This window comes from Streptomyces sp. NPDC005151 (genome assembly GCF_053599875.1).
The window spans coordinates 33587-76381 of the sequence record NZ_JBSFYR010000033.1 but is presented as its reverse complement, the minus strand read 5'-3'; the positions used below and the strand labels follow the sequence as shown (position 1 = coordinate 76381).

At 68.2% G+C, this 42795-nt stretch carries 45 protein-coding genes and 2 pseudogenes; 18 read left to right on the top strand and 29 right to left on the bottom strand.

Annotated features, from left to right (window positions below):
• A partial coding sequence (locus tag ACWD6R_RS19590) for a transglycosylase SLT domain-containing protein (protein ID WP_451819831.1) occupies positions 1-203 on the top strand: 203 nt, incomplete at its 5' end.
• A 128-nt stretch (positions 204-331) separates the two neighbouring features.
• Here the strand turns inward: ACWD6R_RS19590 and ACWD6R_RS19585 are convergent.
• Positions 332-1204: an LLM class F420-dependent oxidoreductase gene (locus tag ACWD6R_RS19585; protein ID WP_451819830.1), complete on the bottom strand. Its 873-nt coding sequence runs from the start codon at positions 1202-1204 to the stop codon at positions 332-334.
• Between the two features lie 362 nt (positions 1205-1566).
• Between ACWD6R_RS19585 and ACWD6R_RS19580 the strand changes: the two genes are divergently transcribed.
• A complete protein-coding gene (locus tag ACWD6R_RS19580) occupies positions 1567-1812 on the top strand; it encodes a Scr1 family TA system antitoxin-like transcriptional regulator (protein WP_451819829.1) in 246 nt (81 codons plus the stop codon).
• Between the two features lie 11 nt (positions 1813-1823).
• Positions 1824-2015, top strand: coding sequence for a hypothetical protein (locus ACWD6R_RS19575; RefSeq protein WP_327244608.1), 192 nt, complete (start codon positions 1824-1826; stop codon positions 2013-2015).
• Positions 2016-2151: 136 nt separating this feature from the next.
• On the opposite strand, the gene ACWD6R_RS19570 is transcribed toward ACWD6R_RS19575, so the two are convergent.
• The 3 genes from ACWD6R_RS19570 to ACWD6R_RS19560 all read right to left on the bottom strand — a co-directional run bounded on the left by ACWD6R_RS19570 (position 2152) and on the right by ACWD6R_RS19560 (position 4241).
• Positions 2152-2793 (bottom strand): haloacid dehalogenase-like hydrolase, encoded by a 642-nt coding sequence (locus ACWD6R_RS19570; protein ID WP_451819828.1) that lies wholly within the window; start codon positions 2791-2793, stop codon positions 2152-2154.
• A 14-nt stretch (positions 2794-2807) separates the two neighbouring features.
• Positions 2808-3194 carry a RidA family protein gene (locus ACWD6R_RS19565; protein WP_451819827.1) on the bottom strand — a complete coding sequence of 129 codons (387 nt, stop codon included), beginning with the start codon at positions 3192-3194 and terminating at the stop codon, positions 2808-2810.
• A gap of 285 nt (positions 3195-3479) precedes the next feature.
• A complete protein-coding gene (locus ACWD6R_RS19560; protein ID WP_451819826.1) occupies positions 3480-4241 on the bottom strand; it encodes a DeoR/GlpR family DNA-binding transcription regulator in 762 nt (253 codons plus the stop codon).
• A 534-nt stretch (positions 4242-4775) separates the two neighbouring features.
• On the opposite strand from ACWD6R_RS19560, the gene ACWD6R_RS19555 reads away from it, so the two are divergent.
• The 4 genes from ACWD6R_RS19555 to ACWD6R_RS19540 are packed head-to-tail and all read left to right on the top strand — an operon-like array spanning position 4776 to position 10349.
• Positions 4776-6236: an APC family permease gene (locus ACWD6R_RS19555; RefSeq protein ID WP_451819825.1), complete on the top strand. Its 1461-nt coding sequence runs from the start codon at positions 4776-4778 to the stop codon at positions 6234-6236.
• The gene (locus ACWD6R_RS19550; RefSeq protein ID WP_451819824.1) at positions 6233-7666 is read left to right on the top strand and encodes an FGGY family carbohydrate kinase; all 1434 of its coding nucleotides are present in this window, start codon (positions 6233-6235) and stop codon (positions 7664-7666) included. Before ACWD6R_RS19555 ends, ACWD6R_RS19550 begins: the two co-directional genes overlap by 4 nt.
• Entirely contained in the window at positions 7663-9099 is a 1437-nt protein-coding gene (locus ACWD6R_RS19545; RefSeq protein WP_451819823.1) for an FAD-dependent oxidoreductase, read from the top strand. The genes ACWD6R_RS19550 and ACWD6R_RS19545 overlap by 4 nt, the downstream gene beginning before the upstream one ends.
• Positions 9096-10349 carry an NAD(P)/FAD-dependent oxidoreductase gene (locus ACWD6R_RS19540; RefSeq protein WP_451819822.1) on the top strand — a complete coding sequence of 418 codons (1254 nt, stop codon included), beginning with the start codon at positions 9096-9098 and terminating at the stop codon, positions 10347-10349. The genes ACWD6R_RS19545 and ACWD6R_RS19540 overlap by 4 nt, the downstream gene beginning before the upstream one ends.
• Positions 10350-10676: 327 nt before the next feature.
• Here the strand turns inward: ACWD6R_RS19540 and ACWD6R_RS19535 are convergent, their stop codons facing one another.
• A complete protein-coding gene (locus ACWD6R_RS19535) occupies positions 10677-11177 on the bottom strand; it encodes an ATP-binding protein (RefSeq protein WP_451819821.1) in 501 nt (166 codons plus the stop codon).
• A gap of 308 nt (positions 11178-11485) precedes the next feature.
• Between ACWD6R_RS19535 and ACWD6R_RS19530 the strand changes: the two genes are divergently transcribed.
• The 4 genes from ACWD6R_RS19530 (at position 11486) to ACWD6R_RS19515 (ending at position 14622) form a co-directional block, all read left to right on the top strand.
• A complete protein-coding gene (locus ACWD6R_RS19530) occupies positions 11486-12337 on the top strand; it encodes a helix-turn-helix domain-containing protein (RefSeq protein WP_451819820.1) in 852 nt (283 codons plus the stop codon).
• An 11-nt stretch (positions 12338-12348) separates the two neighbouring features.
• Positions 12349-12540 (top strand): hypothetical protein, encoded by a 192-nt coding sequence (locus ACWD6R_RS19525; RefSeq protein WP_451819819.1) that lies wholly within the window; start codon positions 12349-12351, stop codon positions 12538-12540.
• 328 nt (positions 12541-12868) lie between these two features.
• Positions 12869-13807 carry an ATP-grasp domain-containing protein gene (locus ACWD6R_RS19520; protein ID WP_451819818.1) on the top strand — a complete coding sequence of 313 codons (939 nt, stop codon included), beginning with the start codon at positions 12869-12871 and terminating at the stop codon, positions 13805-13807.
• Entirely contained in the window at positions 13804-14622 is an 819-nt protein-coding gene (locus ACWD6R_RS19515; protein ID WP_451819817.1) for an ATP-grasp domain-containing protein, read from the top strand. Before ACWD6R_RS19520 ends, ACWD6R_RS19515 begins: the two co-directional genes overlap by 4 nt.
• Positions 14623-15231: 609 nt before the next feature.
• Here ACWD6R_RS19515 and ACWD6R_RS19510 read toward each other — a convergent pair.
• The 17 genes from ACWD6R_RS19510 to ACWD6R_RS19430 form a co-directional block, all read right to left on the bottom strand.
• Complete coding sequence (locus tag ACWD6R_RS19510; protein ID WP_451819816.1) at positions 15232-15882, bottom strand: OmpA family protein; 651 nt, start codon at positions 15880-15882, stop codon at positions 15232-15234.
• A gap of 8 nt (positions 15883-15890) precedes the next feature.
• Complete coding sequence (locus ACWD6R_RS19505) at positions 15891-16508, bottom strand: hypothetical protein (RefSeq protein ID WP_451819815.1); 618 nt, start codon at positions 16506-16508, stop codon at positions 15891-15893.
• Between the two features lie 31 nt (positions 16509-16539).
• A complete protein-coding gene (locus tag ACWD6R_RS19500; RefSeq protein WP_451819814.1) occupies positions 16540-17148 on the bottom strand; it encodes a pilus assembly protein TadG-related protein in 609 nt (202 codons plus the stop codon).
• The gene (locus ACWD6R_RS19495) at positions 17145-17378 is read right to left on the bottom strand and encodes a hypothetical protein (protein ID WP_451819813.1); all 234 of its coding nucleotides are present in this window, start codon (positions 17376-17378) and stop codon (positions 17145-17147) included. The genes ACWD6R_RS19500 and ACWD6R_RS19495 overlap by 4 nt, the downstream gene beginning before the upstream one ends.
• A gap of 254 nt (positions 17379-17632) precedes the next feature.
• Entirely contained in the window at positions 17633-18730 is a 1098-nt protein-coding gene (locus tag ACWD6R_RS19490; RefSeq protein ID WP_451819812.1) for a response regulator, read from the bottom strand.
• A gap of 50 nt (positions 18731-18780) precedes the next feature.
• Positions 18781-20097 carry a sensor histidine kinase gene (locus tag ACWD6R_RS19485; RefSeq protein ID WP_451819811.1) on the bottom strand — a complete coding sequence of 439 codons (1317 nt, stop codon included), beginning with the start codon at positions 20095-20097 and terminating at the stop codon, positions 18781-18783.
• 51 nt (positions 20098-20148) lie between these two features.
• Positions 20149-21036 (bottom strand): DUF5936 domain-containing protein, encoded by an 888-nt coding sequence (locus ACWD6R_RS19480; RefSeq protein ID WP_451819835.1) that lies wholly within the window; start codon positions 21034-21036, stop codon positions 20149-20151.
• A 14-nt stretch (positions 21037-21050) separates the two neighbouring features.
• Positions 21051-21989, bottom strand: coding sequence for a type II secretion system F family protein (locus ACWD6R_RS19475; RefSeq protein ID WP_451819810.1), 939 nt, complete (start codon positions 21987-21989; stop codon positions 21051-21053).
• An 11-nt stretch (positions 21990-22000) separates the two neighbouring features.
• Positions 22001-23338 carry a CpaF family protein gene (locus ACWD6R_RS19470; protein WP_451819809.1) on the bottom strand — a complete coding sequence of 446 codons (1338 nt, stop codon included), beginning with the start codon at positions 23336-23338 and terminating at the stop codon, positions 22001-22003.
• Between the two features lie 67 nt (positions 23339-23405).
• Positions 23406-23825, bottom strand: a complete 420-nt coding sequence (locus tag ACWD6R_RS19465; RefSeq protein WP_451819808.1) for a TadE/TadG family type IV pilus assembly protein — start codon at positions 23823-23825, stop codon at positions 23406-23408.
• A gap of 3 nt (positions 23826-23828) precedes the next feature.
• On the bottom strand, positions 23829-24296 hold the full coding sequence (locus ACWD6R_RS19460) for a TadE family protein (protein ID WP_451819807.1): 468 nt from the start codon (positions 24294-24296) through the stop codon (positions 23829-23831).
• Positions 24297-24299: 3 nt separating this feature from the next.
• Positions 24300-25586 carry an AAA family ATPase gene (locus ACWD6R_RS19455; RefSeq protein ID WP_451819806.1) on the bottom strand — a complete coding sequence of 429 codons (1287 nt, stop codon included), beginning with the start codon at positions 25584-25586 and terminating at the stop codon, positions 24300-24302.
• A 7-nt stretch (positions 25587-25593) separates the two neighbouring features.
• Complete coding sequence (cpaB, locus tag ACWD6R_RS19450; RefSeq protein WP_451819805.1) at positions 25594-26301, bottom strand: Flp pilus assembly protein CpaB; 708 nt, start codon at positions 26299-26301, stop codon at positions 25594-25596.
• A gap of 222 nt (positions 26302-26523) precedes the next feature.
• Positions 26524-27390: a hypothetical protein gene (locus ACWD6R_RS19445; protein ID WP_451819804.1), complete on the bottom strand. Its 867-nt coding sequence runs from the start codon at positions 27388-27390 to the stop codon at positions 26524-26526.
• Positions 27391-28148: 758 nt separating this feature from the next.
• On the bottom strand, positions 28149-28559 hold the full coding sequence (locus ACWD6R_RS19440; protein WP_451819803.1) for a RidA family protein: 411 nt from the start codon (positions 28557-28559) through the stop codon (positions 28149-28151).
• Positions 28560-28565: 6 nt separating this feature from the next.
• Complete coding sequence (locus tag ACWD6R_RS19435) at positions 28566-29324, bottom strand: IclR family transcriptional regulator (protein ID WP_451819802.1); 759 nt, start codon at positions 29322-29324, stop codon at positions 28566-28568.
• Positions 29321-30430: a sugar kinase gene (locus ACWD6R_RS19430; RefSeq protein ID WP_451819801.1), complete on the bottom strand. Its 1110-nt coding sequence runs from the start codon at positions 30428-30430 to the stop codon at positions 29321-29323. Before ACWD6R_RS19430 ends, ACWD6R_RS19435 begins: the two co-directional genes overlap by 4 nt.
• A gap of 137 nt (positions 30431-30567) precedes the next feature.
• Between ACWD6R_RS19430 and ACWD6R_RS19425 the strand changes: the two genes are divergently transcribed.
• The gene (locus tag ACWD6R_RS19425; protein ID WP_451819800.1) at positions 30568-31881 is read left to right on the top strand and encodes an amino acid deaminase; all 1314 of its coding nucleotides are present in this window, start codon (positions 30568-30570) and stop codon (positions 31879-31881) included.
• 305 nt (positions 31882-32186) lie between these two features.
• Here ACWD6R_RS19425 and ACWD6R_RS19420 read toward each other — a convergent pair whose 3' ends face one another.
• Complete coding sequence (locus ACWD6R_RS19420; RefSeq protein WP_451819834.1) at positions 32187-33020, bottom strand: siderophore-interacting protein; 834 nt, start codon at positions 33018-33020, stop codon at positions 32187-32189.
• 86 nt (positions 33021-33106) lie between these two features.
• On the opposite strand from ACWD6R_RS19420, the gene ACWD6R_RS19415 reads away from it, so the two are divergent.
• Complete coding sequence (locus tag ACWD6R_RS19415; protein ID WP_451819799.1) at positions 33107-33940, top strand: TetR/AcrR family transcriptional regulator; 834 nt, start codon at positions 33107-33109, stop codon at positions 33938-33940.
• A 250-nt stretch (positions 33941-34190) separates the two neighbouring features.
• On the opposite strand, the gene ACWD6R_RS19410 is transcribed toward ACWD6R_RS19415, so the two are convergent.
• The gene (locus ACWD6R_RS19410) at positions 34191-35057 is read right to left on the bottom strand and encodes a S1 family peptidase (RefSeq protein ID WP_451819798.1); all 867 of its coding nucleotides are present in this window, start codon (positions 35055-35057) and stop codon (positions 34191-34193) included.
• Positions 35058-35183: 126 nt separating this feature from the next.
• Here ACWD6R_RS19410 and ACWD6R_RS19405 point away from each other — a divergent pair, with 126 nt between their 5' ends.
• A complete protein-coding gene (locus tag ACWD6R_RS19405; RefSeq protein WP_451819797.1) occupies positions 35184-35549 on the top strand; it encodes an iron chaperone in 366 nt (121 codons plus the stop codon).
• Positions 35550-35561: 12 nt separating this feature from the next.
• Here ACWD6R_RS19405 and ACWD6R_RS19400 read toward each other — a convergent pair whose 3' ends face one another.
• Positions 35562-35795, bottom strand: coding sequence for a hypothetical protein (locus ACWD6R_RS19400; RefSeq protein ID WP_451819796.1), 234 nt, complete (start codon positions 35793-35795; stop codon positions 35562-35564).
• Positions 35785-36216 (bottom strand): winged helix-turn-helix transcriptional regulator, encoded by a 432-nt coding sequence (locus ACWD6R_RS19395; RefSeq protein ID WP_451819795.1) that lies wholly within the window; start codon positions 36214-36216, stop codon positions 35785-35787. Before ACWD6R_RS19395 ends, ACWD6R_RS19400 begins: the two co-directional genes overlap by 11 nt.
• Positions 36217-36312: 96 nt before the next feature.
• Here ACWD6R_RS19395 and ACWD6R_RS19390 point away from each other — a divergent pair.
• The 3 genes and pseudogenes from ACWD6R_RS19390 to ACWD6R_RS19380 form a co-directional block, all read left to right on the top strand.
• Positions 36313-36492 (top strand): annotated as a pseudogene (locus ACWD6R_RS19390) (NAD(P)-binding domain-containing protein); the annotation flags it as partial.
• Between the two features lie 331 nt (positions 36493-36823).
• Positions 36824-38035, top strand: a complete 1212-nt coding sequence (locus ACWD6R_RS19385) for a pyridoxal phosphate-dependent aminotransferase (protein ID WP_406421709.1) — start codon at positions 36824-36826, stop codon at positions 38033-38035.
• An 83-nt stretch (positions 38036-38118) separates the two neighbouring features.
• Positions 38119-38505: an SCO4983 family protein gene (locus ACWD6R_RS19380; RefSeq protein ID WP_451819794.1), complete on the top strand. Its 387-nt coding sequence runs from the start codon at positions 38119-38121 to the stop codon at positions 38503-38505.
• Between the two features lie 153 nt (positions 38506-38658).
• On the opposite strand, the gene ACWD6R_RS19375 is transcribed toward ACWD6R_RS19380, so the two are convergent.
• The 3 genes from ACWD6R_RS19375 to ACWD6R_RS19365 all read right to left on the bottom strand — a co-directional run bounded on the left by ACWD6R_RS19375 (position 38659) and on the right by ACWD6R_RS19365 (position 42169).
• Positions 38659-39750: a tetratricopeptide repeat-containing glycosyltransferase gene (locus ACWD6R_RS19375; RefSeq protein ID WP_451819793.1), complete on the bottom strand. Its 1092-nt coding sequence runs from the start codon at positions 39748-39750 to the stop codon at positions 38659-38661.
• A gap of 68 nt (positions 39751-39818) precedes the next feature.
• Complete coding sequence (locus ACWD6R_RS19370) at positions 39819-41222, bottom strand: DUF2079 domain-containing protein (RefSeq protein ID WP_451819792.1); 1404 nt, start codon at positions 41220-41222, stop codon at positions 39819-39821.
• Positions 41223-41419: 197 nt separating this feature from the next.
• Complete coding sequence (locus tag ACWD6R_RS19365) at positions 41420-42169, bottom strand: peptidylprolyl isomerase (RefSeq protein ID WP_451819791.1); 750 nt, start codon at positions 42167-42169, stop codon at positions 41420-41422.
• Positions 42170-42452: 283 nt separating this feature from the next.
• On the opposite strand from ACWD6R_RS19365, the pseudogene ACWD6R_RS19360 reads away from it, so the two are divergent.
• Positions 42453-42795 (top strand): annotated as a pseudogene (locus ACWD6R_RS19360) (hypothetical protein); the annotation flags it as partial.

Genomic DNA, 42795 nt, shown 5'->3' with positions numbered 1-42795 from the left:
GCGCCATCAACAACTGGGACTCCAACGCCACCAAGGGCATCCCGTCCAAGGGCCTGCTCCAGGTCATCGACCCCACGTTCAACACGTACCACGTGAGCGGCACCTCCAAGAACATCTACGACCCGGTCGCCAACATCACCGCCGCTGCCAACTACGCCGCCCACCGCTACGGCTCCATCGACCACGTCAACTCGGCCTACTGACCGGACGTGTCGGTATTGCGGCCGAACCCGGCCAGAACATGCCCCGGGCCCGGCCTTACGGACCCGCCCCCAGGTTGATCGGTCGATCCTGGAACGGGTGATCCCGAGGCCGGCCGCGTCACCGAGCTTTACTCGCCGATCGCGGCGAGCCTGGGCACGATGCGCGCGACGACCTGTTCGGCGAAGCTGACCGGGTGCCGGTCCGGCAGCACCTGGACCGCGCTGATGCCGAGCTCCGCGTAAGCCTCGACGTCGGCGAGAAACGCATCGGTCTCGTCCAGGACCGGCCTGCTGAACATCAGGGTCTTCTCGATGGCGTCGTAGTCGCGCCCCACCGCCGCGCAGTGCTCCCGCAGAACGTCGAGTTTGTGGGCCACCTCGTCGACGTCGGTGGCGAACAGGTTGCACGCGTCCGCGTACCGGGCGACCAGCCGCAGCGTCTTCTTCTCGCCCCCGCCGCCGATCATGATCGGCGGCCGCTCCCCGATCGGCTCCGGCACGCAGAGCGTCTCGGCCAGCTTGTAGTGCCGCCCCTCGTACGGGCCGTCGTCCTCGCTCCACATCTGCAGACAGATCTGGAGCGTCTCCTCGAGCCGCTCGAACCGCTCCGTCACCGGGACGACCGGCACCCCGAGCCCGCGCTGCTCCCGCTCGTACCAGGAGGCGCCGAGCCCGAGCACCGCCCGGCCGCCGGAGAGCACGTCGAGACTGGTGACGATCTTCGCGAGCAGGCCGGGGTGGCGGTACATCACGCCCGTGACCATCAGCCCGAGCGTCATCCGTTGGGTCAGCGCGGCCACGTACCCGAGGGTCGTGTACCCCTCCAGCATCGGTGCGTCGGCCGCGCTCTGCGGGGTCTCCATCTGGAAGTAGTGGTCCATCACCGTGAACGACGCGACCCCGCCCTGGTCGGCGATCCGCGCCGACTCGGCGAGCGTGGGCGCGATGAGCGCGGGGTCGGCCGGCTGCGAGTAGTTCCAGTAGTGCAGACCGAGCTTCACGTCCACTCCTCCACGCCGGACACCTTCGGCAACCTTGTGCAGTCCTCGTCACGTTAGGCGCATCCGGCCGTACAGGCATGGCCTGTACGGCCGGACGGGTGCCGGGGCCAAGGTGATGGCCGACGGCGGCCTTGCCGAACCGGGTGCCGTCAGCCCGCTGCCCGGCCGCGATGACCAGGGGCAGCGGGCGGCAGCGGCCCCTGGTCACACACCCTCCTGCACCACTCGCTCCTGCCTTACCTGGAGGCGACGGACGAGACCTTGACGCGGAGGATGATGAGCGGCAGTTTCCCGGAGGAGCGGCAGAGGCTCGCTCGCTCGTACCAACGCGATGCGAAGTCGGTACTCACGGACATCGCGTCGTGACGCTGCTGGTCATCCCGTTCGAGGCAGGCGCGTTCCCCGGAGCGGGTCAGACGGTCCTGTACGCGGAGGGACCGGCATCTCAGCTCGACACCGTACAGCTCGACAACTCGCACGGGCCCGTCTTCGTCTTCTCGGAAGCGCAGTTGGCGAAGTACCGGGCCCACCTGGACTGGATGGAGGGAATCGCGCTGCCGCCGAGCGAGTCGCGGGACTTCATCCACAACATCGCACGCCAACTCTGAAGGGATCACGGATGCCGGACGTCAACTGGGAAGACGCGTTCTGCGGCGAGGGGAACTCCTGCTACCGGATCGGAACCGATGAGCAGGGCAACAGCTACATCACCATCGCGGGCGCGGAGGAGCACTTCCTCACCGACAGCCGCGAGGCACTCCAGCAGATGATCCGCGACATCAAGGCCGGCGCCGCCGACCACCTGCTGTAACGCCGCAGGGCCCGGTACCGCGAGGTGGTCTCGGTACCGGGCTCGGCAAAGTGACGAGTACGCCGACACCACCCCTGGCATCCGTTGAACTGCTAACTCAACACGAAGCCAACGGCATTGACCTTGCAAGTCAAGCTCAGCGCCAGCGTTCGTTGGTGATGTTTCTGGCGGCGGCAGCTAGTTTCGTGATTGAGCGGTGGGCAGCGTTGACGGTGACGGTCTGGCGGGCGACGCGAGCGAGCGGAATGTCGCTGGCCGAGTCGGTGTAGAAGACTGCCTCCTCGGGAACGAAACCCATCGCGCGGACTGCGGCGAGTTTGGCTTCGCCGACGTTGTGGGTAGCCAGCCTCGGCCCCCGCTGGGCGAATTCGAGCCGGGAGGCGACCAGCGGGATGTTGTGCAGTCCGACGCTGTCCAGGAAGGCTCGCGCGAGGGTTGCTTCCGAAGCTGTCGCCACGACCGTCGAGCCCTGGAGGCGGGCCAGCCTGCACCTGGCGACGGCCTGCCCTACCACCGTTGTCCGGCCTGCCATGGTCTGACCTGTGGTGACGGCAAGTGCCTCGTATTCGTTTTGGGTCATCCCCCGCAAGGCGAGGGTCACGATCGCGCGGTTCATGGCTGGCCTCAGTGCGCCATCGGGGGGAGCTGCCTGGGCGAGCAGGAACGGTGCGCTCGCGGCAACGAGGCGATGGGGGCGGGCTGTCAGGCGGGTGGTGACCAGGGAAGCCATGGTGTCTTCCCTGGTCAGCACTCCGTCGAGGTCGAAGATCGAGGTCACGGCCCCGGTCGAGCTCACTGCAGGACCGCGTCGGCTTCCACCTCGACGAGGAGGTCCTTGGCGGCGAGGGCACCGACCTCCACGACGGCTGTGACGGGGCGGATGTCGCGGAAGATCTCGCCGTGGACGGCGCCCACAGCGTCGAAGTCGGCGATGTCCGTCAGGTAGATGCGTGTACGGACGACGTCGGCGAAGCCGGCGCCTGCCTCGGTGAGGGCTGTTTCGATGCGGGAGAAGATCTCGCGAACCTGGGCTGCTGCGTCGGCGCCGCCGACTGCGCCATCGGCTGACCCGGCAGTGGTGCCTGCGACGAAGACCTGGCTGCCGAGGCGGACGGCTCGGGAGTAGCCGAGGACGGGCTCGCGGGAGGAACCGGACGAGATGTTCTGGCGCCGGGACATGGTTCTCCTTGGTTTCGGTGGCTTGGTGGAGTCAGTCGGCGGGGCCGGCGGTCCTGTGGCCGACGTTCCGGCCGACCCTGCGCAGTAGCCCGGCAGGACGCGGAACATGCGGCCGGGAGCGAGCTGTCACCAAAGGCGCCGACAGGCGGCAGCGTCCTGCTGGCGCAGGCTCAGGGCCCCGGCAGGTTCTGAGGGGTCCGGCATCCGGTCATCCGGAGTGTCGTTCGGGGTGGACGCCTGAGCGCCCCCCTCGGCGAACCGTGACTGGCGGGCCTGCCGAGCCGGTCAGGCGACGATGATGCTGCCGCCAATCCTGCTGAGGGCAGCGCGCAGGTCGTCCGGGCACGGCCGGTCGGTAATGAGGGTGTCGAAGCCGTTCAGTCCGCAGACGCGGTGGGCGGCCGTGCGCCCGAACTTGCTGGAATCGGCCAGCACGTAGCGGTGGGAAGCGTTGGCAAGCATGGCGCGCTTCGTCGCGACTTCGTCGAGGTGGAAGTCGGTCAGGCCGTAGGGGGCGATGCCTCCGGACCCCAGGAAGACGACGTCCGCGCGCAGGTTGCTGAAAAACTCCACGGTCTGGGCGTTGTAGCAGGCCAGGTCGCCTGCGCGCAGCCGGCCGCCGCTGACCAGAATTTCGACGCGTGGGCGTGAACTCAGCTCGGCGGCCACGAGCAGGGAGGGGGTGGCGATGACGCCGACGTGATCGGCCGGCAGGGCGCGGGCCACTTCCAGTGCCGTGGTGCCGACATCGATGACAACCGTCTGGTTGGGCTCGATCAAGGCTGCCGCTGCCCGGCCGATCTCCTTCTTCTCGGCGAGGTATGCGTCTCGGCGCTCGCTGAAGGACGCTTCCTCCCCGACGGGTGCCTGGGAGGCAGTGGCTCCGCCGTGGACGCGGGTGAGATCGCCCCGTCGTTCGAGGAGGGCGAGGTCCCTGCGGACCGTCTCGTGGGAGACGTTCAGCAGTGTCGTGAGGTCCTCGGTGGTGACGAACTTGAGGCGGGCGATTTCAGCGACGATTCTGCGGTGGCGCTCGGCGGCAAGCACGCCCAACCCTCCCTGGGTGACTGTTTTTGTGGACCTGTGACTGCATTCTAGGACTCAGGCCATCCGGCTGAGGCTTCGGGTGTGATGCGGCAGCCGCGCCCGGCTCCTCCGATAGCTGTTCAGAGGGCCCTTGCCGCGCGCGGAAGTGCAGCTCGCGTTGCTGCGAGTGTTGCAGCGGAACGAACCCTTGACGACATTCGGGCAAAGGTCCACACTTTCCATTCGGGCAGAGGTCCACACTTTCAAGTGTCGACGGTCAATATCCCACGTAAACGGTCAGGCGGTTGCCGATGACCGTCGGCGGCAACGAGGTCACACGGACCACCGTGCTCTCGCAGCCACCCACAGACAGGCTCCAGCGCATCCTGAGGGGCGTGCCTACATGCCGACCACATCCGGTTCCTCCACCATCCACTGCCTTCCGCGGCGACGGCGGGGCACTCTGAAGCAGGGAAGCGATTCATGGCGCAAGTAGAGACAGACTCTCCGGGATCAAGATCAGCTGGGGGTCACGGGGCCGAGCCCAAACAGGAGATGGCGCGGGAGCTGGGCTGGTACGCCTCGTTCTCGGTGGCGTTCGGGTTCGTATCGATCGCGACGGGTATCTTCACGACCTACGGCGCGGTGCTGGCCACCTCCGGGCCGCGCGGCATCTGGGCCTGGCCGATCTCGGTGATCGGTCAGCTCTCCATCGCCCTTGTCTTCGGAGCCCTTGCGGCGCGCATCCCGATCAGCGGCTACTCCTATCAGTGGGTGTCGCGGATCGTCGGTCCCGTGTGGGGCTGGATCATGGGATGGATCTCTTTCGCGTTCCTCGGCGTTGTCGTGGTCGCCGTGGACTACACGATCGCCTCCACGATTCTTCCCGAGCTGCTGCACTATGTCGGAACGACGCAGAACGCCTGGGTCATCACGGCCGGCGTGATGCTGCTGCAGGCACTGCTGGTAGCCGCTTCGACGCGCGCCACGCACCGGGTCAACAATGTGGCTGTGACAGCGCAGCTCATCGGCATGATCACGCTGACCCTGCTGCTGTTCGCGGTGGGCTTCTTCACCGGCAAGCTCGACTTTGCGAACCTGTTCGAGACCGGGCCCGTGCCGGAGAGCGGCTACTACGCTCTGGGCGGTGGGACGCAGGCCGGCCCCTTCGCCCTGGCGTTCCTCCTGGGCGCGTTCACCATCGTCGGATTTGAGTCCGCGGCGAACCTGGCCGAGGAGACCAAGGACCCCGCCCGTGTCATCCCCAAGGCGATGGTCCAGGCCGTGCTCTCCCTGGGCGTTCTCGGTTTCCTCTTCCTGGTCGCCATCACCGCTGCGGCCGGCCGGGTCGACGGCGCCGCAGAGTCGGCCACCCCGGTGGCCACCGTGATCACCGCTGTGCTCGGCTCGGTCGTCGGGAAGAGCCTGCTGGTCCTCGTCGTGGTCGCGATCTTCTCCTGCGGACTGGTGATCACCCTCAGCGGCACTCGCCTGGTCTATGCGATGTCGAGGGACGAGCGTTTTCCCGGATGGCGTCTGCTGGGGCGCATCCACCCGCGGACCGCGACCCCGCTGAACGCCACCGTCTTCATGATGCTCATCGCGCAGATCATCCTCGCGGTCTTCTCAGGTTCCACCGACGCCCTCTTCCAGCTGTTCTCCGCGGCCACCCTGCTTCCCGCCGTCATCTACGCCGGTACGGTGGCGATGTACGCGGCCAAGCGACGCTCCCTGCCGCCGTCCCAAGGGTTCTCTCTGGGCCGGTGGGAGGTCCCGGTCCTCGTTCTCGCCGCCGTCTGGCTGGTATACGAACTGCTCATCTTCCGCGACGCCTCCTTCCGCGGACCCTGGATCTACGTTCTGGTGCTGTGCGGGATCGGCGCCGTCTACCTGGCCGTGCTCATCGCCCGGCGCGGCCGTGCCGCACTGACCATGCCGGACATGGCCGACGTCGACCGCGCCCTGGACAGCGCCACCACCCCCACCGGGGCCAGCACGGAAGGGAACTCGCGATGACTACGATCCTCGCCATCGACCAGGGCACTTCGGGCACCAAAGCCATCGTCGTCGACGCCGAAGACGGAACGGTCGCCATCGCCGAGGAAACTGTCCGCCCCACCTACCTGCCCGGCGGAGGTGTCGAACAGAATCCCCATGAGCTGCTCGACTCCGTCCTCACCGCCGGGCGCCGGGCCGTCAGCATGGCCGGCCGCCCGATCGACGGCGTGGCTCTGGCCAATCAAGGAGAAACTGTCCTGGCCTGGGACGAGGCCACAGGAACACCTCTGTCCCCGGCCATCGTCTGGCAGGACAGGCGCGCAGAGAGCATCTGTGCCGAGCTGGCCGAACACAGCGAGGCCATCGCCCAGCGCACTGGCCTCGTCCTTGACTCCTACTTCTCCGCGCCCAAGATGGCGTGGCTGCGCCGCAATCTCACCCGCGACGGGGTGGTGACCACCACCGACACCTGGCTCGTACACCATCTGACGGGCGAATTCGTCACTGACGCCTCCACCGCCAGCCGCTCCCTGATCTTCGACCTGGACAGCGCGTCCTGGGACGGGCAGCTCGCCGACTGGTTCTCACTCGGCGAGGAGCGGATGCCGCGCATCGTCGCCAGCGACGAGGTGGTCGGCACCACGCGTGCCTTCGGCCAGGAGACGCCGGTGGCAGGACTGATCGTCGACCAGCAGGCCGCCCTGGTCGCCGAGGCGTGCCTGGAACAAGGGACCGCCAAGTGTACGTACGGCACAGGCGCGTTTCTGCTGGCGAACACAGGACTGGATCCCGTGCGCTCCAGTGCGGGCCTGACGACGTCGGTGGCCTGGCAGGCCGCCGGGCAGACCCTGTACTGCGTGGACGGCCAGGTCTACACCGTGGCCTCGGCGGTGCGCTGGCTGCAGGACCTTGGTCTCCTCCAGTCCGCCACCGACCTCGACACGCTGGTCGCGGCGGACAGCGAGGGCGTCCTGTGCGTGCCGGCCTTCGCCGGTCTCGCCGCCCCCCGGTGGGCTCCCGAAGCAACCGCCTCCATCACCGGCATGACGCTGGCTACCCGCCGAGAACACCTGATCCTGGCCGTGCTCCAGGGCATTGCCGCGCAGGTAACCGAGCTGGCGGCCCTGGTCGGCCGCGACCTCGGCCGCCCCCTGAGCCGGCTGCGCGCGGACGGCGGCCTGACCAACTCCGCCGCCCTCATGCAGGCCCAGGCCGACATCGCCCAGCTCCCCGTCGACATCTACCCCAACGCACACGCCACCCCCCTCGGCGCCGCCGCACTCGCCCGCTGCGCACTCGACCCTGCAATCAGCCTCAAAGAGGCCGTCGGGGACTGGCAGCCGACGACCGTCTACGAACCCCGCTGGTCCGAGGACCGGGCCCAGGAGTTCCGCACCACATGGGCACAGGCCGCCGCGGCGTGTGCCGCCAAGGGAGACCACTCATGACCGCCACCCCCCACAGCCGCCACCGCGAAGTCTTTGACGTCGCGGTGATCGGAGGAGGCATCGTCGGCTCGGCTATCGCGCGCGAACTGGCCGGCTTCGAGCTTTCCGTGGCTTTGATCGAAGCCCGCGATGACGTGGGCGACGGCACCAGTAAAGCCAACACCGCGATCCTGCACACGGGCTTCGACGCCAAACCCGGCACGCTCGAATCGCGCCTGGTCGCCCGCGGCTACCACTTGCTGAGCGCCTACGCCAAAGCCACCGGCATCCCCGTGGAACACACCGGCGCCGTGCTGGTGGCCTGGAATCAGGAGGAACTCGACGCACTCCCGGGCCTGAAGAAGAAGGCCGAGGCCAATGGCTACGAGCACTGCAGGATCGTCGGCGCGGACGAGGTCTACCAGAGCCTTCCCGATCTCGGCGACGGCGCGCTCGGCGGCCTCACCGTCCCGGACGAGTCGATCATCTGCACCTGGACCACCAACCTCGCCCTGGCCACCGACGCCCAGCAGCGCGGCACGAGACTTCTGCTCCAGCACGCGGTGACCGGCGTCGACGCGGTCGGCGACGTCACCACCCTGCAGACCGCGAAGGGCGAGGTGAGGGCCCGCTGGGTCGTCAACGCCGCCGGGCTCGGGGCCGACCACATCGACCGGCTCTTCGGCCACGACCGCTTCACTGTCACCCCCCGGCGTGGCGAGCTGTTCGTCTTCGACAAGCTGACGCGCCCGATGGTCAACAAGATCGTCCTGCCCGTTCCCTCCTCCCTCGGCAAGGGAGTCCTGATCTCCCCGACCATCTACGGCAATGTCATGCTCGGCCCCACCGCCGAGGACCTCACAGACCGCACCAACACCGCAACGTCCGAGGACGGCTACGATTTCCTCCTCACCAAGGGCGAACGCCTCATGCCGCGTCTGCTGGCCGAGGAAGTCACCGCCAGCTACGCCGGACTGCGCGCCGCGATCGACCACCCCGACTACCTCATCGAGGCCACCCCCGAGCAGCGCTACCTCCTGGTCGGAGGCATCCGCTCCACCGGCCTGACCGCCGGGATCGCCATCGCCGAACACGTCCGCGGTCTCCTGGAAGAAGCCGGGCTGGCCCTCCGCAGCCGCAGAGACCTGCCCGCCCCGCCGCAGATGCCGAACATCGGCGAAGCCGCCACGCGCCCCTACCAGGACGCCGAACTCATCGCCTCGGACCCCGCCTACGGCACCATCGTCTGCTTCTGCGAGCGCGTCACCGAAGGCGAGATCCGCGACGCCTGCCACGCGCCCGTGCCCGCACACAGTCTCGAAGGACTGCGCCGCCGCACCCGGTCCATGAACGGCCGCTGCCAGGGCTTCTTCTGCGGCGCAGCCGTAGCGGCCCTGCACACCCAGCACCACACCGACGACGGCTGCAGCAGCCAGCACAAGGACAACCGATGACCTACCAGCTGCCCCTCATCAAACCCGATGTCCTCATCATCGGAGGCGGACCCGCAGGACTCACCGCAGCCGCCGAACTCGCCGACCGCCGTGCCGGGCACATCCTCGTCGTCGACCGCGAGCACACCGCCGGTGGCATCCCCCGCCACAGCGACCACACCGGCTACGGCCTGCGCGACCTGCACCGCGTGATGTCCGGCCCCGCCTACGCCCGCCACCTCGTGGACCGCGCCACGCAGGCCGGGGCCGAGATCCGGACCAACACCATGGTCACCGGCTGGGCAGACGAGCACACCCTCGACGTCACCAGCCCCGACGGCCGCTACCAGATCCGCCCGCGGGCCATCGTGCTGGCCACCGGCGCACGCGAGCGCCCCCGCACTGCACGCCGCATCCCCGGTGACCGCCCCCACGGCGTCTACACCACCGGACAACTCCAAAACCTCGTCCACCTCCACCACCAGCCCGTCGGTAAGCGAGCCGTCATCGTCGGAGGCGAACTCGTCAGCTGGTCCGCGGCCCTCACCCTCCGCGAGGCAGGCTGCACCCCCGCGCTCATGATCAGCCAGTACCCGAAGGCAGAGTCCTACGGCGCCTTCAACGCGGCCGGCCGCACCGTACTACGCGTCCCCGTCGCGACCCGCAGCCGCGTCACCCAGGTCATCGGCAAGGGCCGCTGCCAGGCCGTCGAGATCGAGCACCTCGACACCGGCAAGCGCCGCACTGTCGAATGCGACACCGTCGTCTTCACCGGCGACTGGATCCCCGACCACGAACTCGTCCGCGCCGCCGGCATCACCCTCGACGACGGCACCCTCGGCCCTCTCACCGACACCGCCCTGCGCACCAGCCGCCTCGGCGTCTTCGCCGCCGGCAACTTGCTCCACCCCGTCGACACCGCCGACGTCGCCGCCCTCGACGGCAAACACGTCGCCCAGCAGGTCATCAACCACCTGCACGGTCGGCGCAGGCCGGCCGAGGGCGTACGGCTGACCGTCGGCGCCCCCTTCCGCTGGGTCGCCCCGCAGATTCTGCGCCCCAACGACCCGGCTCCGGCCCGCGGCCGGCTCCTGTTGTGGTCCGACGAGTACGTCCGGTTCCCCAGGGTCGCCGTTCGCCAGGACGGGCGCGTCGTCACCCGCCGCACCCTCGCCTGGCCCGCAGCCCCCGGCCGCGTCTTCCGCGTCCCCTCCACCATCCTGGACGGGATCTCCCGCATCGGGGGCACCGTGCACATCAGCCTCGCCTGACAACCTCGCAGGCGACTGTGGACCGGCCGCCGCGCTCATACCTCTCCTCCTCGACGGCCGGAAAGACACGAGCGCGGCGGCTGCTGCGTACTTGACCGCTGGGGAGCGTAGATCCAGCGTGGCGACGTCTGCTCTACAGCGACCACCGCTCGGTCCGGCTGAGGACCCGTCCTACATTTCAGCTGAGGGTTCGAGCCGGTCATTCGCAGGATCGGTGAGGCCCGGGGGTTCCAGATATGGCTATGAACCCGTTGCCGTTCGATGGCTTTACGACGGCCTCCCTTCCGTGGCCCCTCGCGGAGCAAGTGCCCGCGCTCCTCGCGCCGGTCAGCGCGGCAACGCCACCCAGGACTTGGTGCCCGCGTGCGGCGGCATCGCGTCGCAGACACCCCACTCCCCACCCCAGTCGTCCACGACCGCAGCCAGCAGCCACAGCGCCCGCCGGCGCCGTGCCTCGCAGAGCGTGACGGCGTCCGGGTCGCAGTGGCGCGGATGCTGGTCCCAGACGACGATCCGGAGCGCGTTGTCGCGGTGCCGCGCGGAGACGTACAACTCCTCGCCCGGGGTCATGGTGGTGGTGACGCCGACCAGTTCGCTCACCACGAGCGCGGCCGGCCAGATGTACGGAGTAAGCCCGTACGCGCGCAGCGAGGCCGTGACCGTGTTGCGTCCGATCGCCGCGCTCCGCGGATCACCGGGAAGAGTGAGGCTGAGCGCGAGCCCACGCTCGGAGCGGCGCCTCGGGTACGCGGTCGCGTACGGATACGGGTCGGGTGCGGGCTCCTCGGTGGCTACCGGGCAGAGCGCGGCGCGCGGAGATTGCGGCATGACTGACTCCCCTTGTACGGGTGGCGAGTTGGCGGTCTCTCTATCGCGTCGATGCGCACAGGTGGCTCGTGCGCTGCTGAATGAGCGGTGGCTTGTCTCCCTGGCGCGGGCCGCCCCTCCCAGGGCAGGAGGCTGCGGGCAGGACCGCGCGATGCACTTCCGACTCATCGCAACGTGAGCAGTGCGTTACTGACTGTAGGGGGCTAAGGGTCATATTGGCCACCCAATCCTGTAAATTTGAATCCCTACGTGGCCCAAGGCGCCCTTTACACGGCAGACTTCGCCGGGAAGGCCACGGAAGGACTGACATGGCAGCGCGAACGTCCCCGACCGAACGTCAGCGGCGTCTGGGGAGCGAACTCCGGAAGATGCGCATCACAGCCGATGTCTCTGCCGAGACCGCGGCCAGACTGCTCGGTGTCGACCGTTCCCGGCTCTCCAACATCGAGCAGGGGCTCCGCGCCATCAGCGACCACCGGCTGCGCACGCTCGCCGACGCCTGCGGCTGCACGGACCAGACGTACGTGGACGCCTTGGCCGACATGGCCCGCCCTGCGCGCCGCGGATGGTGGGAACGCTACCGGCCCACCCTCCCCAGCGGTCTCCTGGACATCGCCGAATTGGAAGCCCACGCCCTGCGCATGCGGACGGCGCACTCCGTCCATATCCCGGGGATCCTCCAGACCAGCGACCACGCCCTCGCCGTATTCCGTGTCGTCGTCCCCGCACTCCCGAAGCACGAGGTCGCCCTACGCCTGGCCCACCGCGTGGAACGCCAGCAGGTCCTCGACGGCATGTCGGCACCGGAGTACGTCGGCGTAATTCACGAGGCTGCCCTCCGCATGCAGTTCGGCGGACGGAAGGTAGCGCGGGCCCAGCTCGAACACCTCCTCGCCACGTCGGAACGCCGCCACATCACCCTGCGCGTAACCCCGTTCGAGGCGGGCGCCTTTCCCGGTGCGGGGCAGACCGTGAACTACTCCGAAGGCCCTGTGCCCCAGCTGGACACGGTGCAGGTGGACAGCACCCACGGGCCCGAATTCCTTTACGGGGAAGCACAACTGGCCAAGTACCGTTCACATCTCGATTGGATGGAACGGATTGCGCTGCCGCCCGAGCAGTCACGGGATTTCATCCAGGACATCGCACGTCACCTCTGAGGGGAGTCTCCGTGCACGGCATCACATGGGAAGAACCGTTCTGTGGTGAGGGAGCCAGCTGCTACCGGATCGGAACCGACGAGCAGGGCAACAGCTACATCACCATCGCGGGCGCGGAGGAGCACTTCCTCACCGACAGCCGCGAGGCACTCCAGCAGATGATCCGCGACATCAAGGCCGGCGCCGCCGACCACCTGCTGTGACGCCGCACGGCCCGGCACCCCGACGTGGTCGCGGTACCGGGCTGTAGGGGCTCGCGGGTGGCGGCACTGCCCCCTTGAAGGCATGTCATGTGGCCACTGATCCGGGTGAAGACAGGTGGCCCCAACTGGCAATACCGGCAACGCCTACGCACTGTCCGCGTCGAAGTGAATCAGAGACTTGATGAAAGAGATGGGGCGGCCTCGTCCGGGTGGAAGCCCTGGTGATCAAGAGCCCGGCCTCCCTGGCCGCAGAACGGTTCATGACATCCTGTGACGTCACAGGATGCCGAACGGTAAGGGCGGGCGTCCGGGGTTGCGGGGAAGATCGATGAAGCTCTGCTTTCTGGTGGAGGAGCAATACCGCCACGACGGCATGCCGGTTGAGGTGATCCGTCAACTGACCTCCTGGGGGCACCAGGTGGACGTGCTGCGGCCGGGCGGTTCCCTGCTGCGCATGACTGAGGCGGTGCAGGCGAGCACCCATGACGCGTGGGTTCTCAAGACGGTCTCCGGCGGCCCAGGGCTCACCTTGCTCGAAGCCGCAGCCTCGGCCGGGATGACGACGGTCAACGACGCCCGGTCGATACGAGGTGTACGGGACAAGGCGCTGGCAGCAGCTATTGGTCGCAGCCGTGGGCTTCCTCTGCCGCCGACCTACGCGGCGGCGCGGCCTGAGCTGCTGGCCGAGATTCCGGCGTCGGAGTACCCACTGGTGGTCAAGCCCGCCGACGGCAGCTCTGGGCGGGCCGTGCACCTGGTGTCGTCGCCGGACCGGCTCGCCACGATGATCCCCGAGCTGGTGGGAGAGGGAATGCTCATCGCCCAGCCGTATGTGACCAACTCGGGCATCGACGTCAAGGTGTACAGCGTCGGCGGCGAACTGTACGCGACAGAACGCCGCTCTCCGCTCCACCCGGACCGCTCGGTGCGGGAACGCCGCGTGCCGCTGTCGGCCGAGGTGGCCGCGATAGCTGCCCAGGTCGGGGTGGTCTACGGCCTCGATCTGTATGGTGTGGACGTAGTGCTGGGGCCGGATGGACCCGTGGTCGTCGATGTGAACGACTTCCCCAGCTTCCGTCAGGTCCCTGACGCGGCGGCGCGGGTGGCACGAGCCGTGCTCGGGCTGGCCCGTACAGGCCAGGCGTCCGGCGCGGCCGAGCCGGTCTCCGCCCGTCCGCTGGAACAGCACGACGCGGCCGGCGGGACGCCGTTGACACTCCGCCCACACCCAGTGCAGGTTCCCGTGGCGGCGGGCAAGAACGTATGAGAATCGTCCTGATCACGCCCGATCCCGGTCATCCGCTGCTGGTCGACACCGCCGCCCTGCTCACCCCCGGGCATCAAGTGGAGACGCTGGACCCGAGAACAGTGGCAGAAGTCCCCGATCCCCTCGCCGGCGTCTACCTGCTGAAGTCGCGTACGCCACGGGCCCTGGCTCTCGCCCGCGCCCTGGAGCAGCGCGGCGCCTGCGTGGTGAACTCGGCTGCGGCGACCGCGCTGTGCCAGGACCGCACAGCGATGGCGGAACATGCCCGGCGGGCCGGCCTCCCGTTCGCGGCCACCCGCACCTTCACCACACTCGCTCAACTGGCGTCCGGCCCACCGCTCCCCGGCCCAGTGGTGGTCAAGAGCCGCCACAGCCGAAGGCACGACCTGGTGACCCGCCTCGACAGCGACACACAACTGCGGGAACTCGCCGCCACATGCCCACAGGAGCCGGTCGTGGTCCAGGAGTTCGCACCGAACAGCGGCTGGGACCACAAACTGTGGGCGATCGGAGACCAGCTCTTCGCCGCCCTGCGCCGTTCCGAACTCTCGCCCGAGGGGCGGGGCCCCACACTGCCGCTCGCCCCCGATGACCTGCCGCCCGGCTGGCCCGCCCTGGTGCGCCGGGTCGGCGAGGTCTTCGCACTGGACGTCTACGGCGTGGACATCATCGACACGGGCGACGGCGCCCCACTGATCGTGGACATAAACGCCTTCCCCGGAGTCCGGGGTCAGTCCGGCGCCCCGGAGGCCCTGGCGGCACTGGCCCTGTCCAGAACCAACCGGTCATCGGCTGCCCGCACACAGCGGGTTTAGCTTGATCCACCGATCTGAGCCTGGATCCACCGCGTGAATTCTGATCGTCGGTTTCGGGTGGGTTCAGGGTGATCTTCCGGTGGGTGGGCAGCATGAGGCGCCGGGTGACCGTCCGGTGCGGGGTCTCCGAGGTTCTCCCGGGTCGTGGGCGGGCGGGTCGGGCCGCGTGGTTCAGGTGATCAGGCGCTGACCGGTCGCTGTCCACGGGGCGGCGAAATCGTGCTCCCATCGCCAGTGTTGCGGCGGGTGGAGCGTGAAGCGGCGGGCACCTCGTCCGTCATGTCGCTCGGATACCGGCGCAGTCGGCGCCCCGGCGCGATCGCCCCGAACTGGTGGACGTAGCAGTCACACTCCGGAGTGACCGCAGTGGACTCGCCGACGGCGTCGGTAGTGAACTGGCGCGGGAACGGGCCTCCCGGCGAGATCGGTCGTCTTCAACCGCGTCTCTACCGAGAGGCCCGTTCTTTCATGCGCATCCCGCAAGCGGCACCCTTGAGCGAATGATCACCCGCGGTGGTTACCTCGAACACCGCTCGGTTGGCCACAACGCTCTGAGGTTCTGCCAAGAAATTTGAGACCCTACACAAGCCCTGTGCGTACGTAACTTGGTCAGGAAGCGCCGCCGCGCGGGAAGGAGACCTCCACGCGCCGGTTCTTCTTCCGGCCCTCTTCCGTGCTGTTGTCGGCGATCGGGTACTGCTCGCCGTAACCGCGGATCTCGAAGGTGATCGTCGATCCGAGCGACTCGACCAGCTCGCCGTGCACCGCATCGGCACGCTGCTTGGACAGCACGTCGCCGTGTGCGGAGGACCCGAGATTGTCGGTGAAGCCGAAGACGCGCACCTTGGTGGCGTTCTGCTTCTTGATCTCGGCTGCGACCGCTGCGATACGGGACTTGGCTGCGGCGCTCAGTTTCGCGCTGTCCTTGCCGAAGAGGACCTCCGCCTGGAGCGCGAACTTGATGCTGGCGTTGCTGTCCTCGCGGCGCTCTTCGCCGCCCATGTCCTCGACGACCTGGATGATGTCGAGGACTTTGGCGGGGGCGAGCGTGGCCCCCTCGGCCATTTTGAGATCGGGGTCGTTGCCGTCCACCTGGACGGGCGGCACCGACGACGCTTCGGTGCCGGGCGGCACGCTGGGGCCGTCATCAGCCAGTGCCGTCGTCGCGCCGAAGACGGTAGTGCCGGCCAGCAGTACCGCTACAGCGATGGCACGTCCTGCGACATGGCGTTGCCCGCGCCGTGAACGAACGCATTTCATGTCGGCCATCACCCAGAAATCTTCAGCGAGGCAGTGGCAAACGTCGGCAGCGTGAAGTCAACCTCAGTGCTGGTGGCGGGAGGAGCCGGGAACTGCATGAAGACAGAGACCGACTTTCCGGCCGGAATCGCTGTCAGCCCGGTGGTGCAGAGGCATCGCCCATCCGTGTCCCGAAGGATGTAGTAGCGCTTCTTGCCGACCTTGTCCACAAGTGTCGCGCCTGCTACAGAATTCGGATTCTTGACCACGATAGTTTTCTCGTTGCCCGACCACTGGCCGCCACTCTGAATACTGTCCCCGTCATTCTTGATCACGCCGCTGACAGTAACGAACCCGCCACTGTCGCGCTTTACCTCATTGACGACAAGAGTCAGCCCATCGCGACCATTGACCTGAGCGAGTTTCACATTCGGGTCCACATTGTCACCGGCAGCCGTGTCCTCCTGCTTTGCGCCCTTGTCCTCTTCCGAGGGCTTGGACGGAGTAGAGGATGGCGACGAACCAGCTTCATTGGTCTTTCCGCCACCGCCATCAGCGCCGCAGCCAACGGCAGTCAGGGCCATTGCTGCCGCCAGCGAGACGGCTGCCACAGCCCTTCGGGATCTGGTGGAGCGCCGAATGCTCATGGGTTCTGAATCCTTTACTCGTCGTTCGCCATCAATTGTCGACCAGGTGCACGTCGTAGAGAATCTTGCTCACCTCGGACCAGGGCGGGGGGCTGCTTGGCGCGATTTCAACCGTCCCGGCGTCCCCGCACGGGAATATGTACAAGTCCTGGACACCGTCATCGTTGAAGTCCAGGGCCTTCCACCCGCGGCAGCGGAACTCGACAATGGCAGTTGCCGTGGCGTGCGCAAACTTCCTCTTCGTGCCGGGAATCACCGACGAGTCCACCGGTTTACGGCCCTTGACCTCGACCTTGATCCGGTCTCGATAGCCACCGAGCGTCCGCCAACAGTGCCTGACCTTCGCCTGATTCGATGCGGCAAATCCGTAAGCCGCACGACACCCCATAACCGGGTGGACCTGAAGGAACTGCTCCAGCATGTTCCCGGGGAGCGACGCGAGGAACGGGACCTCAAAGTCCTCACGAGTCTGTTGAGCGGCAGCCAGCGCGGCAGCATCCGCCGCCCCCTGGGCTCCATTACGCAAAGCCGCGGCCTTGCCGACAGCAAAGAATGCGAACACGAGGAAGAGCAGACCCGCCACCATCACTACGTAGATGGGGAAGGCCTGCCCTGCATCGCGGCGACTGCGCTCGGTCACGTGCCCGAGGTGATGGAGGTCACAAGGCCATCGATCCGCTCCGAGATGTTGCCACCGATGCCCGTGGCCATGATCGCGCCGATGATCGCCACGACCACCAGGATGATGCCCAGGTACTCGAACGCCGTCTGACCGCGGTCCTTGGCCGCGTAACGCTTCTGGATCGCGCTGACCGCGGTGTTGGCCCAGCCGTTGACGCGGACGGCGGTCTTCAGGGTGATGTCCGACATGGTGTTCCCCTCCGGGTTCGGCCGACCGGTAGCCGGCCGACTCGCACGTTTCTTTGGTGTCGCCAGCGGTTCCGGCTTCCTCCTGGCCGGAGCCGCTGGCGACATGAGAAACATACGGCGGCACACCCTGAACGCCGGAGGGTCCCAGGGCCCATTCCCGGGCCCAAAGCATCAGTTGGGCCTGGGTCGGCTCGTGCTGGGCCCCACGTCCCATGCGTAAGACCACGATCCCGCTGCCGTTCTCGCTTCCCCGCTCAGCCATGGTGACCACCAGCCCCACGCGCCCCCGGTGCCGCCGCGGGGGCCGTGCCGAGCCAGCGGGCGATGGCCTCACTGCGGCTGACACTGTGCAACTTGGTGAAGATGCGGTTGATGTGGTTCTTGACCGTCTTCTCGCTGATGAAGCAGGTGGCGGCAATCTGCTGATTGCTCATGCCGGACGCGATCAGCTCCATGACCTCCACCTCCCGTGAACTCAGACCGTACTGCCGCCTGTTGGGGATAGCACCCAGCCCCTCGGTCACGGAAGACTGTGTCACAACTGGTTGCAGATGCGAAAGACCCTGTGATGGCCGGACCTGTCGCGCCGCAGGTGGAGACGGTTCCGGCTTGGGTGCATGTGCAGGCGCACCGTGTTGCTGTACGGAACTCGGGGCGTGGCCGTCGTAGCCGGCCCCCGAGTACGGAACGCCCGTGGTCAGGGCGGCGCCGAGCCCCTCCGGAAGCGGTCGTCCCTGTGGGCCGTGCCCCTGCCTCATGTGGGCGAGGAGGGCGTTGGCCGCGGTCGCGGTGAAGTGAGCGCGACCGCTCTTGGTGTCCCGCACGGCCTGCACCAACTGGTTGGCCGTGAACTCGCCATGGACCAGGTATCCGCCCGCGCCCAGGCGCAGCGTCTCGTGGACGATCTCGCTCTCACGGCTGTAGGTCAGCATCATGACCGGCGCGACCTGTACGAGGTGGGGCAGGGCGGAGATGCCGTCGACGCCAGGCATGCGGACATCGAGCAGGACGACGTCCGGGCGGTGCAGAACGGCCATGTCATAGGCCTGGCGGCCGTCCGCGGCCTCCGCGACGACCTCGATGTCGTCGCGGCCGGAGAGCAGGACGCCCAGGCCGGCCCGGACCACGGGGTTGTCGTCGGCGACGACGACCCGCAGGGGGCTGGGGAGTGCCATGGGCGGGGCTGCGGGGAAGGGAGGTGTGACCTCGGATGCCGCGGGCTGCTGGGGGACGGGGAACCCGAAGGAGCTGGGCTCCGAGTTGAGCGGGGTGATGTGCGAGGACGTGTGCTGGGAGGTGTGGTTCTGTGCCGCCCAGTTCTGGCCCGAAGCGCGGGAGACATCGTCCGGCATTCTGCGACCTCCTCTCAGGATCTATGGGGGGTGAGGTGGAGTGGAGCGGGTCAGTTCACTTGCTGTGTTTCTGGACCGGCGACGAGAGCGGCCACCGGGAGTTCCAGGCGTACTTCGGTGCCCTTGGCCGCCTTGCCCTTGCCGATGCGGATGCGGGCGCCGATGGACGCGGCGCGTTCGACCATGCCGACGAGACCGAAGTGCCCGGCGCGCCTGAGGTCGTCGAGCGTCGTGCCCGGGGGCAGGCCGCGTCCGTCGTCGTACACGCTGACACGCAGGAAATCGCCCTTCACGCCTGCGAGCACGACGAGATAGGTGGGGTGGGCATGGCGATGGGCGTTCTCCATCGCTTCGGAGGCGACCGTGAGCAGCTGGCGGGCGACCACCTGCGGCACGGACGGGACCGGGGCCTCGTTGAGCATCCGGAAGGTGGCCGTGAGTCCGTGGCGGCGGGTGAAGTCATCCGCGCGGGCGCGGAGCTCGCTGACGACGTCCACTCCCCCGTCGAGTCCGGACTCACGGCGCAGGTCGGAGAGGAGTTCCCGCGACTCCGCCGCCGCCCGGCGGGCGGAGCGGGCGACCAGTTCGGCCTGGTGCTTGACGGTGAGCGGATCCATCCGGTCGGAGGAGCTGGCCAGACCGTCGGCGGCCAGCGCCAGACCGTGCAGGGTCTTGGCCACCGAGTCGTGCATCTCCCGGGCGAGCCGGGTGCGCTCGCCCTCCACCGCCTCGTTCACCGCGAGCCGTGCCCTGGTCTCGGTGAGCGCCTGGCTGGCCGTGCCGAAGCGGAGGAGCAAGTTGCGCAGGGTGACTCCGACCGCGCCCGCGATCACACAGAAGCCGGGAAGGAGTAGCGCCGTGGCGTCAGCGGACTGCAGTTTCGGGTCGGTGCCGTACACGCCGAGGACGATGACGATCTGGAGTGCGGTGAAGACCGCCGCGCCGCGCCAGCCGTAGACGAGGCCGGCCAGCAGGGGAGTGCACACGGTGACGTACGCGAGGGTGGACTCGGGGCTGGCGGTGATCAGCAACAGGGCGCCGAAGAAGGCGTCTATGCCGAGCAGCCAGGGGTGACGCAGGAGGACGGGGCCGAAGCGTTCCCAGTCGCGGAACAGGACGTACGAGCCCATGAAGGTGACGAGGATGGCCGAGCCGATCAGCCAGGAGGCCAGTCCCTTCGCGGTGTGGTCGATCGCAAACGGTGTGGCCATGGCGATCATCGCGAGCCGGAAGCCGAAGACCTGGCGACACATCGCCTGGAGCGCGTTCAGCTGGATCGCGAACGCCGGGCGTGAACCGGGATCGGCGATCGCTTGACGCACCTCGGCATTCAGTCCGGACTGGATGCCGCCGATTTGGAACGACATGAGCCTGTCACCTCCCTCCGACCGTCCTGCCCACCGTCCGCCTCGTTCACGTCATCCGCCCGTGAGGAAGCCGAAGTCGATGTTGGCTCCGTAGACGAAGCCGACCGTCAGCAGCACCAGGGTTCCGGGAAGCAGGAAGGTCGTGACCGCGAAGGTCGCCTTGGGGACGGCCCTGGCCGCCTTGCGGCGGGCGTTCTGGGCGTCGGTGCGCCGCATGTCGTTGGCGATCTGGATCAGCGTCTCGACGATCGGCGCACCCAGCTCCTCGCCCTGCTGGAGCGTGGTCACGAACATCGCGACCTGTTCCGAGTCGTTGCGCTTGCGCAGCTGCTCGAACGCCTCGCGGCGGCTGACACCCATGTCCATCTGGCGCAATGTGATGCGGAGCTCGTCGGCCCAGGGGCCTTCGTACTTCTCCGCGACGCGGCCGAGCGCCTGGCGGAAGCCGAGTCCCGCGGAGACGACGACGGCGAGGACGTCGAGGAAGTCGGGGAGCGTCCGGTCGATGTGGTCGCGGCGGACACGGACCGCCGACCAGATGCCGACCTCGACCCAGAACACGCCGAAGGCGATCAGCAACAGGGCCAGGAAGATCTGGCCGCGCAGGAGCATGGTGAAGGCGCCGAACACGCCGAGGCCGCCGTAGACGGCTCGGCGGGCGGCGTAGCGGTCGATCGTCAGACCGCCAGGGTTGCCCGCCAGGTCGATCTGGCGGCGCTTCTTGTTGACGGCCTTGGGTCCCATCATCCGCAGGACCGCCGGGGCCCAGCGCATGCCGAGCCGGTCGATACCGGAACCGACCGCGCTGGTGCGGGTAGAACCGACTTCCAGAGCGATCGCGAGGTCGCCGGGGAGCTTCGCGTCGCGCCGGTACATGCGGATACCGGCGATGGCTCCGTACACCGCGAGACCCATGACGCCTGCGAGCAGCAGGTCCATGTGCGCGCCGCCCATCAGACGTCGATCCGGGACATGCGGCGGATCACGATGAATCCGATCGCGTACAGAGCGATGGAGATGACCACCGCGACCTGGCCGATGAAGGCGCCGGTCATGCGGTCGAGTGCGCCGGGCATGACGGCGTTCATCAGGAGCATGGCGCCCAGGCCGAACATCGGGACGGCATAGGCGGTGACCGTCACCTGGGACAGCTGGGTCTTGACCTCGCGCCGGGTCTCCTTGCGCTCCTCCAGCGTCTCGGTGAGGTTGCGCAGGGAGCTGACGACCGTACCGCCGGCCCGGTTGGACAGCACGAGGGTGGTGACGAGGACGACGAGTTCGCGGGAGGGCAGTCGGTCGGTCAGCTCACTCATCGCGTCTTCGAGGGGTTCACCGACGGCGAGGCGTCGGGAGACCCGGGCCAGTTCCTCGCCCGCCGGATCCTCCATCTCGTCGGCCGCCATGCTGATGGAGGTACGCAGCGCGAGGCCTGCCTGGGTGGCGTTGGCAAGGATACGGGCGAGTTCGGGGAGCTGGTTGATGAAGCGTTCGGTGCGTTTGGTCCGCTGCCAGTTCAGGAACGCGTTGGTGCCCCAGAGACCGATGAGCGCGGCAACCGGACCGAAGAAGCTGGCGAGCATGGACGAGGCGATCATCCACAGTCCGGCCATGACGAGGAGCGAGTAGACGAAGAATTCACCCGGGGTGAGATCCAGGCCGGTGGCGGCCAGCTTCAGTTCGAGCTTCCGGCCCAGACCGGTCTTACGCAGCCTGCGGTCGACACCCCGGAAGCGGCGGTGGCGCCCAGTTTCCGGGATATGGCTGGTGTGCGAGAGGCGGTCCACCAGGGCGTCCCGGTCGGCCTTCCCGCCGGAGTAGGCGTGCAGGCCCATGACGCCCGTCACGCCGCAGAGCAGCGTGACGCCGATCGTGAGAAGAGGAAGATTTGTCATGGCACAGGTACCTAGTTGGCCTCTCGGGTGGCGAGCTGTTCGGCGGACGCGGCGACTCCGAAGGCCTGCGGGACGGGCTGGCTGGCCATGTAGAGACGGTCGGCGATCTTGCGCGGGATCGGGAGGTACTGGAACTCGCCGTAGATCCGCCCGTCGGCGGCCATCGGCTGGGCGTTGAACCGGGCGACGGTCACGATGCGGTAGGGGTCGCGGCCGTGCGAGTCGAGGACGGCGATCTCGGTGACCTTGCGGGAGCCGTCGGCGTGCCGGGTGAGCTGGACGATGACATCGACGGCGCTGTTGATCTGGTCGTGCAGTGCCTCGAATGGGATCTTGATCTCGGACATCGACGCCAGGGTCTGCAGACGCATGAGCGCGTCCTCGGCGTTGTTGGCGTGGACGGTGGCGAGCGAGCCGTCGTGACCGGTCGACATCGCCTGGAGCATGTCGAGCGATTCGCCGCCACGGACCTCACCGACGACGATCCGGTCGGGGCGCATACGCAGGGAGTTGCGGACCAGGTCACGGATGGTGATCTGGCCCTTCCCCTCGACGTTGGCCGGGCGGGACTCCAGCCGGATCACATGGCTCTGCTGGAGCTGCAGCTCGGCGGAGTCCTCGATGGTGACGATGCGCTCGCTGTCCGGGATGAGCCCGGAGAGAGCGTTGAGCAGCGTCGTCTTTCCCGTACCGGTGGCGCCGGAGACGATGACGTTGAGCTTGGCCTGGACGAGCCCGGAGAGCAGGATCAGCATCTGCTCGTCGAGCGAGCCGATGCTGATCATCTCCTGGAGCGTGAAGGCCCGCGGGAAGCGTCGGATGGTGAGTGTCGCACCGGACAGCGAGAGCGGCGGGATGATCACATTGACGCGCTCGCCGCTGGGCAGGCGGGCGTCGACCATCGGATTCGACTCGTCCACCCGGCGGTTGACGGTCGACACGATGCGCTCGATGGTCTGCATCAGCTGCTCGTGCGAACCGAAGCGCATCGGGAGCTGCTCGACCTTGCCGCTGCGCTCGACGAAGATCTGGTCAGGGCCGTTCACCATGATCTCGGTGATGGACGCGTCTTCGAGGAGCGGTTCCAGGATGCCGAGGCCGAGAGCCTCGTCGACGACCCGGCGGATCAGTTGCGTTCGTTCGACGGTCGAGAGGACCGGTCCCTCACGGCTGATGATGTGGCTGAGGACGCGCTCCAGCCGAGCCCGCCGGTCGGCCGCGGCGAGCGAGGACATCTCCGCCAGGTCGATCTCTTCGAGCAGCTTGGCGCGGTAGGTGGCGACCATGTGGCCGTCCTCCCGCGCCCCGCTGTGCTTCTCGGGGGCGGTGACGCGTGCCCGCAGACTCATTCCGTAACTCCTCGTTCCCACTTGCTTGGTGATCCGCCGCTGAGGCAGCGGTGCGGTGCGCCGCGGGTCAGGTGCGGGGCATCGTGGAACTGCGTTCGGCCAGGCCCCAGATATGGACGCCCGGGATGATGTCGGGCACGTCGACGCTGACCGTGCAGGTGACCTCGTCGAAGGAGGAGGAGGAGGAGGAGGAGGAGGAGGAGGAGGAGGGTTCGTAGACCTCGGCCCGGTCGGCGGTCCAGTTGCTCATCGCGTCCTTGGCCGCCTGCCCGTCGCAGCCGCCTGAAGACATGCTGGCCATACGGGCTCCCGCGCGGGCCCCGGTGCCCGCCTGGTTGGCGGCATACGCGGCGAGGCCCGCCTGAATCGCGAGGAGGCCGACCAGGAGCAGCAGGGGGATGAAGCCCAGATACTCGATGGCGACCTGGCCCCGGTCACGGCGGGAGGCGTTCACTGTCCGGACCGGCGTGTCCGTACGCATGGTCATCGCTCAGCCCTCCAGCGGCGACGCGGCTTTGCCGGTGACCGCGTACTTCCAGTTGAGGATGCCGGGCACCAGGACCGGCACCTTGAGCTTGACCTCGGCTCTGTACATGCCGGATGAGACATCGGCTGTGCACTGCGGCTTCGCCGACTTCCTCCAGGCGTGCGGCAGGTGCTTCAGCGCCGCACGCTTGCAGGCCGGGTTGGCGCGGAACTCCGCGATGGCGCCCTTGTGGGCCGCCTCGTCCGCCGCGTTCCCCGCCAGGGAGAAGGTGTAGCCGATCAGCGCGCACTGCCACAGTGCGAGCATCAGCAGGATGATCAGCGGCGTCACGCCCAGGAACTCGATCGCGGTCTGGCCGCGATCACGCTCGCGCCTCCCGCTGTCACCCTCACGGGCGGGGTCGCCGTAACGCCCTCCCCGTGCCTCCCGCGTCTCCCGTATTCCGGGGCCGTTCATATCGGTGGTCACCATGGCTCAACGTGCCTCCTCGGTCGTCGCACGGCCCCCGGTGTCACCGTCGCGCCGTCTGCGCGGGCGTCCGATCGAGCCTCGGTCGTTCTTGAACTTGCCGCGCTTGTCCGCGTTTTCGGGGACCTTCACGATCCCCAGCTCTCCGGCCAGGCCCCACAGCGCCTGCTTCACCGTGCTCTTGGCGTCGAGTTCATGCATCCGCCCCGCGTCGACGGCGCCCTGGAGCTCCTTGAAGTTCGCGGGGACGGCCGTGTTCGCCATCCGGGTTCCGGTGATCTTCTCGATCAGCTGGGGCTGGATCTCGGTGTTGCGGATGAACCGGTTGACGAGGGTGAGCGTCTCCTCCGCCTTGCGGATCTGCAGCCGCTCCCACATCCGTACGGTGCGCTTCGCGCCGCGCACCGCGATCACGTCCGGAGTGGTGACCAGCAGCGCCGTGTCCGCCATTTCGATGGCCGCCGCGCTCGCGCCCTGGAGCTGGCTGCCGCAGTCGATGACCACGACCTCGTACCGCGACCGCAGGGCGCTGACGATCTGGCGGGCCGACCGGTCGCTGACCTCCTCGCCGCGTTCACCCTCGCCGGGCGCCAGCAGCAGGGCGAGGCCGGAGCTGTGGCTGAACACGGCGTCGGACAGGACGCGGGGAGAGATGTCGGTGATCGCCGCCAGGTCGACGATGGAGCGCCGGAACTGCACATCGAGGTACGAGGCGATGTCGCCGGCCTGGAGGTCCATGTCGACGAGGGCGACCGTACGGCCCGACGCCTGGGAGGCCAGGGCGAGCTGGACCGCGGTGACGGTGGCGCCCACACCGCCCTTGGCGCCGCTGACCGTGACGACCGTGCCGCCGGGACCGGTGAAGACATCGCCTCCGGTGCCCAGGTGGCGGCGTACTCCGACCGACCACTGGGCGGCGGACTGGACCCGGCTGACCAGCTCCTCGTAACTCAGCGGCAGGGTGACCAGGCCGCGGGCGCCGGACTCCATCGCCGCGGCGAACAGGCTGGAGCTGGCGTCGGCGGTGATCAGCACGACCCCGATGGCGGGGAAGCGCAGCGAGACCTCCCGGATCAGTTCCAGAGCCGGCACCGGGCCGATCCGCTCATGGACCAGCACAACCTCGGGCAGTTCGTCGAGCGACTCGCCCGCGAGCCGGGCGAGGGTGTCGATCAGCTGCGTCGAGTCGCCGACGGGAGCCCCTGGCTCGGCGTCGGGGAGCTGGCTGAGCAGGGTGGTGACGGATCTGGCCGCGTCGGGGTCGCCGACTGCCGGGAGGATCCTCGTGGTCATTCGATCCTCACTTGTCCTTGTCGAGCGTGTAGGTGCGGTCGCCCGGGCGGATGGTGCTGTCGCTGCCGGAGGCGAGGAGCGCAAGGCGTACGTGCTCCGCGAAGGACTCGGCATAGGCGACGCGCTGGGTGTCGAGCGTGTTGAGCGCGAAGGTGATCGGGACGGCCTCGGTGCCCATGTTCGACTTGGCGTCCCGGCCCGGCTCCAGGGCGGTCAGCTTGCCGACGTCCAGGACCTTGGCGTTGGAGACGATGACCTTCGACTGGGACGGCGCGCCGTCCCGTTCCCCGGGAAAGGTGGCATAGATGTTGACCGTCGCACCGGCGGTGATCTTGCCCGCGACACCGGTCGCGGCGTCGATCATGATGGCGATCTCCTGCTCACCGGGCTGCAGTTCGGGACGCTTCTGCATCATGTCCGACTGGAGCAGCGAGCCCTCGCGCAGCTGGGTGACGGCTATCTTGCCGTTGACCTCGGAGAGGTCGGTCACGGCGTTGGCCGAGAGCCAGCGCTTCGGCATCGTGATCTTTTTGAACTGCCCGGCGGACAGCGCCGTATAGGGGGCGACGTTGGCCTTCAACTGGTAGGCGGAGACCTCGGGTCCGACCTTCGAGTTGACGTCGCTGATCACCGAGAGCACCCCGGCGAAGGCGCCGAAGGCGCACAGGACCGACAGGAGCAGGAGTATCACGCCGCGGCGCTGGCGGGAGTTCATGGGCCGGACAACCTCGTTCGTATCGGATGCGTGGGGCAGCGGACAGAAGGATGTGCGGTAATTCGATTTATGTCTGAATCTGCGTCTGTATCTGCGCGTAGACCTGTCTATGGGCCTTGTGTGCAGCTTGACGGGGATGGCATATGACAGGGAGTGGGGCGCAGGAGCGGTGGTCGGGGAGCGGGACGTAGATATATGCGGCTGTGGAGGAATCCGGGGGCGCTAGGAACCCGGTGGTGCGGGTGCCCCCTGGCCGAGGACACCGCTGGAAGGCATTCGGTTCTCGGGGGCGTGAAGCGGTGACGTACAGAATCCGCAACGGTCCCCGATGAGCTCCATTCCGCACCAGTGGCAGATCTCCCGCCTTACCGATGCGATGAGTTGGTACAGCACGGAGATGTCCGGAAGGTAAGCGGCGAATTCCACCAGCTTTCCGGTCCCCCACCAGCCGGAGGAATCGGAAGGCAGGGCGGTCTCATGAATGGCCTGGACCTTCCATGCGGGGGCCAAGGTCTGTTGCACCCATTCGGACTGCGACTGCCCCTTGGCGACCAGCAGATCCGTCGCGAATTCGGGGCCGTCCAGAGGTTTGACGGTCGGGCCGACCTTGATGAGCTGCGGGTTCGGGCCCGCGAGCACGGCGAACTGGGAGCCCGGGACCCAGGACTTGGCGTGCGTCTTCAGGCTGACCGGAACCCGGTCCAGCTTGGTGACGGAGTTCAGCAGGGCGCCGGCGTGGATGTAGTGGGGCAGCAGCCGGGCGGCGGATGCCACCACCCCCGGGCTGAAGTCGCAGATCGACAACTGACGCAACTGACGCACCAGTACGGCGATGCCCAATGGTGGCAGAACCACCTTGACCAGGGCGATCCGGTCGCTCTCCAGGACCGATCTGACGGAGTGCATCCTGCGCTCATGGGCGATCGGCAGGCTGGCCGAGTAGATGGCGACGACATACCCGTGCTGCTCCAGCAGCACATGCATGTCACCGATCGCCTGGTCCATGGTCTGGTCTTCCGGAGCCCGGAGTAAAGCGGCTGTCGGTGTCTGCTGGTCGGCCGGCGGCAGCACGAGATCAGCACTGGTCACTGTTATTGCGGTCGGCACGCTGGTTCCCCGTTCGGCTCCGGCCGTTGTCGTCACGACAACGGCCGCAATCGCTCCTGCTCCGTGCTTCTGCGTCAGCACTTTATCCACGTCTTACCAGCCAGAGAACACCTTGCGGAGGCCAGTACGACAAGGTGTGCGCGGTGCGGGGGGCGACTCGCGTGCAACACGCCGGTGCGAAATCGGACGAAACCGAGACTCGTTAACTTCCGTACCACTGCGGAGGGTTACTGGACTCGGCTCCGATTCCCCATGTTTAGAATTCGTTTGCGCACGTCAGAATGGATCTCCGCGGATCGATGGCAGGCTCCGGGGGCGGGCTCGGTCACTGTCCGACGATCTCGGCCCACCATCCGCGAGAGAGCTCGAACGGCGCGCGAAAAGATCACCGGAAAGCGTCAACGAATGTTGCCTCCGGGTGACTTCGTCCGGCAGCGGTCCGAACCACTGGACCTCGCGATTCCGGCGCGCCCAGCACGGCCGCCGAGCCCGCCGATCGCAGCCGTTGCCGCCAGAGGTCTTGACAACTCGATTGGACAACAGCAGTTCGATGCTCGGCTGCGACGGCACCTTGACCAGCAGCGCCGCCGCTCCCCCGGTGGCGCTGCTGCATGTGCGTTGAACGTGTCGGCGAGCACGTCCGCGACCGGTGGGGCGCGGCACGGCGCCCCCCTCGATGCGGGGCGCCGTGCCGTGTGGCGTGGTGGTGCGGTGAGGCAAGCGGATCAGCCGGGGATCGTTCAGCTCAGGACGGCGAGCGCGTCGATCTCGATCAGCAGGCCCTTGGGGAGGCCGACGTACACCGTCGTACGGGCGGCAGGGGCCTCCTTGAGGTTCTGCTCGCCGAAATAGCTGTTGTAGATCTCGTTCATCTCCGCGAAGTGGTCCACGTCCGTGAGGTAGACGCGCGTCATCATCACGTCGTCCCAGCTCGCGCCGCCCTCCTCCAGGATCGCCTTGACGTTGGCGAACGTCTGGAGGGTCTGCTCGCGCAGCGTCGGGCCGGCCGGGGTGGGGGCCTGGCCCTCGACGGCGGGCAGGAAGCCGACCTGGCCGGCGACCTGGAGGATGTTCCCCTTCTTCACGCCGTGCGAGAACTTGGCGGGCGGCGTGGTGTGGGTGCTGGGGGTGAGGGCGGTCTTCTCGGTCATCGCGGTTCAGGCTTTCTTGGGTCGGTTGGTGCCGGAGTACTCCCGGCTGATGGTGTCGGCGGTGCGGCGCACCAGCGGGAGCAGGGTGAGGAGTTCCTCGGCCGTGACAACCACATTGGGTGCGGAGACCGACATGGCGGCGACGACACGGCCGTCCGCGCCGCGGATCGGGGCGCCGATGCAGTTGATGGACTCCTCGTGGCCACCGAGGTCGGTGGCCCAGCCCTGTTCGCGGACGACGGCGAGTTCCTTGAGGAAGGCACCGGCGTTCGGGACCGAACGGGACGTGTACATGGGGTAGTCGAGCTTCTCGGCGATCGCCCGCCGTTCGGGCTCGGACAGATCCGCGAGCAGCAGCTTGGCCACGGCGGCGACGGTGATCGCGACGGGCTTGCCGATCCGCGAGTACATCCGGACCGGGTAGCGGCTCTCGACCTTGTCGATGTAGAGGACTTCCTCCTCCTCGTACACCGCGAGATGGATGGTGTGCCCGCACTGCGCGTTGAGCTCGACGAGGTGGGGGTGGGCGATCTCGCGTACGTCGAGGTTCTCGACGGCCTCCTGCGCGAGGGTGAAGAGACGGGCTCCGAGGCGGTAGCGCTGGTCCTGCTGGCGGTAGACGAGACCGTGTTCGTGCAGCGTACGGAGCAGGCGGAGCGCGGTGGACTTGTGGACGCCGAGGCGGTCGGCGACCTGGCCGAGGTCGGCGGGGCCCTCGGCGAGGAGCGGGAGGATGCTCAGTGCGCGGTCGACGGTCTGGCTCATGTCGGGTGTACCTCCTGCGGGGCCCGGCTCCGGTCGATGCCGGCGCGGTCGGCTGCCATCCAGCCGGGACCGAGACGAAGTCTTCCCCAGGCGGCGTCGTCGAGAGCGACGAGTTCGTCGGCGTGGGCACGGGCCGGCGGGTCGGTGAGGTCGCCGGGGACGGTGAGGACGGCGGCGGCCATGAGGTGGCCGTGGCGGACGCGGTCGCGGACGGAGAGCTCGCGGAGGGTGGCGGAGAGGAAACCGGCGGCGAAGGCGTCGCCTGCGCCGACGGCGGCGACGACGTCCACGTGGAGGGCGGGGACAGTGGTGACGGAAGAATCAGCCCCTCCGGCGATTGAGGAGCGGGGTTCGGGGCGGCGCCCCGAGAAGACCGTCGCCCCCTCCGACCCCCGCTTGACCACGAGCACCGCCGGCTCCGGCAGCGCCTCACGGATGGCGTCGGTGCCCCGCAGCCCCCAGACCTCCTCCGCCTCGTCCTCACCGACGAAGACGAGATCGGCGCGGCGCGCGAGGTCGAGCAGCACGCCCGGTCCCTCGTCGCCGGCGCGCCACAGGTGCGGACGGTGGTTCACGTCGAAGGAGATCAACGGGCGGTCCGGGCGGGGCTCGGTGAGGGAACGGATGAGGGACAGGCAATCCGCGGAGAGGGCCGCCGTGATACCGGTCAGGTGCAGGATGCGCGCGTCGAGCAGGTCCTCGTACGGAACGTTCGCCGGGGACATCGCGGAGGCCGCCGACCCGGCCCGGTAGTACGCGACTTCATGGGTGTCCGTCGCCCGGTCCGCCGCCGTACGGAAGTAGATGCCGGTGGGGCGGTCGGGGTCGCGCCGGACTGCCGACGTGTCGACCCCGTAGGCCGCGATCGCGTCGACGAGATGGTCGCCGAACCCGTCCGCACCGACCCGGCCGACCCACTTCGCGCGGTGTCCCGCCGCCGCGAGCGCGCAGGCGACGTTGGACTCGGCGCCCCCGATCGCACGGCCGAAGGACGGGACATCGGCGAGGCGGCCGGGCTGCGAGGGCAGGAACGTCACCATGGACTCACCGAGGCAGACGACATCGGCGGTGGCGGCTCCACGTCCCACGGCTGCGGGTCCGGACACTCTGGGCTCCTCGCTGGTCAGCGCTCCGCACCGGCTCTCACCATTGACCCGGCGTCGGCTCGGATGTTAGACAGCGTCAAGCGATATGCGCAATGGGCGTTGCACATGATGCAACGAACAGATTTCGAGGAGGGTCCATGGCCGCCGCCGACGAAAACGTCGCGACAGCTCCCCACACGCTCGGCGAACTCGCCGCCGAGCGCGTCGACCACCGCTTCAAGGCGCTCCCGCCCGACGCCGACGGACTCACGGTCGGCGCCCTCGCCGCCGAGCGCCGCAACCTCTTCACCGGCGGCTTCACGACGCCCGTCCTCGCCCTCTCCGCCGAGTCCGTCGCGCACAACCTCGCGCTGCTGGAGACGTACGCCGAACGTCACGGGCTCGCGTTCGCGCCGCACGGCAAGACGTCCATGGCGCCGCAGCTCTTCGCCCGGCAGCTGGAGCGCGGCGCGTGGGGCATCACCGCCGCCGTTCCGCACCAGGTCCGGGTGTACCGCGCGTACGGGATCGAGCGGATCTTCCTCGCCAACGAGCTCGTCGACGCGGTCGCACTGCGCTGGCTCGCCGGCGAGCTGGACTCCGACCCCGACTTCCACTTCATCTGTTACGTCGACTCGGTGCGCGGCGTCGAGCTGATGGACGAAGCGCTGCGCGCCGCGGGTGCGGTACGTCCGGTGGACGTGGTCGTGGAACTCGGCGCCGGTGAGGGGGCCCGCACGGGTGCCCGTACCGAGGCCGACTGCGCGGCGGTCGCCGACGCGGTGGCCGCGGTGGGGACGCTGCGTCTGGTCGGGGTCGCCGGATACGAGGGCGAGGTGCCGGACGCGTCCACGGAGCGGGTACGGGACTGGCTGCACCGGCTCGTCCGGGTGGCCACCGACTTCGACAAGGCGGACCGGTTCGCCGCACTGGCTGCCGACGACCGGATCGTGATCAGCGCGGGCGGCAGCGCCTGGTTCGACACGGTCGCGGAAGTCTTCGCGGAGATTCCCGAACTCACTCGTCCTGTATGCAAGTTGCTGCGTTCGGGGGCGTACGTCTCGCACGACGACGGGCACTACCTGCACCTCACCCCGTTCAACCGGGTCCCGGAGGAGGGCGCCCTGCAGCCCGCGTTCCGCCTCTGGGCCCAGGTCGTCTCGCGGCCGTCCGACGAGCAGGCGTTCGTGAACGCGGGGAAGCGGGACGCGGCGTACGACCTCGATCTTCCGCAGGCGCAGGTCGTGCGGTCCGGGCGGGACGGTTCGGTGCGGGCCGCCACCGGCATCACCGTCACCAAGCTGTCCGACCAGCACGGGTGGTTGCGCACCGAGGCCGGGGCGGAGCTGGAGGTCGGGGACTGGGTCGGCATGGGGCTGTCGCACCCGTGCACGTCGTTCGACAAGTGGCAGTTGATTCCGCTTGTCGAGGCGGACGGCACGGTCACGGACTACATCCGCACGTTCTTCTGATCCCTGCGGGCGTTGACCCGATCCCCCGCTCCTCAAGCCCCTCCGGCAATTGAGGACCCTCCAGCCCCTCCGGCGATTGAGGAGCGGGGGGCCGGGGGCAGCGCCCCCGGTTACGGGCCCGCTCCAGCCCCTCCGGCGATTTCCGCTCCAGCCCCTCCGGCGATTGACGAGCGGGGGGGCCGGGGGCAGCGCCCCCGGTTGCGGGAAGGGGCGGGGAGGGGAAAGAACACCGGCACGGAAAGGCCTGCACACCATGGATCTCGTCATCCGCAACGCCGCCGTCATCGACGGCACCGGCACCCTGCTCACCCCTCCGCCCGCTCCTTCGCCCAGGCCAAATCCTCCTCGGTCGGGGCGTCGTCCTGAGTCAGCGTGCGCCGCCAGTAGCCACTGAACTCCACCGCCGACCTGGGCATCCCGCGCTCCTCGACCAGGTGGCGACGGAGCATCCGTACGGTCCCCGACTCCCCCGCGAGCCATGCGGCCCCCGCCCCCGCCTCGCCCGGCAGCTCCGCCGCCCGGACCACGTCCGTCAGCTCCTCCCCCGCGTGCACCCAGCGCACGGTCACCTCGGCGGCGGACGGGAGCCGCTGCTCCTCCCCCGCGTCGGCGACCGCCACGTACGCCACCGCGCGCATCCCGGCCGGCAGTGCTTCGAGCAGCGTGCCGATCGCGGGGAGTGCTGTCGCGTCCCCGGCCAGCAGCAGCCAGTCGGAGGCGGGCAGCGGCCGGGCGTACGCCGAGGACGGGCCGACCATGCCGAGCACGTCCCCGGGCCGCGCGGTCCGCCCCCAGCGGGTGGCGGGTCCGGTGTCGCCGTGGAGCACGAAGTCGACGGTCATCTCGTTGCGCTCACGGTCGTACGCCCGGACGGTGAAGCTCCGCATCCACGGCCGGTCGGCCTCCGGGATCGCGAGGTACGCCTCGTACCACCGCATCCCGTAGGTGTCGTCGGCGTCCTGCACCGGCAGGACCGGCGCGCCCTGCCCCTTCGGGAAGCAGAGCTTCATCTGCTGATCCGGCCGGTCCTCGATCAGGTCGGCCAGCGCATCTCCGGTAAAGGTGACGCGCGCCATCCGCGGCGTGATCCGTTCCACGCCCGCAACCTGGACGTACGACACCGGCAGCGACTGACTCATCGGAGCGGCCACCCACTTTCTCCCTGATACCTTATGCCGTAAAGAATCACCTGGGCGAAGTTACTTTATAGCGTAAGGAGTCGCAAGTGGTGGTCTACGCGGGACAGGGCGACGCCCGCCGTTCGATCGCCCTGCTGTGGCGCACGGAGAGCGCTCCGGCACCGGGCGGAACGGGGCCGGGCGGAACAGGACCGGCCCGGTCGGGGCCCAAGCCCGGACTGACCGTGGACGCGATCGTGAGCGCCGCCGTCGCCGTCGCCGACGAGGGCGGCATGGCGGCGCTCTCGATGCGCGCGGTGGGCGAGCGGCTGGGCCGGACGGCCATGGCGCTCTACACGTACGTCCCCGGCAGGAGCGAGCTGCTGGACCTGATGTACGACGCGGCGCATGCCGAACTCCCGTCCGGCTACCCGGACACGGACAACTGGCGTGCGTCCCTCACGCGTTGGGCGGAGGACACCCTCGCCTTCCACCTCCGCCACCCGTGGGTGCTCCAGGTCTCCCAGGCCCGACCGGTGCTGGGCCCGCACGAGTACGCCGCCCTCAACACCCTCGTACGTCTCCTGTACGGGACCGGGCTCGACGCGCATCTCCTGCGGCGGCTGATCGGCACGCTGTTCCACTTCGTCCGCGGCTCGGCGCAGACGGTCGCCGAGTCCCGGCAGGCCGCGGCGGTGACCGGCCAGTCCGACGAGGAGTGGTGGTTCGCCCGCTCGGCGCTGCTCGGAGAGGCGGTCCCGGACTTCGCGGACCGCTTCCCGGACGTCGGCCGCCTGGAGAGCGAGAGCGCACCCGAGCCGCCGCCCGTCGACGACCCGGTGCCCTACCTGGAGCGTCAGGCGCGCGAGACGTTCACCGCCGGGCTCGGCGTGCTGCTGGACGGAATCGAGGCGGCGGTGCGACGCACGGACACGCCGTGAGACCCGTGGGGTCTCACGGCGCGCGGGGATGGGTGTGCGACGGTCGAGCGGCCGGGCTACCAGCGACCTCGGCCCGCACCGCTCCCGGGCCGGACGATGAACACGGCCGGCCTCGCCGCGTTCGGTCTCTTCTCCTGCGCCAACGGCCGGTGGCGCAGGACCTGACGCCCTGCCGCTCACACCGTGCGGAACCGCGCTCCGCCGCGCGTCGCCCGAGACAGGCCGGGCGACGCGCGCGGACGTTTTCCGACTACGGCTTGGGCAGGGTGCACCCGGTCCGGTTGAGGTCGATCTGGCTGCCGGCGCCGATGCACGGCACGATGCCGTACGTCTCCTGGGCGTAGTTGATGCCCTGGCGGACCGTCACATTGCCGCTCTCGTCGACCTCGCACGGATTGTTGACCGTGCACTGCTGCCCGTCCTCGTTACCGGTGTTGTTGACGGCGACGACCTTGCCGGTCGCATTGTCGATCACCGGGGAGCCGGACGTGCCGCCGATGGTCTGGCAGGCGGAGGTGTAGCGGACCGAGTCCTTCCATGTCCACGCGCCCTCCTTCATGCGGTAGACGAAACCGTCGATGTTGCAGCTGTAAGTGCGCTTCCAGTAGCCGGAGACGACCGTGATCGCGGCGCCCTGGACCGGGTGCGCGGCGTTGAGTTCCAGCGCCTTGATGCCGTAGGTGCTCTCGATCTGGGCGTAGGTACGGGTGAGTTGGTACAGCGATATGTCGGTGTCGGTCATCGTCCCGTACGCGATCTTGCTGGCGCGCAGGGTGCCGACTCCGCTGCCCGCGGAGTTCAGCAGGGTGAAGCTGCGGGTGGACCGCCGGCCGAGGACGACCTCACCCGGACCGGGGAAGCCGGTCTCCATGCAGTGCCCGTTGGAGAGCACGAGCGCCGGGTCGCTCGGGAGCGAGGCGGCCGTGCGGACCACGGAGCCGGAGCAGTTGCTGAGCGCGACCGTACCGGCGAAGTCGACCGCCTTGGCCGTGACCTGCTCGGCCTGTGTCGTCTTCTGCGGCGCGGCCGCGTCGTGGCTTGTGGCCGCGACAGCGGGTGCCGTTCCCGCTCCGAGGAGCAGAACAGCGAAAAGCGCGCCCAGGAGAGGCTTCTTCATGTGGGGGTCCCCTCTATGACCTCTGTGACCGAAGTTCCTTCGGTTTTGTCATGCGCATTGTTGGGGGTGCGCGGGTCCGGGGCAAGACCGCCTTTCCGGCCTCGGGACGGTCGTTAGGCTGTGCGCATGGTGCAGAGCAAGGCGGAGGACGTCGACGGATACCTGGCCGAGGCGCCGGAGGAGCGCCGGGACGCCCTGGTCAGACTGCGGTTGATGTGCCGCCAGGAACTCAAGGGCTTCGGCGAGATCATGGCCTACGGAATGCCCGCCTACGAACGGGACGGGGTCACCGAGATCGCCTTCGCCAGCCAGAAGAACTACGTCTCCTTCTACCTGCTGCGCACCGATGTCCGCGCGGCATTCGAGGAGCGGCTGGCCGGACAGGACATGGGCAAGGGCTGCCTGCGCTTCCGCAAGCCGGAGAACATCGACTTCGACCTGGTGCGCGACCTGTTGAGGGCCACTGCGGCCCGGCCGGGCACGGTCTGCTGACGGAGTGGCCGGTCAGCCGCGCGCCGGTCCGGGTTCCGCCGCCGCGCGGCCCCGGCAACATGCCGCGGGGTGATAGACGCCGTCCTCGGCCGGCTTGGCCAGGACCGGACGGCCGCCCGCCATCCGGTCGGGGTGGAAGTTCAGCGTGAGCGGCAGGGCCCGGTCCAGTGGCTGCCCCGAGGAGAGAGAAGCGACATGTCTCAGGGCGCGCGCCGAGGCAGAGGCGGACGAGGGATCAGCTGTCACCGGCGCAGTCTGCCGGAACGCGGACCGTCGTCGCATGTGGATTGCGCGCGTGCGGCGAGCCCTCGGGGCCGCCCGGAACACCTTCGGGGGCGCCCTGGCCGAGCACGTGCTCCCGTCCCCACGCGCCGAGCGGCCTGAGCGCCTCGTTGAGCCCGAACCCGAGCGGGGTCAGCGAGTACTCGACGCGGGGCGGCACCTCGGCATGGACCTTGCGGTGCACGATGCCGTCGTCCTCCAGCTCCCGCAGATGCGAGGTGAGCACCTTCTCGGTGATCCCCGGCACCAGTCTGCGCAGCTCGCCGAAGCGGCACGACTGCTCGTTCAGCGCCCAGAGGATCAGCACCTTCCACTTGCCGCCGATGACATCCATCGCCGCGTCGATCCCGCAGACGAACGCCCCCGGCCTGCGTACGGTCCCCATGGCCCACCCCTCCCACCTGGTCGCTCACCCCGTGGTAACCACCCACTCCGAAGTGGGTACTTGATCGCTCCGAGGCCTGCGAGCAGCCTAATCCCCATGACCGACAACACCCCTGAGAAGCAGCCGCTCACCCTCCTCGGGCTCGGCGCCATGGGCACCGCGCTCGCCAGGACCTGGCTCGCCGCCGGGCATCCTCTGACCGTCTGGCCCCGCAGCCCCGCCCGTGCCGACGCACTCGCCACCGAGGGGGCGAGCGCGGCCGGGACGGTCGCGGAGACGGCGCCCGACGGCACGCGGAAGGAGCGGCAACTGGGCGGACGGCGACGAGGTGCTGCGGGTCCTGGCGGACGACTTCGGCATCCGTCTCCCGGACGGCACGCGCCTGCCCGAGTGACGGCGGCACCCGTTCGCGTGGCGCATCTCACCCGTCCCGGCCCGTCACACACCCATTCCAAGCCGCGCCGCCGCCCCCGGCCAGGCTTCCCACGGCCGGGGGCGGCGGGTGCATGGCGATGGAAGACCGGGCGGGCGGACCGGGTTCCCCGGGCGGGTCAACCTGTGGGCAAACCCCGCGCACCCTGTGAAACGCCACCGTATCCTCGCTGACATGCAGGTCATCCAGTCCACGAAGCTCGCCAATGTCTGTTACGAGATCCGGGGCCCCGTGCTCGAGGAGGCGATGCGGCTGGAAACAGCAGGTCACCGCATCCTCAAGCTGAACACCGGCAACCCGGCCGCGTTCGGGTTCGAGTGCCCGCCCGAGATTCTCGAAGACATACTGCGCAACCTCTCCGGGGCGCACGGTTACGGCGATGCGAAGGGGCTGCTGTCCGCTCGCCGCGGGGTGATGCAGCACTACCAGACCAAGGGGATCCCCCTCGACGTCGAGGACATCTACCTGGGCAATGGCGTCTCCGAGCTGATCCAGATGTCGATGCAGGCGCTGCTCGACGACGGCGACGAGGTGCTCGTACCCGCACCGGACTATCCGCTGTGGACCGCCTCCGTGTCGCTGGCCGGCGGTACGGCCGTGCACTACCGGTGCGACGAGCAGGCCGACTGGATGCCGGACCTCGCCGACATCGAGCGGAAGATCACGGACCGCACCAAGGCGATCGTGATCATCAACCCGAACAATCCGACGGGTGCGGTCTACGACGACGAGATGCTGCGCGGGCTGACGGAGATCGCCCGCCGCCACAACCTGGTGGTCTGCTCCGACGAGATCTACGACCGGATCCTGTACGACGGAGCGACACACACCCCGACGGCGGCCATCGCGCCCGATCTGCTGGTGCTCACGTTCAACGGGCTCTCCAAGAACTACCGGGTGGCGGGTTACCGGTCCGGGTGGCTGGCGGTCTGCGGCCCGAAGGGGCACGCCGCCTCGTACATCGAAGGGCTGACGATCCTCGCCAACATGCGGCTGTGCGCCAATATGCCGTCGCAGCACGCGGTGGCCGCGGCGCTCGGCGGGCGGCAGTCGATCGACGACCTGGTGCTGCCGGGCGGGCGGATCCTGGAGCAGCGGGACGTCGCGTACGACCTGCTGACGCAGATCCCGGGCGTCACCTGCGTGAAGCCGAAGGGGGCGCTGTATCTCTTCCCGCGGCTCGACCCCGCGGTTTACAAGATCAAGGACGACCGGCAGATGGTCCTCGACCTGCTGCGGGCCGAGAAGATCATGGTCGTGCAGGGTACGGGGTTCAACTGGCCGGAGCCCGATCACTTCCGGATCGTGACGCTGCCGTCGGCCAAGGATCTGACGGACGCGGTGACCAGGATCGGCACGTTCCTGGACGGGTACGGTCAGCCGTGAGGCAACCAGATCCCGACACCACTCAACTTTAGACTGAATCCAATGTAGGATGGTCTCCTGACCGTGAGCAGGAGGCCATCCCCATGTACGAGCCGATCCGCACCAAGTCGGTCCACTCGATGGCCGACGCAGCGCAGTACCCCCACCGCACCCGCGAGGAGGAGCTGGACATCCAGCTCGCCGGGCATCTGGCCGCCCTGCTCGCCGTCACCGACGAGCTGGGGCTCGGCCGGCAGGGCGATCGCATAGCCGAGCAGGTGGCCCGGCTGCGCGGGGCGCCACCGGCGCGGCATGCCGCGCTGACCCGGGCCGACCCCTCCGCATTGCACCATCGGGCGCTTGCCCTTGCCGGCCGCGCGCTCGTCGTCGCCGCGTCCCGCGCGGACACCGCCGCCGCGATTCTCGCCGCCGAGCGCATGGACGCGCACACCGCCGCCCTGCGTGACGCCGAGCTGATCGGCGCCCCCTGACGGCCCCGGTCCGCGGGCCGGGGAGGCGCGCGGACCGGGTGCCATTCGTGTGCCGCATTCGGCCGTCCCGAGCGGCCGCCGGCTCGTCCGCGGGCACCGGCCTGCGGCGCGGAGACTCTCCGGCCGGGCCACCGCGGCCCGGCCGACCCCCGGTCAGGCGTTCACGAGTTCCCTCGAGCCCAGCTTCTGCTGGGCGAATTCGAGGTTGCCGGTCACGCGGTCATGGTGATCGGGCGGCACCTTGCCGCCCTCGAGGAGGCGTTGGCCGCATTGCTCCGACTCCTCGTAGTTTCCGGTCCAGTAAGCGGCTACGGCGAGTTCGTCGAGTGAGCGCCAGTCGTACCATTCGAACTCGACGAACAGAATGTCTTTCGGGTACGGAATCTGCGCTGCTTGCTGCGCGAACATGTATGCAAGTGGCCAACGCCGGCCATTCATGCGGCAGTAGTGTGCGAGTTGACCGATTGCTTCGGCTCGCGAGGGACGGCTTTCGTGCGCGCGGAGGTAACGGTCGATCACCTCGGCCGGCGGCCTGCCGAGCTCTACCGCGAGCCGTGCGGCGTAGAGGTGGGCACAGAAGACTTCCTCGGCGAAGCCGCCCATGCCTGCCCGGCGGTCGTAGGCGGCGAGTGACTTCCTCGGCTCTCCGGCATCGCGCCAGCTCTGGGCGAGGTAGAAGACGTAGCGGGAGTTGTCGGGTTCCTTGATCAGGCCTTGCTGAAGGACCTTGGCATCGCGCAGGTACTTCTTCCGCACCCCTTCTCCCCTCAGGCGTGCGCCGCCCCCCACCGAGAGGATGTTGGCGCCTTCGAACGTCCCGAGGCTGTACGGCGTTCCGCAGTCGATGTACTCGTGCAGGACTCCGACATAGCGCCACGGCAGCCGGGTTGAGACCAGAGCGGGGCGCCAGTGGGTGAGGGGCCCGTCGTGCAGTGCGACTCGGTAGGCGTCGTGGGTCAGCTCCGGCATGCGAAAGCCGGGCTTCACCTCCATCTCGTCGTCGGCGTCGATGAACAGCAGATAGTCCGCTTCGGCGCGCGCCAGGTCGATCGCCTCGCTGCGGCTCCCGTCGTATCCCTTCCAGGGACTTTCGTGCAGGGCGCCGGGCAGATCACTGAAGACGTCACGGATGACGTCCTGGGTGCCGTCGGTCGAGCCCGTGTCCAGGATGACCCACGTGTCGATCAAAGGGCGCACGGATTCGAGGCAGCGTCTGATGACTGGGGCCTCGTTCTTGACGATCATGTTCAGGCAGACCGTTGATTTCACGGGTCACCTCCAACTCGGTGAGGTAGAAGACCGACGTCACGACGTCAGCTCGGACGCTTGAGCAGTACGAAGCCCTGTTCCTTACTCACGGTGAGATACCCCTGTGCGCGGGCGATGCCCAAGGCCTCCTGCTCCTGAAGGACGTTCAGCGGCCACCGCTGATTGAACGGCACCAAGGTGTCGACCATGATCCACTGAGGATCGGGGCGGCTGTCGGCCCAGCCGTAGAGGCTGACACTCGTACGGTTCGTGAGCTGGGGCACGAGCAGATTGGATGCCTGGACCGTAGCTCCGTCGGGGATCCGGTCCATCAGACGGTGGGCGGCAGCGATGCGGGGATCGCCCCGCCAGGTGGCCGGCTGGACCAGCTGCCAGAACGGGAAATGCGGTAGAAGAAGCACGGCGATCGCCGCGGAACCCGCGAGATAGCGACGCAGACTGCCGACGGACGAGCGTCGGCTGATCAGGGCATCGATGAACGCCGCGAAGACGATCGTCATCAGCACGAGCGAATGATGGGAGTCGGTGCCCCAGTGAGTCGAAAGGTTGGAGGCGAAGCGCCAGAGCAGGGTCGGCAGCGCGACCCAGATGAGCGGGGACCGCAGGGCCAGGAACAGGGTCGGGGCCAGCATGAGCAGCAGGGTCGTGGTCTTGGCCAAAGGGGTGATGAGGCCGACCGTGCTCCTGTACAGCAGGTCTCCCGGTCCGCCCGCAGCGCCTCCCGATCCTTCGAGGAAGTAGAAGTACCCATTGCTTCCAGCCGGATTGAGGGCAGGCAGGATCACCAGCATCGCCAGCGCTGTTCCTGCGAGACCGACTGCAGCCGTGATGAACCCCAGCTTGCGCTCGCCGCGCCGGGCGACGAGGAGACCGATCACGGTCACCGTGAGCCCGAGGTCTTCCTTCACCAGGAGCAACGGCAGAGCCCAATAGACCGCGGCGCGCAGCCGGTCGGTTCCGAGAGCGGTCAGCGAAAAGGCGAGGAGAGGAGCGGCGAAAGCCACCTCGTGAAAATCGATGGCGATCGCACTCGCGACACCCCAGGAAAGGCCGTAGCCGACGCCGATGACCACTGCGGCCGCGGAGCCCAGCGCTCGGCGGGCCCAGACAGCCAAGGGCATGACGCTCACGGCGACCAGCGCCGCCTGCACCACGAGCAGGGCCATAGCCGAAGGCCACAGCCGGTAGACGGGTGCCACCAGGGCCAGAATGGGAGAGAAGTGGTCCCCCAGGATGGGAAAGTCCGGCCCCTTGATTTCGGAGACGGGCAGGTGCCCATGCACGTAGGAGCGGACGACCTGCTCGAAGATTCCCAGGTCGAAGCCGTGGGTGAGCATGCGCTGATGGATACGCAAGGACAACGTCGCGTATGTGAAGAACAGCGTTCCCGCCAGGGCCCAGATCCACCACGGGATGTCGGAGCGGCTCCCGCGAGACGGTTCGACCACCGGCCCTTCATCCACAGTTGATTTTTGTTGCACCGGAAGCGTGGCACTGTCGGTGGGTGGGGCTTGCATGACTTATTCCTTCCGGAAAGCTGACCCTGAGGACCTCAAGACGCCAGCAGCCTTCACGGCTTGGTTCTGAGCCACCATGTGCGCGCGCGGAATACTCCGAACAGCGGCATACCTGGGGCGTGGTGGAGTCACCCGCGCTTCTCGCGAGGGGCATTGACCGATGCCTGCCGCACCGTTACCGACTTGATGACGACAGCCTTCTTCGGCCGTCCGTCGGAGGACCCGTCCTGCGTCCCGTTCCTGGCGATCTCCTTCAGTACGTCCAATCCGCTCACGACTTTCGCAAAGGGAGTCCACTCGGACGACATGGGAAAATCAGGATCGGCATAACTGATGAAGAACTGACTGCCGTTCCTGTCAGGAGCCGCCTTGGACATCGCCACAGTGCCGGCCGAATATTCAGCTCCGTCCAGATTCTCGTTCTGGAAGTAATAGCCCGGATCGGCCGTGCCTTCCCCCTTGGGGTCACCACAATCCAATACGAAAATCCCTCGGGTGGTGACACGGTGACACTTGCTGCCGTCGTAGTACCCCTTCCGCGCCAGGAAGGAGAAGGAGTTGGTGGCGCAGGGCGCCTTGTCGGTCAGGGCCTCAATGGTGATGGTTCCCCGGTTGGTCACGAGTTCTGCCGTGTACGGCCGAGCCGCGACCGAGGCCTCGAAGGTGGGAATTCCCACAGGCTTTGCACCATTGGTGAGGTTGTATGAGCACGTGACCGGCGGCTTCGCATCGACGCTATTTTCCGTCAGGGAGACCGCCGCCCATGTCAGTCCTGAACACGTCGCGGTCACGGTGAGTGCGACCGTCGCCACCTTGACCACACGCTTCCTGGCCCTGGTGAAGAAATTCATCTTTCCTTGAAAATCGCTGACGGACATTCGAGCCTCGATTTGGCAAGTGGGAGCTGATGAAGCATGCAGAGCGTATCCATCCACCTGTGTGTCGTCTGCACCGACACACACTCGGGATTGAAACCACTACTGATCCACGTGGCGCAACTCTTCGGGGGCTTATCCCCTTTCGGCCCCCTTCCCCCCTCTGCCGATCGCCTGAACGTCTGGTGTGTCGCACCCACTTTCTTGCACACGCACCCGAATATTGCGTCAGAGGCGCCGCATGCCTCTCGAGACCACTCCATTCGGTTCCACAAGGAGAAAATTCATGAGTCCTGAGAACAGGACCCCCTCACGTCTGGGCCCGGTGCCCCGAGGTCGCAAGTGGCTGGCCGGCGGTGCGATGGCAACGCTGAGCCTCGTCGTGCTGGGCTTCTCCAGCCCTGCGGTGGCGGCTGCCCAGAACGCCTTCTCTCCGGGCGAGATGAACCGGCCTGTGCTTATGGGCGGTGACAAATGCGAGCGCCAGAAGAACAAGCACGACAGGGACGAGTGCTGCGACCACCACAAGAACAAGCACGACAGGGACAAGTGCAAGGAAAAGGAGAAGGGCAAGCGCGGACCCACCGGGCCCACCGGACCTACGGGTCCGCGCGGCGCCACGGGACCGA

What these genes read in the sequence shown, in the direction of transcription:
- ACWD6R_RS19575 (WP_327244608.1), top strand. Translation starts at nt 1,824, where the DNA reads ATGCCGGACGTCAACTGGGAAGACGCGTTCTGCGGCGAGGGGAACTCC.
- ACWD6R_RS19470 (WP_451819809.1), bottom strand. Translation starts at nt 23,338, where the DNA reads ATGAGTCTGCGGGCACGCGTCACCGCCCCCGAGAAGCACAGCGGGGCG.
- ACWD6R_RS19555 (WP_451819825.1), top strand. Translation starts at nt 4,776, where the DNA reads ATGGCGCGGGAGCTGGGCTGGTACGCCTCGTTCTCGGTGGCGTTCGGG.
- ACWD6R_RS19480 (WP_451819835.1), bottom strand. Translation starts at nt 21,036, where the DNA reads ATGGACCTGCTGCTCGCAGGCGTCATGGGTCTCGCGGTGTACGGAGCC.
- ACWD6R_RS19475 (WP_451819810.1), bottom strand. Translation starts at nt 21,989, where the DNA reads ATGACAAATCTTCCTCTTCTCACGATCGGCGTCACGCTGCTCTGCGGC.
- ACWD6R_RS19540 (WP_451819822.1), top strand. Translation starts at nt 9,096, where the DNA reads ATGACCTACCAGCTGCCCCTCATCAAACCCGATGTCCTCATCATCGGA.
- ACWD6R_RS19425 (WP_451819800.1), top strand. Translation starts at nt 30,568, where the DNA reads ATGGCCGCCGCCGACGAAAACGTCGCGACAGCTCCCCACACGCTCGGC.
- ACWD6R_RS19530 (WP_451819820.1), top strand. Translation starts at nt 11,486, where the DNA reads ATGGCAGCGCGAACGTCCCCGACCGAACGTCAGCGGCGTCTGGGGAGC.
- ACWD6R_RS19435 (WP_451819802.1), bottom strand. Translation starts at nt 29,324, where the DNA reads ATGAGCCAGACCGTCGACCGCGCACTGAGCATCCTCCCGCTCCTCGCC.
- ACWD6R_RS19545 (WP_451819823.1), top strand. Translation starts at nt 7,663, where the DNA reads ATGACCGCCACCCCCCACAGCCGCCACCGCGAAGTCTTTGACGTCGCG.
- ACWD6R_RS19490 (WP_451819812.1), bottom strand. Translation starts at nt 18,730, where the DNA reads ATGCCGGACGATGTCTCCCGCGCTTCGGGCCAGAACTGGGCGGCACAG.
- ACWD6R_RS19510 (WP_451819816.1), bottom strand. Translation starts at nt 15,882, where the DNA reads ATGAAATGCGTTCGTTCACGGCGCGGGCAACGCCATGTCGCAGGACGT.
- ACWD6R_RS19395 (WP_451819795.1), bottom strand. Translation starts at nt 36,216, where the DNA reads ATGGGGACCGTACGCAGGCCGGGGGCGTTCGTCTGCGGGATCGACGCG.
- ACWD6R_RS19440 (WP_451819803.1), bottom strand. Translation starts at nt 28,559, where the DNA reads ATGACCGAGAAGACCGCCCTCACCCCCAGCACCCACACCACGCCGCCC.
- ACWD6R_RS19520 (WP_451819818.1), top strand. Translation starts at nt 12,869, where the DNA reads ATGAAGCTCTGCTTTCTGGTGGAGGAGCAATACCGCCACGACGGCATG.
- cpaB (WP_451819805.1), bottom strand. Translation starts at nt 26,301, where the DNA reads ATGAACTCCCGCCAGCGCCGCGGCGTGATACTCCTGCTCCTGTCGGTC.
- ACWD6R_RS19550 (WP_451819824.1), top strand. Translation starts at nt 6,233, where the DNA reads ATGACTACGATCCTCGCCATCGACCAGGGCACTTCGGGCACCAAAGCC.
- ACWD6R_RS19460 (WP_451819807.1), bottom strand. Translation starts at nt 24,296, where the DNA reads ATGGTGACCACCGATATGAACGGCCCCGGAATACGGGAGACGCGGGAG.
- ACWD6R_RS19465 (WP_451819808.1), bottom strand. Translation starts at nt 23,825, where the DNA reads ATGACCATGCGTACGGACACGCCGGTCCGGACAGTGAACGCCTCCCGC.
- ACWD6R_RS19505 (WP_451819815.1), bottom strand. Translation starts at nt 16,508, where the DNA reads ATGAGCATTCGGCGCTCCACCAGATCCCGAAGGGCTGTGGCAGCCGTC.
- ACWD6R_RS19365 (WP_451819791.1), bottom strand. Translation starts at nt 42,169, where the DNA reads ATGTCCGTCAGCGATTTTCAAGGAAAGATGAATTTCTTCACCAGGGCC.
- ACWD6R_RS19380 (WP_451819794.1), top strand. Translation starts at nt 38,119, where the DNA reads ATGTACGAGCCGATCCGCACCAAGTCGGTCCACTCGATGGCCGACGCA.
- ACWD6R_RS19455 (WP_451819806.1), bottom strand. Translation starts at nt 25,586, where the DNA reads ATGACCACGAGGATCCTCCCGGCAGTCGGCGACCCCGACGCGGCCAGA.
- ACWD6R_RS19515 (WP_451819817.1), top strand. Translation starts at nt 13,804, where the DNA reads ATGAGAATCGTCCTGATCACGCCCGATCCCGGTCATCCGCTGCTGGTC.
- ACWD6R_RS19495 (WP_451819813.1), bottom strand. Translation starts at nt 17,378, where the DNA reads ATGTCGGACATCACCCTGAAGACCGCCGTCCGCGTCAACGGCTGGGCC.
- ACWD6R_RS19485 (WP_451819811.1), bottom strand. Translation starts at nt 20,097, where the DNA reads ATGTCGTTCCAAATCGGCGGCATCCAGTCCGGACTGAATGCCGAGGTG.
- ACWD6R_RS19405 (WP_451819797.1), top strand. Translation starts at nt 35,184, where the DNA reads ATGGTGCAGAGCAAGGCGGAGGACGTCGACGGATACCTGGCCGAGGCG.
- ACWD6R_RS19420 (WP_451819834.1), bottom strand. Translation starts at nt 33,020, where the DNA reads ATGAGTCAGTCGCTGCCGGTGTCGTACGTCCAGGTTGCGGGCGTGGAA.
- ACWD6R_RS19375 (WP_451819793.1), bottom strand. Translation starts at nt 39,750, where the DNA reads ATGATCGTCAAGAACGAGGCCCCAGTCATCAGACGCTGCCTCGAATCC.
- ACWD6R_RS19565 (WP_451819827.1), bottom strand. Translation starts at nt 3,194, where the DNA reads ATGTCCCGGCGCCAGAACATCTCGTCCGGTTCCTCCCGCGAGCCCGTC.
- ACWD6R_RS19535 (WP_451819821.1), bottom strand. Translation starts at nt 11,177, where the DNA reads ATGCCGCAATCTCCGCGCGCCGCGCTCTGCCCGGTAGCCACCGAGGAG.
- ACWD6R_RS19410 (WP_451819798.1), bottom strand. Translation starts at nt 35,057, where the DNA reads ATGAAGAAGCCTCTCCTGGGCGCGCTTTTCGCTGTTCTGCTCCTCGGA.
- ACWD6R_RS19385 (WP_406421709.1), top strand. Translation starts at nt 36,824, where the DNA reads ATGCAGGTCATCCAGTCCACGAAGCTCGCCAATGTCTGTTACGAGATC.